The organism is Mesorhizobium sp. M0894, from assembly GCF_040319725.1.
Lineage (GTDB): Bacteria > Pseudomonadota > Alphaproteobacteria > Rhizobiales > Rhizobiaceae > Mesorhizobium.
In genome coordinates, this window is record NZ_JAMYOG010000021.1 from 1 (window position 1) to 57671 (window position 57671).

Consider the following 57671-nt stretch of genomic DNA (forward strand, 5'->3'; position numbering starts at 1 on the left):
GCGCAATCATTCCCGCCAACATCAACCATCCCGAGAGCGAGCCGATGATCATCGGTCGCAATTTCCTGGTCAAGATCAACGCCAATATCGGCAATTCAGCGGTCACCTCCTCGATGGCCGAGGAAGTGGAAAAGATGGTGTGGGCGATCCGCTGGGGCGCCGACACGGTGATGGACCTGTCGACCGGCCGCAACATCCACAACATCCGCGACTGGATCGTCCGCAACGCGCCGGTGCCGATCGGCACGGTGCCGCTCTATCAGGCGCTGGAGAAGGTGGGCGGCATCGCCGAGGATCTGAGCTGGGAGCTCTATCGAGACACGCTGATCGAACAGGCCGAACAAGGCGTCGACTATTTCACCATCCACGCCGGCGTGCGGCTCCACTATATTCCGATGACTGTTGACCGGGTCACGGGCATCGTCTCGCGCGGTGGCTCGATCATGGCCAAATGGTGCCTGCACCATCACAGGGAGAGCTTTCTTTACGAGCATTTCGCAGAGATATGCGACATCTGCCGGGCCTATGACGTGTCCTTCTCGCTCGGTGACGGGCTTCGTCCGGGCTCCATCGCCGATGCCAATGATGCGGCGCAATTCGCCGAACTGGAAACGCTGGGCGAGCTGACGCAGATCGCCTGGGCCAAGGATTGCCAGGTGATGATCGAGGGGCCCGGCCACGTGCCGATGCACAAGATCAAACAGAACATGGACAAGCAGCTCGCTGTCTGCGGCGAGGCGCCGTTCTATACGCTTGGACCGCTGACCACCGACATTGCGCCGGGCTACGACCACATCACCTCAGGCATCGGCGCCGCCATGATCGGCTGGTTCGGCACGGCCATGCTCTGCTACGTCACGCCGAAGGAGCATCTCGGCCTTCCCGATCGCAACGACGTCAAGACCGGCGTGATCACCTACAAGATCGCGGCGCATGCGGCCGACCTGGCGAAGGGCCATCCGGCAGCGAAAGCCAGAGATGATGCCCTTTCCCGCGCGCGCTTCGAGTTTCGCTGGGAAGACCAGTTCAACCTGTCGCTCGATCCCGAAACCGCGCGGTCCTTCCACGACCAGACCTTGCCCAAGGAAGCGCATAAGGTGGCGCATTTCTGCTCGATGTGCGGGCCGAAATTCTGCTCCATGCGTATCTCCCACGACATCCGCGCCGAGGCACAGAAAGAAGGCATGGCGGCGATGGCGGCGAAATACCGTGAAGGCGGCGATCTCTACATGCCAGCTGACGAGACCGGCGCACCGCTCGTGCCGGAGGCGCACGAGCGACCATGAGGATGCTGGTAAAAGGGGCCGGCGTCGCCGGCCTCACCGCGGCCTTCGAACTCGCCGTCCGCGGCGCGACGGTCACAGTCGCCGAGACAAGACATGCCCTCGGCGGCAATGCGTCGTGGTTCGCCGGCGGCATGCTGGCGCCATGGTGCGAGTGTGAAAGCGCGGAGCAGCCGGTGCTGGATCTCGGACGTGACGCCGCCGACTGGTGGGATGCGGTACTGCCGGGTCAGGTGACACGGGCCGGAACACTGGTCGTGGCCGCGCCGCGTGATGCCGGTGAGCTTGACCGGTTCGCCCGTCGCACGTCAGGGCATCGGCGTGTCGATGAAGACGAAATTGCGCTCCTGGAACCCGACCTCGTCGGCCGCTTCCGGCGCGGATTGCTCTTCCCCGATGAGGCTCATCTCGACCCGCGTCAGGCGATGGCAGCACTTCATGACAAGCTTGCAGCCATGGGTGTCGAATTCCGCTTCGGCGCCGATGCCCGGCACATTTCCGGCTTCGATCGTCAGATCGATTGCACGGGGATGGCGGCAGAAGACGACGGGCTGCGCGGCGTTCGCGGCGAGATGCTGATCCTGCGCACGCCGGACATTTCGCTGTCACGCCCGGTCCGGCTGCTTCATCCGCGCTTTCCGCTCTACGTGGTACCGCGTACCGATCACCGTTTCATGATCGGTGCGACGATGATTGAAAGCCGGTCCGACGGACCGGTCACGGCGCGCTCCATGATGGAGCTTCTGGGTACCGCCTATGCCCTCCATCCGGCCTTTGGCGAGGCCGAGATCGTTGAAACCGGTGTCGGCGTCCGTCCAGCCTTTCCCGACAATCTGCCGCGCGTCGAAATGAGCGGAGACACCGTCGCGATCAACGGGCTCTATCGCCATGGCTTTCTTCTCGCCCCCGCCATGGCGCGCCTGGCGGGCGAAATTGTCTTCAATCACGACAAACCCGTGGAGCTTGCTCATGAAACTGATGGTCAACGGCAAAGTGCATGAGGTTGCCGCCACCACGCTGGCCGAGCTGCTTGCCGCGCTTGACTATGAGGGCGATTGGCTCGCGACCGCCGTCAACAACGACCTCGTGCACAAAGCCAGCCGGGCGGAATTCCAATTGAACGACGGCGACGGGATCGAAATCCTCTCGCCCATGCAGGGAGGCTAGCATGTTCGATCTTCTCGGGACGACGCTTCCCTCCCGCCTGCTTCTCGGCACGGCTCAATATCCTTCGCCGGCCATCCTTGCCGATGCAGTCAGGGCATCGGGCACCTCGGTGGTGACCGTCTCGTTGCGCCGTGAAATGGCAGGCGGCAGGGCTGGCGAAAAATTCTGGTCGTTGATCCGCTCGCTTGGTGTCAGAATCCTGCCCAACACTGCTGGCTGTCACTCCGTCAAGGAAGCGGTCACGACCGCACAAATGGCGCGCGAAGTCTTCGGCACCAACTGGATCAAGCTCGAAGTGATCGGCAATCACGACACGCTGCAGCCGGACGTGTTCGGTCTGCTCGAAGCCGCCCGCATCCTGTGCGAGGACGGTTTTGCGGTGTTACCGTATACTACCGACGACCTTGTCGTGGCCGAGCGGCTGCTTGCGGCGGGCTGCAAGGTCTTGATGCCGTGGTGCGCACCGATCGGTTCCGCCCTCGGGCCGGTCAACATCATGGCGCTGCGCTCGATGCGCGGACATTTCCCTGATGTCCCGCTGATCGTGGATGCTGGTCTCGGACGGCCATCGCACGCGGCAACAGTCATGGAGTTCGGCTTTGATGCCGTGCTCCTGAACACAGCGGTCGCCAAGGCGGCCGATCCGGTCGGCATGGCGCGTGCGTTCGGCAAGGCGGTCGACGCCGGTCGAGAAGCTTTCAGCTCGGGGATGCTCGAACCCCGCGACGTCGCGGTGCCATCGACACCAACATTCGGCAGGGCGGTTTTCTCATGAAGCTCGATCCCTTCTACCTGATCGTCGACAGCGCCGCCTGGATCGAACGGCTGGTGCCACTTGGCGTCAAGCTGGTTCAGTTGCGCATCAAGGATAGGGACGAGGCCACGCTGCGGACGGAAATCCCCCGCGCGAACGGCGTCTGCGCGGTCCATGGTTGCCAACTGATCGTCAACGACTATTGGCGGCTCGCCATTGAGGAAGGCTGCGACTTCGTCCATCTCGGCCAAGAGGATTTGGCTGCGGCCGACCTGCTGGCGATTAAGTACGCCGGATTGAAGCTCGGGCTCAGCACGCACGATCATCTCGAACTGGAAACGGCTATCGCTGCCGAGCCCGACTATATCGCGCTCGGCCCCATCTATCCCACCATCCTGAAGCAGATGAAATGGGCGCCGCAAGGGCTCGAACGGATCAGCGAGTGGAAGCACCGGGTCGCACCGATCCCATTGGTCGCAATAGGCGGCCTCAACCCCGACCGGCTCGACGGTGTCTTCGAGGCTGGTGCGGACAGCGCGGCGGTGGTCACCGACATCACGTTGAATGCCGATCCCGAAGCGCGCACGCGAGAATGGATCGAAAAGACAAAGCCATGGCGCTGAGTCGAGAACCGCATGTGCTCGTGGTCGGCGGATCAGACTCCAGCGGTGGGGCTGGAATTGCACGCGATATCGAGACGATCTCTTCCATTGGCGTGCGCACCTGCCTGGCTGTCACAGCGCTGACGGTGCAGACGCACGAAGCCGTGATGGAAATCCATCCTTCGCAGCCCGATCTTGTGGCCGATCAGATGCGCGCCGCGCTGCAGGCCAACAAGGTGGCGGTAATTAAGATCGGCATGCTCGCAACGGCCGAGATCGTCGTTGCCGTCGCGGCTGTGCTGCGCGAAAATCCGCGGATACCGGCAGTCCTCGATCCGGTGCTGGCTTCCACGTCAGGCCGAGCGCTTCTTGAAGCAAGCGCCATCCCCATGATGAAGCAGGATCTGATGCCACTTTGCCGAATCGTCACACCCAATCTCATCGAACTGGCGCTTCTTGCCGGCTCAGAGCTGGCGGTGGATGAGGTCGGCGCGCTTCAACAAGGACAACAACTGCTCGCCGCCGGGGTTCAGGCCCTGCTGATCAAAGGCGGCCATGCCTCAGGACCTCGCTCAACGGATGTTCTCGTTTGTCCCAACCAAGAACCCGTGCGCCTCGATGATCGTCGGCTGGCAAGAACGATGCGCGGCACCGGCTGTGCCCTGGCCAGCGCGATAGCCGCGTATCTGGCGATCGGGGGATCGATTGAGAAAGCTGTGCGCCAGGCCAAGCTTCTGGTGTTCGAAAAGATTTGGAAACACCCCATATGAGAATCGGGCTCGCGATAGGCGGCCCCATTTTATCGCCGACGATTTCAGCCAACGGAGGGTCATGTTCGCTGGCCGGTGCTTATGACAAAAGCATCTGATCCTGACCGCTTTTGTGGCTCTGGTTTCGTCGATGGGTAAATGATCTTCGGTTCAGCAGACGATTAGCAGCGGGAGCCAGGCACCGCCAATCGCGTGGATCTAGGATCATATTGCGCGAGCAAGAATCCCGTTGGCGGCGATTATCACCAAGGGGATCTTGGCGTCGGCAACTGTGCACACCTGACTAAATCTAGTTTGCGGCGATCATAGCCGCAAAACATCAAAAAATAAGAGCGAGTAAATTTTAGTAGACAGCTCATAACTCGAAGCAACGTTATCGTAGCCGCCGGCGCGCACACTGGTGCATAGTTGGTCGCCTCGCGCAAGCCACCTCGTCTGCTGGACTCCTCCACCATTTGGGACACGGATGGGTGTTATCCAAACAACTAATTTTATCAATCTACCAGGATGCCCGCATAGCGGTGCCGGCAGAATGCTCACCGTTTGGATCGTACTTCGGTTAGCCTTGTCAACGCGAGCCCATTTGCTGGGCGAGACAAGGGCCGCGCGAAGGAAGGAGCAAACAACTGCAGATTCTCGACGTTAATCAGATGGTCCAGTACTACCTAACATCGCTTGAGCTGGTTGTGATCTTCGCTAGGCGCGGCGCTGGAGCTAACCTTTCCGGCTTTTCGATACACTTTGCCTCATATGTTCGCGGCGTGCGGAATTGGATATTGGTTCGGATGGGGTACATTTATCTGGCATCTCTACGCTGCGAGCTTGGGCTGGTTAGGAATAAAGCCGCTCGTAACGATCAATTTCGGTGCGTTGCTTCACTCTGACAACGCAGTCATTAACACTGGATTCGCCCTCATTTCAGGGTCTTAGTCGCGATTGCCGGCGACTTCTTTTACTACTGGATGCACCGCGCTCAGCATGCTGTTCCATTCCTCTGGCGCATGCACGCTACTCACCACTCGATCCGCGAATTGACGGCATGGAATTGCAATCATCACTTTTCCGAGCCACTCATTTATGCAGCGCTTGTATCACCCACTCAAGCTGATCCATTTCGAATCTAGCGTAGTGCCCGCTGTTGCCATGACACTGATTACCTTTCAGGGACATCTTTCACACTCTAGCACCCGCATCAATCTTGGGCCGCTTCGATACGCTGGCGGCGTTCCTCGGGCGCGTCACCGGCATCACACTGATCCGGGATAAGCTGCACCGCTACCGGGCCCGGCAACGGCTGGAGGCGTTTGTTGCGCGCAAGACAGAGCTCGTGCAGGCGCAGCGCGGGGCGGCGCATATCCAGCGGGAGCGGCACCGGCTGCAGGCCGTAGACGGCGAGCGCACGCTGAAGGCGCTGGCGGCGGTCGACAAACGCGAGCTGCAATCGCTGGAAGTGAAGCGCGGGCGCGAGCAGCGGATCAAAGACCGGGCGGGGCATGTGCATATGCCGGCGCTGACGCTGGAGCTGAAGCCGAAGGGGCGCCGCGCGTTGGTGCGCAAGGCGCAGAATCGCTACAAGGATACGCTGCGTGTGCCGGAAGAGCGGCAGGCGCGGGTTGACCAGGCGGCCAGCCCTTCCACCGACCTGCAACAGGCGATGCAGGATGCGCTGGCGGCGCAGTCGCCGTTGTCGAAAGCGGTGGACGTGCGTGACGCGTTCGCGCGCGCAGCCGATGACGGGAAGAGCGGGGACAGACAGGGCAGTGGTGATGAGGGCGCGATTGCCGACAAGCCGATCTCGCGGGCGTCGCGGCGTAGTGAGCGCGGGCGCGGCCGTGATGATCGTGGCGGGAGGGAGAGGTAAGGAGCGTCTTTTCTTTGAGAATTCGCGTTTACGGGTACCCACGATGCACAACGGGCGAGTTTTTCAAAGAGGCGCGTCCTTCTTCGAAGCGCTTTGGAGGGCCAGGCTCTAGGCTCGCCCCGAGCCCCTGCGTAGCCTGCGGGGGAGCTGGGTCTCGGCCCATTCGGACTTCGCGCAGACGAGCTATGGAAACGATCAAAGCTGTGATTTCGCTGGGTTATTCCCGATTATCGCATAAAAAACTTGTTATCGCACAACTTAAAAAACTTGCAACTCCACAGCATCATTGACTTGTCGCCTATCAGCACTATATACTTGTAATCGCACAGCTCTAAAAACCTGCAAAGGCACGGCCATGGCCAAGCCCCATGAAAAACTCGCTGAATCACTGGCCGTCCTCAAAGAGCTGCAGGAGGGTGGGCGGCGCATATTCAAGTCAGATGAGCTGACCCGCGTCCACCGGGAGCGGCTGCTGCAGAACGGGTTCCTGCGCGATGTTATCAAAGGCTGGCTCATGTCGACCGGCCCGCAGGCACAGCAGCAAGACACCACCTCCTGGTACGCGAGCTTGTGGGAGTTCTGCTCCCTTTACTGCAATGACCGGTTCGGCAAGGACTGGTTCCTGTCACCGGAGCAGTCGCTGCTTCTGCACGCGGAAGCGCCCACTATTCCGCCTCAGGTGGTGGTGAATACCCCCAAAGGCACGAATAACAAAATCGACCTGCTGTTCGGCACTTCGCTCTATGACCTCAAGGTCAAGGAGATGCCGGCCGAACTGACAGAGAAAAACGGCCAGCGGGTGTTCACTGTCGAGGCCGCCCTTACCCGGGTGCCGGAAGCGTTCTTCCAGCGCGCCCCTATCGAGATGCAGATCGCCATGGCGTCGGTGCGCGACGTATCAACCGTTCTGGCCCTGCTGCTTGATGGCGGCCATTCCGCCGTGGCGGGACGGCTTGCGGGGGCCTTCCGTCGCGTAGGACGCGACTCCTTTGCCGATGAAATCGTGGCCGCCTTCAAAGCCGCGGGCTATGACGTGCGCGAATCCGATCCGTTCGCGGGACAAATTGGAGTGACAACCATTGAGGCGGGCGTACCGCCGTTGGTCGCCCGCCTGCGCGCGATCTGGCAATCGCAGCGCGAAGCCATCATCGAGATATTCCCGAAGGCACCCGGACTGCCGTCCGACAAAGACGCCTATATGAAGTTCGTCGAGGATATCTACGAAAGCGACGCCTACCATTCGCTGTCGATAGAAGGGTACAGCGTCACCCCGGAACTCATCGACCGGGTGCGCGAGGGGAGCTGGAATCCGGAGATTGATGAAGAGGACCGCAAGAACCGGGATGCGCTTGCCGCGCGTGGCTACTACCTCGCATTCCAGAAGGTCAAAGACTCTGTTGCCGCGATCATCAACGGCAAGCCAGCCGGCGCGTTGACGCGGGACACTCACCGGGAGTGGTACCGGGAGCTGTTCGCGCCGTCAGTGACCGCCGGCATCCTCAAAGCCAGCGCGCTTGCGGGATATCGCAATCACCCTGTGTACCTGCGCGGCTCGCAGCACGTGCCGCCGCGTACCGAAGCGGTGGCCGATGGTATGAATGAGCTGTTCGACCTGCTGGAGTCGGAGAAGGAGGCCTCCGTGCGTGCCGTGCTGGGGCATTGGCTTGTGGGCTATGTGCACCCCTATCCGGACGGCAACGGACGAATGGCGCGGTTCCTCATGAACGCGATGCTGGCTTCAGGCGGTTACCCCTGGACAGTCGTCAGAGTCGATGACCGGAAGGCCTACCTCGCAGGGCTGGAGGAGGCGAGCGGCAATATGAATGTGAAAACGTTCGCCGCCTTTCTCGCCGAACGGGTGAAGTGGTCTATGGAGAAGGCGGCGTGAGGTCGGTGCTGTGCCATGTTTAACTTGCTTGTCTCGGGCCACGGCGAGTGGTGGGAAACGCCGCCGTTCACGTCAACTATTGACCGGTTCAAGGAATATAGCGGCGCCGAGGCCGAGGCTATCGACCTCGCGCGCCCTGAAACATTGCGCCGGCTGGAGGAAATCCCGGCGCTGTTGATGTACGAAGTCGGGGCGGGAGGCCCGCACGCGCGCGCGTGTCCGGAACGGCCGCGTACGCAATATCGTTCGGCGCGGACACGAACTGGCCTTCACCTTCGAGCCCTATCCGGAACATGCCTTTCTCGACCGGTCAGCGGTGTTGAGAACTGCGGGCCGGCTGGGCATTCAACAGTTCGAACAGCACCGTACGCACTGGGCGATCAAGGATGGTGACATTCCGGCCGAGCTGATTGCCACCGGCACCGCTGAACGGGCGCAGCGCACCGTTGCCGTGGTTGCGGCAGAATATGTAGAAGCGCGCCGCGAGGGACGAAGGAGAGAAGCTGCCGAACTGGCCGAAGAACTGGAGGATTTTCCTCCCTCGCTGGAGAAAGCACTGTCGCTCGTGCCGGCGCGTATCCTTCAGCAGCCGATTATACCCGATCCTTGGGATAGAGCCCCGCACGCCCGAAGGCCGCAACGCCGTCGTGGCCGTCGTCGCAAGGTATCACAATCGGCAGGACTTGCCTGCCGACTGGTCTTATTCGCTGGCGTGGTTCCTGGACCTTTACGGCAGCGCGACGGAAGCGGGGCGCCTTGACGGCGCGCTGGCCGAATGCGCAACGCATATGATCGCGCTCGGCACCGGCGAGGGAGAAGCCGCCGCCCCGGTTGAAGATATCGGCTACGCACTCTGGCGCTGGTCGCGAAGCCCGAAACTCATCGGCGATCTGCGCCGGGAATCGTTGAGATAGCGCAGGAGGTTTTGTCGCTTACCAAAATCAACCGGAACTCGACCCAGATCAACCAGAAGCTTCCCATTCCCATTCTAGCAGCCAGAAGAGTGGGTGAGCTTTTGAAATACTCTATCCGAGGAATCGATAAGCTCAGACTATCACAAGTATACATAGTTTTTTCTGTTATAGGTTTTGCTCGGCTGCAGGCAAAGAGCTCCGGATAAACTTCAGCACGAAAGCAGAATTGAATGAAGGTTGGCTACACCGAGTTCTCATTTGGGTATGCCTTCACGGAAAACCTTATCCGGTCATCGTCAGCCGCACCTGTAGGCGCGCCGGTCTTTCCAAACCTCATACAGGAGGGGCATTCTGGCTTTGACATCCGCATCAATTTCCCAGGGGTTCCGCTGTTTTTCCAGTACAAGCTTCCGGAGCTGATGAAGCGAGGAACTGCCTTTGAGATTGCGAGCGGACATTGTCCCGGTTTGTCGATACCATTTTTTCGGATTGCGATGATGCGCAGGGATGTGTCGCGTCAGCATGAACTGCTTCTTCGGCTTGAGGCGCGCTATCCGTCAAACGTCTTCTATGCGGCTCCTTGTATTGCAAACATCAGCGATTTCGACCGCTCTTATAATGGAGCAACCGTAGCACGGCAGTCCATTTTCGTCTCACCAGGGGATATTGGGCCCTTGCCAGACGACAAAGCGCACAGCCTTGCCTATAAACCTGGACTGGCAACTGGATATTTTTGCTCGAACCCAAGCCCACCAAAGTTCAAACATTTGATGATCTCGCTGCGCTCTTTAAGGAGCAGTTCGCCGAGAAGCGTTTTGCGGAAGTCGGCGAGGCGGCGCGTGAGATGCGCGAAAACGTACTTGAGCTTGCTTCGCCGTCAATGCGGCAAGCCGAACAGCTCATTGCTGAACGGGTCGGCGCGATACGCATTCAGATTCTAGACGGCGCAGCCAGACCGCCCGAGGAAGAGCGCGCAGGCACTGACATTCTCGTAGCGCGGGAAATTGCGCGTGTCGATCTTGGCGTCGACCTGCTGGTGGCCCAACCACGCTAACGACATCATACCTCGCTGATTAGCCCAGCTTTTGTCTAGAGGCCACAGTTATGAGACCGCGAACTACTTGGCCGGGAAGAAGATCGGATTGAAAGCGAACCTTCCTTGTCATCTTTGCATCACGGTCAGTCTGCACGAGATTGACCGCTGCAAGCCGGGAGCAAGACCGGGCTTTGCAAACGTTGCAACAGATCCTTCAAGGAAATTCATAGACTCTTAGCAACTCCGGTTCGCTGTGAATGGTAGGCTTATTGCAACGTTTGAGTCAGTGGGGTTCGAACCGTGGCTTATTCTCCGACCCGCCGAACTGCGTGCAATTTCGGCTAAAGGCAATGGCAAGAAGAGCGCCCATCTTGTTTGTTCGACACAGCCATATCGGCTCAAAACAGTATCTTCACGGCCACCGAGATTGTCCGGTCGGTGGACAAGCAACCATATTATTTGGTTCGAAAGCTGCAAGCACGCCACAGAATCACCAATCCAATTCTGTGCAAAGGCCTCACACTTCGGTCACCGACACCGAGCCGGCCGACGCACTGATCAGCGGCGATGAAAGGGCGGTCTATCTGTGGAGAACGCGAAATGACAAATTCAGTAGGACGAGTGCCCAGGCTTTCCAAGTGGCTTGGTCCTGACCAATGCTGACACTGGTCAGTCGCCTACGGACGGCAGCGCATTTAGATCGCCTTCGAATTTTAGGCCTTTGCGCGCACGCGGACCTAATTGTCTGCCAGCTAGCGGAGATTCTGGGTCTGCGTCGTGAGCACGTTGTACGACACGTCCGGCTGCTGGCCAGAGCCGACTTTCTTTACTGCAACGAACAACGTCCGTGGTGCTCGTACAATCTCAAAACAGGAGGTAAGGACGGCGGGCTGGTTCAATTGTTGGTTGATCTCCTGCCCCACGGCGATGGCTATCACAAACGAGACCTTCAACGGCTCGAAGCGGTACGAGACACGCGGCCGAAGGGGACCGCATGCTTGACCGTGAAATAGATCAATCCAATTGGAGCGCGAAGCTACCATGGACAACTCCGCCGACAGCGCCATCGCGCAGCCCGACACTTACGGACGGTCTCGCTTGGCGGCGGTTGATTGCCGCCTTCACGAACTGCTTCTAAGACAGGAGCGGCAGGAGCGGACGACGCTCAAACTGATCGCATCTGAGAACTTTGCCTCCTCGGCCGTGCTGGAAGCAACCGGTTCGATTTTCATGAACAAGTACGCCGAGAGGTACCCCGCTGCGCGCTACTACGCGGGAAACGAGATCGTCGATGAGCTTGAGAACCTCGCCATTGAGCGCTTGAACACGTTATTCGGCAGCGAACACGCCAACGTCCAGCCTTATTCCGGCTCGCCGGCCAATCAGGCTGTCTACCGCGCGCTTTTGAGCCCCGGTGACAAGATCATGGGCTTGCCCCTTCCGGAAGGGGGCCATCTGACTCATGGTTGGGCCATCAACTTTTCCGGAACTGACTATCAACGCGTCCCCTATGGACTAGATGAAAAGACACAGCAGATTGACTATGACCGCTTGCGCGAGACAGCCAAGCGAGAACGGCCGCGGCTCATTTGGGTCGGCGGAACTGCTTACCCGCGTGTCTTTGACTACGCGGCAATGGCAGAAATCGCCCTGGAAGCGAACTCCTATCTCGTAGCCGACATTGCGCACATCAGCGGCCTGATTGCCGCGGGAGCGCACCCGAATCCCGTGCGCCATTGCGACGTGGTCAGCAGCACCTCCCACAAATCGATCCGCGGTCCCCGCGGTGGTTTCATTTTGTCCAGGAACGAAGATCGCTATCAGGCCCTGTATCATACAAAGAGCAAATACAATCTCGCCAGACGAATAGACCGGGCGGTCTTTCCTCACCTGCAAGGCGGGCCCCACATGAATGCCATCGCTGCTGCCTTGCACGAAGCCGCGAACCCGTCCTTCCGAAGCTACGGCCAACAGACCGTCAAGAATGCCAAGGCTCTTGCACAGGCACTGATCGAGCGAGGTTATGACCTGGTTACCAGGGGGACGGACAATCACATGCTGATCCTTGATCTGCGCGATCGACCACTATCGGGCAAGGCCTATGCCGAGCGGCTAGCAAAGGCAGGCATCATCACAAACTTTAACATGGTGCCTGGCGACCCGCGGGATCCGGCGGTCACAAGCGGAATTCGCCTGGGGGCGCCAGCAGTGACGTCAATGGGCATGCGCGATGTGGAAACCGTGCAAATTGCTCGCTTCATTGACTCCGTCCTCTGGCGAGCCAGACGACGAAGATCTCCATGCCTCCCTGCGAAGAGACGTTGCCGACTCGTGCGCTGCGTTCGAGGTCCCGGGCATCCCCGACAGGTAAGGTGGGCTAAGCAAAATGCCCCATACAACTCCAACACCCGAAGTGAGGCATTTCATGGCTAGGCAGTTCGTGTTCTCTTCCGAATCGGTTGGCGCGGGACACCCGGATAAGTTGGCTGACAACATCTCGGATGCCATCCTCGATGCCATCCTCCGCACCGATCCCAAGGCGCGCGTCGCCTGTGAAGCGTTGGTAAAATCAGGGATAGTCGTTCTGGCTGGCGAGATTACCAGCGGTGCGCGGGTGGATTATAGCCAAGTTGCGCGCGATACAATTCTCGATATTGGATACGACGATGAGGCCGTCGGCTTTGACGGCCGGCGTTGCTCCGTCGTTCATGCACTCACCGAGCAATCGCCCGACATTAGCCAGGGCGTTGACGAGGGACGAGGGCAGGACCTGCAGCAGGGAGCGGGAGATCAGGGCCTCATGTTCGGCTACGCATGCCGCGAAACCGATACCTTAATGCCTTTGCCGATCCAGCTCGCGCATCGCTTGACGAAACGACAGGCAGATGTCCGGAAAGCACGACAGCTTGGCTGGTTGCGTCCTGATATGAAATCCCAAGTCTCAGTGCGCTATGAGGGGTTGCGCCCGGTCGCCCTTGATACCATCGTCGTATCGACCCAACATGACGAGCAAGTCTCGCAAGAGACGGTCCGCGAGGGCGTCATTGAGGAAATCATAAAGCCTGTCCTGCCGACCCACCTGGAGACGGAAGGCATCAGAATTCTGGTCAACCCGACGGGGAGGTTCGTAGTCGGCGGGCCGCGCGGCGACTGCGGTCTCACTGGACGCAAGATCATCGTCGATTCCTATGGTGGGATGGGTCGTCACGGCGGCGGCGCCTTTTCGGGCAAGGACCCGTCCAAGGTTGACCGCTCAGCTGCCTATGCGGCCCGGTATGTCGCAAAGAATATCGTCGCTAGCGGACTTGCGGACGTCTGCGAGGTGCAGCTTGCTTACGCAATCGGCGTGGCCAGTCCGGTTTCTGTCATGGTCAACACGTTTGGAACAGCGAGGGTTGAGGAAAGAAGGATCGAGCGCCTCATTCTTGAGTTGTTCGATCTCAGACCGAAGGGCATTATCAAGATGCTTGATCTCTTACGCCCTATATACCGCAAGACCGCGACCTATGGCCATTTCGGCCGTGAAGAGCCTGATTTCACCTGGGAGAAGACAGACAGGGCCGACGAATTGCGTCGCGAGGCAGGACTCGCCGCCCCGTGAGGGCCGACGCCGAATGGATTGGCATCCGGAAAGCCCATTCCAACTCGCCAGACCCGCCGGCCGGCCGGCGTGGCAAGAAGCCGTCGGGATTTTCGCGGAGACATTGATGCCGGACTATGACGTGCTTTGTATAGGAAATGCCATCGTCGACATCATCGCCCAGTGCGACGAGGCGTTCCTGGAGACCAACGGCATCATCAAGGGCGCGATGAATTTGATCGACACGAGGCGCGCCGAACTGCTCTACAGCCGCATGGGCCCGACCATTGAAGCCTCGGGCGGCAGCGCCGGCAACACGGCGGCGGGCGTCGCCTCCTTCGGCGGCCGCGCCGCTTTCTTCGGCAAGGTCTCCAACGACGCGCTCGGCGAAATCTATGCGCATGACATCCATGCCCAGGGCGTCGCCTTCGACACAAAGCCGCTCAACGGCGAACCGCCGACGGCGCGCTCGATGATCTTCGTCACGCCGGACGGCGAGCGCTCGATGAACACCTATCTCGGCGCTTGCGTCGAACTCGGCCCGGAGGACGTCGAGGCCGACAAGGCGTCGGGCGCCGCGGTCACCTATTTCGAGGGCTATCTGTGGGACCCGCCGCGCGCCAAGGAAGCGATCCGGCAGACGGCGAAACTCGCCCACGCCGCCGGGCGCGAAGTGTCGATGACATTGTCGGACTCGTTCTGCGTCGACCGTTACCGCGACGAGTTCCTCGATCTGATGCGCTCCGGCACCGTCGATATCGTCTTTGCCAACAGCCACGAGATCAAGTCGCTCTACCAGACCGCGTCCTTCGACGAGGCGCTGGCGCAGATCCGCAAGGATTGCAAGATCGCCGCCGTCACCCGCTCGGAAATGGGCTCGGTCATCGTGCGCGGCGACGAGACCGTCACCATCGAGGCGACCAGGATCCGCGAGCTGGTCGACACGACAGGCGCCGGCGACCTCTACGCCGCCGGCTTCCTTTACGGCTACACGCAAGGCCGCGGCCTGAAGCAGTGCGGCGATCTCGGCTCGCTGGCCGCCGGGCTGGTCATCCAGCAGATCGGCCCAAGGCCACGCCAGAATCTGCGCCGAGAGGCGGAGCAGGCGGGATTACTGTAGGTGGCGAGCCAAGAACCAGCTGCCCACCCTCCTTAATCCAGCCCGAGCCTTTTCTTCAGTTCCGCATTCTCCTTGCGGAGACGATCGGCAAGCAGGCTCTTTAGCCGCTTGTTTTCTTCCTCGAGCGCGACGAGATCCTTCAGCCCGTCACTGTCCGCCGCCGGCGCCGCCGCCTTCTTCCAAAGATAATATGTCTGTTCCGAGATGCCGGCTTGCTTCACCGCGCTCTTGAGAGTAGCGCCGCCGCCGATCGAGGTCTCGATCTGCGCCAGCTTCTGGGCACGATCCTTCGCGGAGTAGCTCTTTCGGCCTGTTCGCGCTGACGGCGGTGCTTCAGTGGTCGCGGATATCGGCTTGGCGCCCTCCTTGCGGGCAGGCGCGCTCGCCTCAGCTTCTGGCTTCCTCGACCGCCGCGCTCTCGTCTTCGGTTTTGGCGTTTCCGCTTTGTCTGCCGGTGCGCTAGGAACTACTGCTGACTCGGTTTCCAGGGGATTGGCCATGAAATGCTCCACTCGCGGTTTTTGCAAAGGTTCAGCATCAAGGGCCACTACAGTAGAGTCAACAAGCTGACGATTTAACGGCTCGACTTCCTTTGTTGTCTCGGCCATCGCCGCGGCGATGTCGAAATTGCCCCAGATGGAACGTGCGGATTTTTGATAATTGCGCTTTTGTTTGACTTCCACGGTGAATGGTCGCGTCTGCCGCCTCATAGTTCCTTCCTGAATAGGAGAATGAAGTCGCCGCTCAAATTTTTGGCGCTTCCTGCTTAGCGCGGAGCATTATCGTATAGCCGCTCAACGGGCAAGTGATGCCGGTCTTCGATGGCTGACCCATCTGGGGAGATTTGAGCGGCTTCGCGCGTCCTGCGCATGCCTGTAAGGCCGCCAGTTTTCTGGGTTAGCAGGCGCGCCACTGTGGCAGCTTGGCTTGTACGGCGAGGCCATGGTTGAGTGAGGCGAACCAAATCCAGCCCCGCGGTCGATCCCGAAGCTTCCCACAATGGCGAAGAGAACATCTTCACTCGTTCCTTTTCAGCACAAGACCTTCCGTTCGCTATGGTCGGCTGCACTCGTTTCGAACCTTGGCACCCTGGTGGAAGGTGTGGCGGCGGCCTGGCTGATGACGAGCATCGCCACCTCCCATGGAATGGTGGCGCTCGTCCAGTCATCGACCACCCTCCCCTACATGATCTTCTCGCTCGCGGCGGGAGCGCTCGCGGACAACTTTGACCGTCGCCGGATCATGTTGACTGCGCAACTGCTGATGGTCTGCGTATCCGCCTTCCTGGCGTTCCTGACCTATGCGGGGGAAATGACACCCTGGACCCTTCTGGGTCTCACCTTCCTGATCGGCTGTGGTTGGGCATTGCACGATCCCTCTTGGCAAGCCTCGATGGGGGATATCCTGCCTCGCGAACACCTGCCTAGCGCGGTTGCGCTCAACGGCATGAGCTACAATCTCATGCGCAGCATCGGGCCGGCGATTGGCGGCATAATCGTGGCCACAGCCGGTGCGGCCTTCGCGTTCCTGTTCAACGTCTTTTGCTACTTCGCTCTGATCGCTGCGCTGTTGCGGTGGAAAGCCGTACGGACACGACAAGCGCTGCCGCGGGAGGCTTTCGGCAGTGCGATGGCGGCGGGCTTCCGTTACGTGCTCTTGTCGCCGAACCTTCTCAAGGTCATGTGCCGGAGTTTCATTTTCGGCCTCACCGCCGTTGTCATTTTGGCTCTCCTGCCGTTGGTTGCTCGCGAACAGATCAAAGGGACCGCGGTCACCTACGGCGTGATGCTCGGCTTCTTCGGCCTGGGAGCGATTTGCGGCGCGCTCCTCATCGGGCGGGTCCGAGAAGTTCTCTCCAACGAATGGGTCATTCGCGGTGCGTTCTTTATACTGGCGATCAGCTGCTTCTTTCTGGCATGGAGTGAGCACGTTTGGCTGAGCTGTCTCCTCCTCATGCCGGCCGGTGCGGCCTGGATTCAATCATTCTCGCTGTTTAACGTCACAGTGCAGCTTTCGGCGCCGCGGTGGGTGGTTGGACGCGCCCTGTCTCTCTATCAGACGGCCACATACGGCGGCATGGCGGCGGGAAGCTGGCTTTGGGGCGAACTGGCGGATGTCCAAGGTGTTTCGGGAGCCTTCCTCGTCGCCAGCGTGGTTCTTGTGATTGGTGGACTGATGGGGATCGTTCTGCGTCAGCCGGATTTCGAAACGCTCAATCTGGATCCGACCAACAAGTTCAGCGAACCGACGCTGCAACTTGACCTGCGGCCACGAAGCGGTCCGATCATGGTGATGGTCGATTATCGTATCGATCAGAGAGATGTCCCAGAATTTCTCAGTGTGATGACATCGTGGCGAAAAGCCCGGCTGCGAGATGGCGCCAGACAATGGGCGTTGCTGCGTGACCTGGAAAAGCCCGAACTATGGACCGAGTGCTATCATGTGCCAACCTGGGTCGAGTATGTTCGCCACAACAACAGGCAGACCCAGGATGACGCCGAAATCGTTGCGCGCCTGGAAGCGCTGCACCGTGGCGATTGTCCGCCCAAGACGCATCACAAGATCGAACGCCAAACCGTGCGCGTGCACGACGATTTGCCGCTCAGGCCTCATTTGGACAGGACTTGAGCTGGCCCGGTGGTTTGAGCCGGGTTACCTTGAGCCGGTGGGCTGCGAACAAGCAGTTCGAGACATTGGCCTCGATCACTTCGCAACACGCCGCTGCGCCTGGCCTCGGTGTGCTCCCCCCGAAATCGTTGTGTCATATCACCGAGGGCATCACGGCCAACAGCTTCCACATGGGCAACAGCCTCGCCATTGAGCCGAATATGGTCGCGAGCAGATCACCAACGAAGCGGTCGGAACCTCGGAGCCGAAGTTCGACGCCGAGGTGGTTCGCATGATGCGCTAAGCAGCACCACGGCGCTTGCCGGTGTGTTTGCTGCCGGCAGCCGACGAACTCCTATCCTCCTGGACAAGGGCGCCGTGCGTCATTGCTTTGATTTACCGGCCGCTCAAGGCTTCCACAGTTTTCGCTTTCGAGGCGACCTTTGGAACATGCCAACGGAAATTTAACATAACGACATAAACATTTCTTTATGCGGCGTTGACAAAGAAGCGAACTGCTGTAATTGTCTCCCGCGTCGTGGTTCTCCGTACGGCGCTGCCGCAGCGGAGCTAAGAGGGAAGCCGGTGCGATGCCGGCGCTGCCCCCGCAACTGTTAGCGGCGAGCCAACCCCACTCATGTCACTGAGGCGAATAGCCTTGGGAAGACGGGTAGAGGCTATGACCCCGCGAGCCAGGAGACCTGCCACGGCGAATTACGTCCACGGGCGGGGTGTCTCGGTGGCCGCTGCAGCCTGGCGTTCGTGCCGGCCTGCTAGCGCCTTCCTTGTCACCGACGCCCCAACCATCGGGGTCTGGCATGACTGTCTCTCAGCAAATTCCTGTAGCAACGCTCGGCGTGCCCCGCTTCGGTCGTCGGCGAGAACTGAAATTCGCGCTTGAAAGCTACTGGTCCGGAAAATCGTCCGCTGCCGACCTTCTCACGACCGCGAAGGCGCTCCGTGCCGCTAGCTGGGAGGAGCAGCACGATCGCGGCGTGTCGAAAATCCCGTCGAACGACTTCTCGCTCTACGACCATGTGCTCGACACCGCAGCCATGGTCGGCGCCGTTCCATCCCGTTACGGCTGGAATAGCGGCGAGGTTCCACTTCACATCTACTTCGCAATGGCGCGGGGCAACCAGGGTCAGACGGAGGATTGTCGACACGCTGGTCACCAGCAGGCGGCTCATCGGTCTGATGTAACCGCGATGGAAATGACCAAGTGGTTTGACACCAACTATCACTACATTGTGCCGGAACTCAACGATGATCAGACGTTCGCCCTCTCGTCGACGAAACCGGTCGATTACTTCATCGAGGCTAAAGCTCTCGGCGTTCACACACGCCCAGTCATCCTTGGACCGATCACCTTCCTCAAGCTGGCGAAATCGCCTGCCGAAGGATTCGATCCCATCGCGCTCCTGCCGCGGCTGCTGCCCGTCTACGAGCAACTCCTGCAGAGGCTGAAGCTGTCTGGAGCCGACTGGGTGCAGATCGATGAGCCAGCGCTTGTCCTCGATCTGAACCCGAACGAACGAGCTGCGTTCGAATTCGCCTATGGCCAGCTGTCGAAAGCCGCGCCCGAGCTGAAGATCATGCTGGCTACCTATTTCGGGCCGCTGGGAGACAATCTCGAAACCGCGGTTTCTCTGCCCCTGGCCGGGCTGCATATTGATCTCGTGCGCGCTCCCGAGCAGCTGGAAACGGTGGGTCGGCTCGCACCGAAGGATCTGGTGCTCTCGCTTGGCTTGATCGATGGCCGCAACGTCTGGCGTGCGAACCTGCCCGCCATTCTCGACCGCATCAAACCGATCGTCGCCGGCTGGCCCTTGGACCGCGTCGAGATCGCGCCTTCTTGCTCGATGCTGCATGTGCCGATCGACCTCCGCATGGAGACGGAACTCGACGCGGACATCAGGTCGTGGCTCGCCTTCGCGGCCCAGAAGACCGACGAGTTGGTGTTGCTTGCCCGGGCCCTGTCCCAAGGCAGGGATGCGGTGGCAGGCGCGTTGAAAGCGTCTGCCGAGGCTGCCGCCACTCGCGTGACATCCACGAAGATCCATGACCCGCTAGTTGAGGGGCGGATCGCCAGCATTGACGACAGCATGAAGCGACGAGAGAGCGCTTTTGCCGAGCGCTCCAGAGTCCAGGCCGGCACGCTCGGGCTGCCGCCGTTCCCGACGACGACCATCGGGTCCTTCCCGCAGACGCCGCAGGTACGCAGGGCGCGGGCCGCTCATGCGAAGGGCCAGCTGAGCTATGTCGACTACGAGACCTTCCTGAAGAAGGAGATCGAGGCTGCAATTCGCTGGCAGGAAGAGATCGGGCTGGACGTGCTGGTGCACGGTGAGTTCGAACGAAACGACATGGTACAGCATTTCGGCGAGCAGCTGTCCGGCTTCGCCTTCACCCAGCATGCCTGGGTGCAGAGCTATGGGTCGCGTTACGTGCGCCCCCCCATCATCTTCGGCGACGTATCGAGGCCCAATCCGATGACGCTGCGCTGGTGGCAGTTCGCCCAGTCGCTTACGGAAAACCCTGTGAAGGGAATGCTCACAGGCCCAGTGACCATTCTCAACTGGTCTTTTGTTCGCGACGACGTACCCCGCTCCGAAGCATGCCGCCAGATCGCGCTCGCCATCCGCGACGAAGTGACGGATCTCGAATGGTCCGGCGCAAGGATGATCCAGATCGATGAGGCCGCGTTTCGCGAAGGATTGCCACTGCGCCAGTCTGATTGGAACGACTATCTCGACTGGGCTGTCGAATGCTTCCGGATCGCTTCAACGGGTGTAAAGGACGCGACTCAAATCCATACCCACATGTGCTATTCGGAGTTCAACGAGATCATCGACGCGATCGCTGAAATGGATGCGGATGTCATTTCGATTGAGACGTCGCGCTCGAAAATAGAACTGCTGGACGCCTTCACGAGCTCCAAATATCCGAACGAAATCGGGCCCGGAGTCTACGACATTCACTCACCACGTGTCCCGGAAGTCGGGGAGATTTCGGATCTCGTCATGCTTGCCCGCGAGCGACTGTCGGATTCCCAACTGTGGGTAAACCCGGACTGTGGCCTCAAAACACGCAAATGGGAGGAGGTCCGCCCTGCCCTCATGAACATGGTCGATGCAGCACGTGCGCTCCGGGAGAAAGTGTAGGCCGGAGGGTTTCCTGGTTGCTCACCATCGTGGTGAGTCACCGGCTGCCGCATGTCGGCCGTGAATGTGCCAAAACGCGATCACATCCGAGAATGTGCACTTTCCTTCGGCACGTGTACTAGTCGCGCAGGAGTAAAGGGTACCGTTTTCTCCCTGTGACGTGTCGAGTTCGAAGGGGATGTGATTGGCGTCGAGACGCTCCGGCCATGGGTTATCAGCATGCCAAGTGCACTGTTCTCGATCAGTTCGTAGAGGACTTCTCGGCTCGGTTCATCGAAATGCGCGGGTACATACATGACAGGTTCCTTCACTGGCCGCCGGGTTCGCTATTCACCGGTTGACATCCGATGGCAAGCGTTCCAACGCGGCGGCGATCTGGCGCTTCGCTGCTGAGGGCAGAGGCAGGATGGGACGCGGGGGGTCGGCACGGCAAATGTCGAGCAATTCGGCAAGTGCATAGACGACGCGAAGGCTCGAGAACTCCTTAAAGAGGCTCCAGAGCGGCGCAAGCGTGGCATCGATCCGTCGCGCTTCGGCCGCATCGCCCTGTTGCGCCGCCGTGACGATCTTCACGCAGACCTCGGGCAGGATGCCGGCGAGGACGCTGTACCATGTGTCGGCGCCGGCGATCATGGCCTCTGCGGCGTTCCAGTCGCCGCTGTAGCCGATCGAGAACCCTTCCGGCACAGTGCGCCTCTGGTCGGCCAGATGGCTCTTGATCGCATCGCTCTTGTCTGTCGGATTCTTGATAGCGACAATCCCACCCACCTTTGCCAGGCGGCTGACGAGTGCTGGGGTGAAATGGAAATGCGTCGTTCCTGGATTGTCGTAGACGACGATCGGCAGGCCGCTCTCGCACGCCACCGTCGAGAAATGTTCGAACACCTCGTCATCAGTGAGCGGGGTGTAGGAGGCGGCCGCAAGCAGCCCCGCGGCAGCTCCAAGGGCCTTGGCGTCCTGCGCGAACCTCACTGCTTCATCGGTGCGCAGCGCGCCCACACCCACCAGGAGCGGCATTCGCCCGGCGATTTCGTCCAAGGTCTCGGCGAGCGTCCGTCGCCGTTCCTCGCGCGACAGATACATATAGGTGCCGGTGCTGCCGAGAAGACCGATGGAGTCGACCTGAGCGGCGCCAAGCCGAGCAATCAGCCTGCGCAGAGCAACGGTATCGACGCGGCCGTCACGATCGGCGGGCGTGATGGGAAACGCGGAAAGACCGCTCAGGAATGCCATGGCAAGGCTCCAGGTTTGTGCGTGAGCGCAGGACTGGCCGGACGACAGGTCATCACAAGGCGTCCAGAGCCCGCCGCAGGTCGGCGATTAGGTCATCGACGTCTTCAAGACCCACCGAGAGACGCATGAGGTCCTCGCCGACTCCATCGGCCAGATGCGCATCCTTGCGGATCGGCTGACGAGCACGGGTCAGGCTTGCCGGATGATAGATGAGGCTGTCGGCATCGCCGAGGCTGACAGCCCGGGTGATCAGGTTGAGCCGGTCCATCATCCGCCGCGCGCCCTCGAACCCAGCGTGGAGGCCAAAGGCCAACATGCCCGACCCTTGGGACATCTGCTTTCGCGCCGTCACCTGATCAGGGTGCGAGTCGAGGAAGGGATAACTCACCCATGCCACCGCCGGGTGCGCCTCGAGCGCCTGAGCCACCGCAAGGGCTGTGGCGCTGTGGCGTTCCATGCGCAGCGTGAGCGTCTTCAGACCGCGCAGGATCAGGAAGGCTGACATGGGCGAGAGCGCTGCGCCGGTGATGTAGCGCAGGCCCGTTTCGTGTAGCGTGCGGAGCGTTTGCGCGTCGCCGAGAATTGCCCCGCCAAGGGCATCGCCGTGCCCATTGATGTATTTGGTCAGCGAGTGGAGCACGAGGTCTGCCCCATGTTCGAGCGGCCGCTGGAGCGCGGGGGAGGCGAAGGTGCTGTCGACTGCAACCTTTACACCGCGCGCGTGGGCGCGCTCGGCAATGGCAGCGATGTCGAGGATGCGGCTCAGCGGATTCACCGGCGTCTCGAAGAAAACAAGCCGGGTCCGCTCGGTGATCGCGGCATCGAGATTGTGAGGATCGGACAGGTCGACCGCGACGACCTTGATGCCGAAGCGGGGGACCGCCTGTTCGACCATGGCAAGCGTGTTCGCATAAAGCGTCCTGTGGACGATGAGTTCATCGCCTTGGGACAGGAGCGACAGGATCAGCGTCCCGAAAGCCGCCATCCCCGAGGCAACGACCAGACCTGCCTCGGCTCTCTCCAGATTGGCGAGCCGTTGTTCGAGGATCTCCGTCGTCGGATTGTATTCGCGCGCATAGAGCCTTCCGCCAAGAGTGGCGGCCGCCTCGTTTGCTGCCACGCTTTCGAATCCATAGGTCGACGTCAGGAACACTGGCGGCTGGACGGCATTGGAAAAGCGGGCCGGATCGTAGCCATGATGGATCGCCCGGGTGGCAAATCCGGGACCGGTGTCGTTGAGCGACCGCGTGAGAGCATCGGTTTCGGATTGATAGGAGCGGGTCATTCGGCCTCTGAGATCTTTCTTGGGTTCGAAAGATTGACGGCAAACTGGCCAATGTGAAATATCCAGTTGGCGGTGAAAGAGATGGTCCAGTCTTGAGTGACGGTTCTGCAGGTCGCTCGCACGCGATGGGTGCACGCCAGATCTACGAGGCCCTTCGCGAGCAAATCCTCGGCGGCGTCTATGAAACCGGTAGTCAGCTGCCGTCCTCACGCGGCCTGGCAAATGACCTTGGGGTTTCGCGAACGACGGTGACTGTCGCCTATGAGCAACTGACTGCGGAAGGTTTCATCGAAGTCCGTCAAGGCGCACGACCTCGCGTTGTATCCTCGCTGATCGGTCCTGAGACGAGCCGCACTGTCGCGAAACGAGTCGGCCCGGTTGATCTGTCCGCCTATGGCGAACGACTGCGCGTTACGCCGCCCTGGCCGGATTATCTGCCGACTGGGCTGAAGGTCGATTTCCGCTATGGCGACCTGGCGCCGTCAGACTTCCCCGCATTGGTCTGGAAACGTGCGATGAACGAGGCGATGGGGCAGCGCCCGTTGCGTCTTGCCTATGACGATCCTCGCGGCTCGCGCCGGCTGCGCCAGGCGCTCCAGGGCTATCTCTGGCGCGCCCGAACCCTGAGCTGCGACCTCGAGCAGATCATCATCGTCAACGGTTCGCAGCAGGGCCTCGATCTGTGCGCTCGCCTGCTTCTCGATCCCGCCGACCGCTTCGTCATCGAGGACCCGTGCTATAGGATGGCGCGTCAGGTCTTTGCCAGTACGGGTGCCTCGCCCGTCCCGGTCACCGTCGACGAGGACGGGATGAAGACGGAGTTGCTGGCGGGGATCGGGGCACGACTGGCCTATGTCACACCATCGCATCAGTTTCCGCTGGGCGGCGTCATGCCGATCGCGCGCCGCCATCAGCTTCTGGAATGGGCGCGGCACAACAACGCCTATGTGATCGAGGACGACTACGACAGCGAATATCGCTACGACATCAATCCGGTCCCTCCGCTGCACAGTCTTGAGGACCACGGGGCTGTCATCTACCTCGGCACGATCTCCAAAACGCTCTCGCCGATGCTGCGTATCGGCTACCTCGTCGTCCCGACGGAATTGCAGGAGGTCTTCGCTACCGCCAAACAATTCTCGGACCGGCATTCGCCGGTGGCTGAACAGGAGGCTCTGGCCTGTTTGATCGAAAGTGGCGGCTACGAAAGCCATGTGCGGCGTGTGCGCAGGCTGAACGGCGAGCGTCGGGAGACGTTGTTGGGCGCCTTGCGGCACAGCTTCGGCGATCGCATCGCTGTCCAGGGAGCAGAGGCCGGTCTGCACGTCGTCGTTTGGTTCGACGAACTGCCGCGATCGCGGGAAACGACCCTGGTCGAAGCCGCCCGAGGCGCGGGCCTGGGGCTACACCTGATCTCGCCCCTTTACGAGCGGCAGTCGGACGAAGGCCACATCGATCGCATGGGGCTTGTCATGGGCTATGCCGCTTTGAGCATTCGGCAGATCGAGAAGGGCGTTGAGGTCCTGCGAGCGGTTGTCAAGCAGGTGCAAGACGCGTTGCCGGGACACGGTGGCTAAAACGGCGGGGACGTGGCGTGCTGGCGAGGATACCGACCCCTTGGGCTGAACCGCATTTCGTGCAAAGCCAACTGGACTGGGAAAACGCCATGCAACTGGCGCTGTTGATCAGGCCAGTTTTGCAGCAGGTTTCCACGAGACGAAGCTCCGACAGCGATGATGACCTGGCTAGGAAAGCTGCTTCATATCCATATCGCGCCTGCTGCCTCCTATGAAATGGAGGATCTGGCGGAGGCGTAGCTTGTTGCCGGCCGAGCGGCCTCGAGCACCCGCAAGACATAATCGACGATCTCTACCACGCCTTGTCCACGGTCCGAATGATGGAATTATCCAGCGCATGGTGCGGCATGCACCATGCCGATGCCAGAAGATCTGGACGCTCGACAAGCACCTTTCTTCAAACATTTACCGAACCACCCGCAGCGCAAAGCCTCCCCATGAGAAAAGAGCATCCCATGCTTTCACGCCATTGATTGCCCCGAGATCAAGGCCCGCTACCGGGATTTTCATCTGATCAGCATTGTGGTGCGGAACGCTGGAATCGACGTGCCGGATGCACAGGCGTTGAACGACACGATTGCGGCGGCGGAACAGGCGGCGCTTCGCGATGACGCCCAAAGGGACGCGCGTCTTGCGGCGTGGGCCGTTGCCTACGAGGCTTTCGGCACAAAGGCCAATCGAACACCGTGCTCGGCCGCCGCGCTTCTCAAGCGGGTGCGGAAAGATGGCTCTCTCCCGCGGATTTCCCCACTGGTTGATGCCTACAATGCCGTCAGCGTGTTGTATGGCGTTCCGATTGGAAGATCTCGATCTCTACCAGGGGTCCCGAGACTTTTAATTGCGAAGGGAGCGGAGCCATTCGACACGATCGAGCAAGGTGAAATGGTAACCGAGCATCCCGAACCGGGCGAAGTCATCTGGTGCGATGATTCCGGTGTCACGTGCCGCCGCTGGAACTGGCGGCAGGGGCGGCGCACCATGGGTCACGGTCGATACCCGCGCCATGTGGCTCGTGCTGGAAGCCCTCGGCCCAATGTCAGCTATACAGATGACGGGCACCGGAGAGCATTTGATGGGGTGCGCGAATCGAAACCGCGCGGATCGACGAGTCCACTACATCTCGTGTCCCTTAGGGCATGGCCCACCTTTCGGAGAAACACCCCACTCAGCCCTGTCCGGATCTGGCGCTCCTTGCTCGCTCCGCTGGCCTACACAGTTGATTGCGAACGACCCAGAACGGCTCTCGAAAACAAGCGTCGAACGAAATCAGATCACTGCTTGTTCTCCCTTAGCGTTGTTTGGCGTACTTTTATCGCGATGCCTCCAGTGGGGATGGTCCAAATTGCGCAAGCTCGGTCGAGTGATCGCGGAGAAGCTTAATGTCGACTAAATCGATATTGATGGAGCGGTACGGACAACGGGTGCGAACCCGGGACGTCGTCCCGGTGTCGTCAGGCTCTCCCGTCCGACTGAGCCTCAGTTTTCTTCACGGCGCGAATACTCCTGAGGCCGCCCGGATTCTCGTTAAGAGACAGTTGCCGCTCAGGACGGCCCACGCGATACTCACGGAGATGGTCGATCACGGCAAGGCGTTCGTGACGGTTCCTTGCGTCGACGACCTATTGGCACTGAAGAATGAACTGTCGTCCGCAGGCGTGATCGCGAAGGTTCATGCGCCGCGGCCGATAAGTGTCCGCGAAGTCCGGGATCGCACGAAGCTCTCTCAGGAGGCATTCTCCGTGAGGTAAGGCCTCGATCTGGCAACGCTTCGAAATTGGGAGCAAGGTCGCTCGAAACCGGATGCAGCGGCGAATACTCTCCTTTGGACCATCGCCCGGAATCCGGAAGCAGTCGAAGAATCGCTGGACATGGAGGACGGAGTGGCTGCCCTATCGCCCTAGGGGGGGCCGGTCACTCGGGCGCGCGGCTATTCGGCCGCCAGCGCGATGGCCGGCCGCCGCGCGGTATCGACAGCGCGCGAGCCTCATGCGTCAGACGCCTTCCTTGGCATGTCGCACGGCAGATCCCAAACATGATTCCATCGCAACGAGCTGGTGACGGAAGCAGCGTCTGCACTTTGGAAACGAGCCATTTGCGTTCTCATGGAGGTCGCGATCGTCTCGTCCCAGTAAAAGTCGCAATCAGTTGCCAATTGCGATGTTCCGCAGTCAGCTGGCCGTTTATTTTCCTAAGATCTGCAATATAGGCCGGGGTGTTGTCGCCGTTTCGGCGGGTAAGATGGGATAGGCGACCTCGGGTGCCTTTCCGGTCAGCGAGTTGAGGAAGGCAACAAGCAGGTCGACTTCTTCGTCCGCCAGTACCACGCCAAGCTGGGTGGTTCCCATGATGGCAACGGCCTGTTTCAGATCCCAAACCTTGCCCGAATGAAAGTATGGCGCGGTGAGTGCAACGTTGCGCAGCGGCGCCACGCGGAAAACATAGGAATCGTCGGCTGCATTGGTGACCGCAAATCGGCCCTTGTCTTTTTCCGGCAGGACCTCGGCGCTGGGCTGTTCCACGAGGCCGAATGGGTAATAGGCTTCCCCACCAACGTTGATGCCGGCATGGCAGGACGAGCAGCCTTTGTCCATGAAAAGCGCCAGGCCCTGTTTCTGTTCGGAAGTCATGGCAAGCTCATCACCATTCAGGAAGCTGTCGAAGGGGGCCGGCGTGACCAGTGTCGCCTCGAAGGCTTCGATTGCCTTGGCGAAGTTGTCGAAGGTGACCCGATCGGCTTCAGCCGGAAAAGCTGCATCGAACCACTCGACATATTGCGGCATGGACTTGAGCGTGGCGATGACTTGGCCCGGTGTATTGGCCATTTCGATGCCGGCTTGGACCGGTCCCTTCGCCTGAGCCTTCAGGTCTGCGGCACGACCATCCCAGAACTGGGCGATGTTGAAGACAGCGTTCAGTACAGTCGGCGCGTTGCGCTGTCCCTTCTGCCAACCATGGCCGATCGAGGTTTCATGATTGTCGTCGCCGCCGGTGGCCAAGTTGTGGCACGAGTTGCACGACAAGACGCCTGACGCCGAGACGCGTGGATCGAAGAACAGTGCCTTGCCGAGAGCGATCTTCTCCGGGGTGATCGGGTTATTGGCGACTGCCCGCGTGGTGGGTGGCAAAGCCTTGAAAGTGGGCAGTGCCGTTTCTCTGAGGTCTGCGGGGATCGAATCCGCAGCAAAAGCGGTGGCTGTCAGCAAGGGGACAGCCATCGTACTGAATAGGATTTTCATAAATGATCTCGCTGCGTCGTGCACGCAGCCACTCTGGGATATGCGGCTTATGAACGCCCTGCGCTAGATCAGTTGCGGGAGAGGACCGGGTGGTCTGACACCTGTTTTCGCGGCAGAGCTTGGACCGTCCCGGAATTGAACGCTCTTCTCGATTGGATTTCAGGGAGGCGGAGGATCGCTGCTCGGCAAGCGGCGGCGCCGGAGCCCGGAGCCGTGCTTCGGTTCTCTCTGCGCCTTCAACTATGAAGAAATCGGGGCCACCGTGTCCGATTCGGTTTGGGGCCGGTTATCTGTTCCGCAGCAGGTCCTGCTCGACTTCCGCCTGCCTTCGCCAGATCGACGTGGGCCCAAATCGATCCGCGATAGTGTCTTGTAGCACCTTTGCGGGACGATCTTATTTCGACTGTAGAGGGCCCGTTTCGGGTGAGCAAAATTACACGAATTCAAAGGGCGCCCGAGTAGCTGTTTCGATTGGCTTGTGAGGCCTATAGCCTCCATCGAGCGAATATTGGCAGACGACGGAGCACAATTTTGGCTTCGTTTATCAGCTTCAATGGCCAACTGCTTTGCTATAATTACAGGGCAATTTACCGTCATGAATTCGAGAGAACCAAGTCCCACGCAGTGATTTTCACACCGGAAGCGTTGCAGTCCTGTCGCGAGAAGCTGGTTTGCAACAAGATGATTAACATCGCCATAGCGCGCAAAATATTGTTTGTTCGCTATAGTACGCTCCAGATGCCGGCGAAATCTCGATACAATAACCTCGTCGGCGTTCCCGCTCCGGCTTCAGATACGACTGCGACGCCTATACTTGCGCTTTTCCACTGCCCGACATGCAGGCAGCAAGCCATTGCATCGCGGAGGTTGCATCTTCCATTATAGCGACCTGTTCCCCAAAGCGGAAATAAGTCTTGCGCGCTGCGCTCGCAGGTATTCGTCCGTTGTATGCATCAAAGCACGCCGTGAGAGCGGCTTCGGTCTCTGCCATCTTCTGGCCATTCGTTGAGAAAATCGATAGCATCCGCAGGACGGCAATCTCTTGCACGATGTACGCTGCACGCCTTACGAAAAGTGGGCTGCTGAAAGTCCCTGAGCTCATTCGTTCCTCCCGACCTGCTGAACCGCTAGTTTGCGTAAGGCGCCTCCTCTACACCCGCCCACCATTGCGGAATGTGTTGTCACAGCGATAGCGGTTCAATAGCAAAGCAGCGGCGTCATGTCCTCGGTTTACCAGCGGTCCAATCCCTAACATCCTGCGAGAGCGGCTCACCGGATGAATTTACATCGTTTCGACCATTGCGAATCAACGCTTGATAGTTCCTCCACGCGCCACCAGGAAGCGGCCACTGCTCTGCCACCGATTTCACAGCCAAAGAGAGGATGGCGAAACAGGAATAGCCCGCTTCGTTTCGAGATTACTGGTCATTTTGGCGCAAAGCTTACGGCCGAGACGCGCCTGAAAATGCGCAAGCACCGCGGCAGGTCGCCAACAACGGAACGCATCAACGGTCATGACGGCGCGATACCGCGCTATAGATCTCGCTGCTGGACGAGCATCGCAATAATCCTGTCGAGACCTTGGTTGCTTTCAGCGGAGACCGCCACTATGAAGCGACGCTTCGCCGACTGTGTTTCACGCCGCCTGGAGAGTTTCATGACAGAAGAAGCCGAAAAAAACATCGACACCCTCATCGAGCTCACGGCCGATGTCGTCTCAGCCTATGTCTCCAACAATCCGATCCCGGTGGGGGATCTCCCTGCCCTCATCGGCCAAGTGCACGCGGCTCTGAAAGGGACGGCGGAAGGTGTCTCTGCAAAAGAGCCGGTTGCCCTTACGCCTGCAGTCCCGATCAGGAAGTCGGTGACACCGGACTACATCATCTCCCTTGAAGACGGGAAGAAATTCAAATCGCTAAAGCGCCATCTGTCGACCCACTATGGGCTGACGCCGGATGGATATCGGGCCAAATGGGGCCTACCGGCGGATTATCCCATGGTCGCGCCGAACTACGCCGCGGCGCGCTCGTCATTGGCCAAGACAATGGGGCTCGGCCGCAAACCGAAAGCGCCGGAAGCGCCGGAGCCGGCGCCGACGAAGCGAACCCGCAAGAAGGTCGCGGCTTGATTTCGGCAATGGAGATTCGTTCTGGAGCGTTGCAGCCATCGGCTTAATCTGCGCGTCATATAAAAAGGCGGGGCCAACCCCGCCTTCCTTTCAAACAACTTTGTTTCCTGAGGAATTCGCCACGCCTTGCAGCGATCTGCTGCCCCGGCCTTGCAGTTGAGCCACTTCTTGCTCGCTCTTGTCGAGCGGCCGTGAGTCCCTCGTGACGTACCGCGCCCACTCTTGCCAGGACGCAAGAGTGGATTCAGCCAACTTTGCTGAGATTGCCAGCTGAGGATTTGCCAGTGCGGCGGTCCTGTTCAATCTCATACTTGATCTTCTGGCCGTCAGCGAGGGTCGAGAGGCCCGCGCGTTCGACAGCGGAAATGTGGACGAAAACATCCTGACCGCCATCGTCGGGTTGGATAAATCCAAACCCCTTGGTGCTGTTGAACCACTTCACTGTTCCGGTCGCCATATGCGTATTCCTTTGTAACAATTGCAACGTGGGCAGGCCATTTGGCCAGTCCGATTCATAGCCGAGACTTAGGGGCAGCAAAACGAAAAATTTCAAGGCCGCTTGATTGGTCGGCGACAACTTGCGCACTCCATTGTGGCCGTGGTCGCCAGCAAACACTGTCCTTACACTACCGCTCGAGCATGGCCGGAAGCGCCCGACCCTTCCAACGCTCCTCAGCGCCACGTCTATGGCTGGTGCTTGGAGGCACGGGACGTACGGCCGACCGCTGCTCGTGCCGCCAGGTCAAGGGCGGGTAGTTCACGGAGCTACCTTCGTGCATAACGCTTGGCAAGCGCTTGAAGGAGTCTCGAACTGGATTGTTTCAAGAGGGTCGAGGGGTTAATCGATGCCACCAGCGTGAAGCGGTCGATAACGCGCGCGTTATGCTGGACCAGTTCAAGGGCAAGTCAGAAACAATCGCCCAAGCGATCGACGACTTCCTACTTGATTTCATGACCTTGCTGTTTGTGGTAGAAGCGACCCGCGAGCGGTTCCACAATCCGGCGAGGCGGTTGGCGCGCATCAGATTGAGCGGGATCAGGCTGTTACTCACCCGATGCCCTTGACCTAAGGGACCACGCCGCCAGGGATGCGTTTGCAGCCGCAAAGAGGGCAAAATCTGTTCGCCGGCAAACCGAGCACAGCCAGGCGGTATTTACGCAGATAATTCGATCGCGACCGCCATTCTCCTGTTTGGTACCCAGAGACGACGGCAAGCGCGGACAGCTTCCGTGCTGCTGTCCTCCAGCGACCAACGTGCATGCATGCCCCTCCACGGCGAGCTCGACGGTTGTTTCTTACGTTTGACCAAGGTCCGCGCAAACACTCCCCTTTCCTTTCGCGCAGCAACTCATCAGGCTCAACGGCCTCGCGGCAGGCGCATTACGCCAGAAGCGCGCGACCGCATCGTTTTTTCCCGCCCGAGTCCTACGATCTTCGTTTTCCAGCGCCTCGCCGATATCGCCCAAATTGCCGATTTTTGGATCAGATCCGTCCTAGCGCGAGCAGGCTCCGCGCTCGAGTTGGCTGGGCTGCTCACGCCTCTGCCCTTCAGCATCGACCCGGTCTGGCTGTCGAGGACAGGGTTCGGCTGCGGCGACCAACATCTCCATTCTCACCGTCAGTGCAGCGGCCATTCGAAGCGCATCCTATACCCCTCCCCGGCAGCGCGCCCAATCGTCTTCCGAACGAACAAGATATTCTCAGCCGCGCGCGTCGCGTTCGGCCCTGTCCGATGTCCGACAATGTCGGATCCGCAACATGGCAGAGCCCGATTTGTCCACTGCCTCGAACGGTTTTCTGATCTGGCACGGTGCATGCTTGGTCATCCGCAAGGCGTCGCGGACCAAGGAGAATCCGTCCCATGATCACCTCACCAAGAAATACCGCCGCAGGTCTCCTGGGTCCCTCCAAAGATGAGGCTCGAGTAAGGCTTGGCCCCATGAAGAGCTTATTCATCTGGCTCGGCGCTGCCCGCCGATCCTCCCACGCAGGGAGACGGGGACGCAGCGCCTTCATCAAAATGAGGAACAAATCACGTTGCCTCGAACCTTGCCTTTCGACCAGCCACCACAACCGGAGCCATCGATCGTCCGCCTGGCTGCGCAACGCGTTCATTGCCACCGCGCTGGCCCTGGTGACGACCGCTCCGGCTCTGGCCGCCACCGACGGCGGCAAGGTGACGGATTTCCTGCTCGACAACGGCATGGAAGTGGTCGTCATCCCCGATCACCGCGCGCCGATCGTCACTCATATGGTCTGGTACAAGATCGGCAGCGCCGACGAGCCACCCGGCAAATCCGGCCTTGCCCATTTCCTCAAGCATCTGATGTTCAAGGCGACGACCAACCACGCCGCCGGCGAGTTCGACCGAGCCGTCTCAGCCATCGGCGGCTACAATAACGCCTTCACCGCCTATGACTACACCACCTTCCTCGAGACGGTGGCGCCCTCGGCGTTGGGTGAGATGATGGGCTTCGAGGCCGATCGCATGTTCAACCTCATCCTCAACGACGATGATATCAAGACCGAGCGCGACGTGATCCTGGAGGAGCGCCGTTGGCACAGAGAGACGAACCCGCATGCTCTGCTGGACGAGGAGGTCAACGCGACGTTGCGGCAGAACCAGCCCTACCGCATTCCGGTCATCGGCTGGATGCAGGAGATGGAGAAGCTGAACGGCACCGACGCATTCACCATCTACAACAAATACTACCGACCGAACAACGCCGTGCTGGTGGTGGCCGGCGACGTAGAGCCTGAGACGGTGAAGGCGCTGGCCGAGAAGACCTATGGCAAGGTTGTGCGCGGGCCGGACCTGCCCCCGCGCAACCGTCCGGTCGAGCCGGAGCAGAACACCAGGCGCACAGTGACGCTGACCGATGCGCGCGTTTCGGTGCCGAGCTTTTCCACTCAATGGGTGGTGCCGTCCTATCATACGGCAGAGCCCGGCGAGGCCGAGGCGCTCGACCTGCTGGCCGAGATCCTCGGCGGCGGTAACCGCAGCCGGCTATATCAGGAGCTTGTCGTCAAGCAAGGCATAGCCTCGGCGGCCGGCGCCTCCTTTCAGGGCACCATGCTAGACGACACCAATTTCACCATCTCCGGCTCGCCGCGCGGCGATGCAAAGCTCGTCGATCTCGAAGCGGCGGCCGTTGCCGAAGTCGCCCGGATCGCCAAGGATGGCGTCACCAGCGACGAGCTGGACAAGGCCAAAGACCGCTATATCCGCTCGGTGATTTTTGCGCACGACGAGCTGGACCATATCGCCAACATTTATGGCAAGACGCTCACCACCGGTGGCAATGTGAAGGACGTGCTCGAGAAGCCGGACCGCGTCCGCAAGGTCACCACCGACGAGGTCAAGGCGGTCGCCGCGCGTTATCTGGCGCTCGACCATTCGACCACAGGCTATCTTTTGCCGCAGCAACAGGCGGGGAATTGATCATGAGCTCCATCCCCATGCAAATGCGCCGGCCGGTCTTCCCTCGGCGCGCCTTCGCCACCCTGTTCCTCTCCATCCTCTTTCTGATCTTGCGGGCGCTCGCCCGGTAAACGGGATCTGTTTAAAGCCGCGAGGCTCGGTTTTCGCGGGCCTTGCCAGGCATTTGCCGGTTCAGGCGTCATTATTGGGGTGCGCTCCTCCTCAGGCCAGCCTCTCTTCGAGTCGATAGAGTCGCCGATTCGTGGTCCGCAGATTGTAGGCGCAGGCCACCAGCATCCACTCGGCGCGGCTGGCGAAGCCGACGTCCGTTGTTCAATCGTTCGACTAGTAGAACCGCGAGGCATTTTCTAGCGTATTCAGGTATTCTCCCTTTCCAGTTGGGTACCGTGGTCTACCAGCTGTCTGGCCGAGGCCCTATAAGGAACCCGGACGTCGCGGAGTACACACCGCACCTGCTATATATACCTGCTGCGTTGAGGAGGAATCCGGTATTGCCCCTGTGCCTGCCGATGATCCGTCACCTGAGATCCCCTGACCTGTTTGGACCCATTGATCGCCTGCCGGCACTTGGCACGCGGACTAGCGAGCGGACATTCGAGGTCCTCAACCCGTCGACTGGCGAAGTGCTGGCAGAACTACCCGACATGGGTGTCGAGGAGACATGCGCTGCGATCGACAAGGCCTATGTCGCTCAGCCTGGATGGGCAGGGTTGACCGCACGTGAGCGCAGCAACGTTCTATGGCGATGGCATCAGTTGATCATCGACCACGCCGACGATCTCGCCGAGATTCTCACCGCGGAGATGGGCAAGCCGCTTGCAGAAGCCAAGTCGGAGATATCGCATGCTGCGGCGTATCTGCAATGGTACGCCGAGGAGGCCAATCGCGTCTATGGCGAGACGATCTCCGCACCATCGATGGACCGCCGAATGCTGGTAATCAAGCAGCCCATCGGAGTTGTTGGCACGATAACGCCATGGAATTTCCCGGCCTCGATGGTGGCGCGCAAAATCTCGCCAGCCTTGGCGGCGGGCTGCACGATCGTCCTCAAGCCCGCTGAACAGACGCCGCTCGTGGCGGGAGCAATGTTCGCCCTCGCCCATCAGGCTGGCTTTCCCGAAGGCGTCGTCAACCTGATCTATGCGTCCGAAGGTGACGCGGTCGGCCGCGAACTTTGTACCAATCTCAAGGTCCGCAAGATCAGCTTCACCGGGTCGACTGAGATCGGGCGCCTTCTCATGCGCCAGTGCTCGGACCAGATCAAAAAAGTCAGCCTTGAGCTCGGCGGCAATGCACCTTTCATCGTCTTCGATGATGCCGATATCGATGCCGCGGTTGACGGTGCGATCCAGGCGAAGTTCCGCAATGCCGGCCAGACCTGCGTTTCGGCGAACCGCCTTTACGTCCACTCGGGCGTTCACGACGAGTTCGTCGAGAAATTCGTGCAACGGGCTCGCCAACTTCAAGCTGGTGACGGTTTCGCTCCCGGAGTGGACATCGGACCGCTCATCGACAAGCACGCTTTGGCCAAGATCGAATCCCATATTGCCGATGCCGTCGCCAAAGGCGGCGCAATTCGATGCGGGGGCAAACGCATCGGCACGAATGGCACGTTTTTCCAACCGACAGTCCTGACCGGTGTCTCCAGCGAGATGACCGTCGCGCAAGAAGAGACATTCGGGCCGCTGGCACCGATTATTCGCTTCAAAGATGCGGATCAGGTCGTGCGTGAGGCCAACGACACGATCTACGGCCTCGCGGCCTACTTTTATGCCTCCAACCTGAAGCGTGTCTGGCGTGTGGCCGAGGCGTTGGAATATGGAATGGTCGGGGTAAATACCGGCCGGATGTCTTCAGAAGCGGCGCCGTTCGGTGGGATAAAACAGTCCGGCATCGGGCGGGAGGGGTCCCGCCATGGCCTCGAGGACTACCTCGAAATGAAATATCTCTGCATGGGTGGCATCTGAATTTTCGGCTTGCAGGGTTCACAGACCGGGTAACTAGCGAGCGATCTCCAAATATGTGAATTGTGGGATCGCTCCTCGGGGAACTGAGGGGCGGCTCCGTGCCCGAGCAAACACGCAATCCTGAAGGAGCACCCTGGCTGGACTTATCTCTCGACGAGACAAGCGTCTGCATTGTCGGCGAAGACGGCGTGCATGTGACGAAGGATACGCTTGCGAGGGATTTGGCGGCCCTCGCCGACTATCTTCAGGCGACGGGCTGTCTTTGCGCGGGTCTGGTTGGAAGCTTTTGCACCATCGCGATCGTGAACGCTGGTTGTGCGCAATATCCGGTTTCTGGGGCAGAATTTTGAACCTGCTACCTTCCGATTGTCAGTAGCTCAGTTGTTCTTCGGCCGACTGCCGCGCCGGTACAGGCTCCTACAGAATCGAAGATACCATCATGCAGGCATTCGCATTCGACATTTCCGGTGATCCGCGCACGATCCAGGGCGCGCCAGGTTGACCAAGCGCCTCGAACCGCATGACAGTCTTGACCGGCTGGAGGACGGAAATCCCGCGATGCCGAAGAGGTTGGTCAGCGCAGTCGAGCCCACACGGCATTTGCGGCACGAAACAGCAAGGGGCTGGGAAGCGATCGGCCGAGCGGTCCTCGAAGGCGCGGGCCAGGGTGTCGACGATGCGTTGGTTCAGGTCCGCCAATCTGGTCTCTACCGTCCGATAGCGGCTTCGGTCGCCAGTGACAGCGAGTAAAGATATTTGGCATCATCGGCTTTGATTGCCGCGCAGATCTGGTCGAGATTGGGATAGCTCACTGGTGCACCTCTTTGGGCTCATAGTGCTTCCTCCTCATCGAGATGAGGATTGCCGGATTTGGCGTAGAACACCAACACGGGTCCCAGATCAAAGCGCGTCCCGGGCGCAAGGCGCTGGACGGACCGGGGCCATGTTTCGGTTGAGACGCCATCGATGCCTCGCGCCAGCGTTCTGGCGAATCGGGGCATCAGCGGAGCGAGTGTCGGTGCCAGGATCGCAGCGGCCGTCGTCTGAAGGGCTAGCGAAGTCCGATTGCGGGCGGGATAGAAACGTCGCGCCGCCGCATAGTCTTGCGCCCGACGGTAGATCACGCAATCGCGCACGAAATCGCAGACCTGAGCGGCCGCGCGCCGGACCGAGAAGCCTTCGTCCGAATAGGCGCGTTCCATCGCCGCGCGATAGATCTCTATCCGAGCAAAGAAGGCGCGGTCGACCGGGCTCCAGTCGCCTGCATCGGGTACACGGCCGGCAAAATCCTGCCTGATTTCCTGGTTCAAGGCATCAAGCCAGTTCAGCCAAATCCCTTGGAATACCTCGTTCTCGGTGCGGCGCAGCGCGTCCAGCGTGAAATCCGTTCGCTCACCTTCCGGGCGTGTCAGGCCCAAATGGAGGCGCACGACGTCGACTGTCTTTGGGCTCAGAACCTCCTTGCCCCAGACGGCATGGCGGCAGCTGGTTGAGAACTTCTTGCCGTCGAGCAGGTAGAACTCGTTGACGTGATAGTGGATGCGTGGCGTCCAGTGGGAGAAGACCTCGGCGTAAAGAGCGGGGTAGAGTAGCGCGTGGTAGAACGAATTGTCGAAGCCGAAGAAATGGACAATCTCCCAGTCGTTGCCGGGCATCTCCGCCTTCCAGTCGCGACCCAGCAAGCGGCCGAGCGCCTGGATGTTGTAAAGAAAACCGAAGGCCATTTCCGGCCAGACCCAGATCACTTGCCCCGGGAACCCTTCGGCCGGCAGGCCCCAGTCCGAGGGGTGGGTAATGGGCACTGAAAAGTTGCCGCGTCGGCGTAGGCGCGCGAAGAGGTCCAAGATCCGTAGCGGGACGCCCGACGCCCTTAGATGCCGGTCGATATTGTCGTAGCATCGGTCCAAGGCAAGTTCCGGGCGGCGGACGGAGCCGACCAGCGGCGCCTCGGCAGACTGCCGTGACCGGGCTGCACCCAAGTCGTGGCAAAGGTTTGGGGCGCCGCATTCCTCGCAGATGTTGCCACCGGCGGAGCCGCCGCAATCGGGGCAGAGGCCGCTAACATCCGGCTCGTAAAGATAGTGGCCTGTCACAGCATCGAAAAGCGCAGGGCTCTGGCGCAGATCTACCGCCGTGCTGCTCAGAAGACTCCCGAAACACGCGGCTTGAAACTCGCCGTAACCGTCATCGCCCATTGTGGCTTGGAAGCTGTGGACGTCACAATCGAGAAGTGCAAGCGTGGCGCGAATCTCGTCGGCGTAGTAGCGCGCCACGTTTGCAGGCGTCGATTGATCGGCATCGGCGCGTATCGTGACGTAGCTCTGGTTGTCATCGCTGCCAGTGAGGTGATATGCTTCGACTCCTTTCATGCGCAGGAAACGAGTATAGACGTCGGCGCCGAAATAGGGGCCAGAAAGATGCCCCAGATGCAGATCGCCATTTGGCGTTGGCGGCGTGGAGAAGACGAAGATCGGCCCGCGTGGAGCCGTGGTCTTTGCAGCGGCATCAAGGGCGGCCTCGCCGTCTCGCCAGTAGACATCGACGAAATTTAGGTCTTCGTCCCCATCGTTGCGCAGCACATGCGCTTCAAAAGGGTGGAACAGAACGACATCGCCCGCCTCGACCGAGATTTCCCCAAGGTCGGTCCTGACCTTGCCCGCGCCACACAGGACCACGAAGGCCTCGATTTCGTCGTGCCGATGGGGCTCGGATGTGACGCCCGGTGCCACCCTACCGAACGAAAACCCCGTGCGAGCGCTTCCCGTTCCAAGCGTGGCCATGTCGATACCGAACGCCCGCGACAGCTCCGTTCGAGAAAACGTGTATTTGCGCATGACGAACCTAAGCTGTTGAAGCAGTGGGATGTTCGGCTGACAACGCAACAGCCTCCCGTGCAATTTGTGGAGAGAAACGGTAGCCCGACCCGTTGGCCGCCCCGGCCAGGATAGTGCAGCGCTGGGCCGCCAGGCGGGCGACGAGGGGGGCGCCAGTCGGGCTGTAGGCGTCATAGAAGACCGCCCTGCGACCACCTCCACAATCCACGTGCCGAAGCGTCGTAACGAGCTGCGGTCGATGCTCCGCGATCCCGCAAATCAGAACGCCATACTCTCCGCGCATTTTTGAGCGGTCGATCAGTTTCGTGTGCATGCCTTCGCTTGGCTGCGTGAGCTCAATCGCGATAGAAAATGCCATTTGGGGGCTTGAGTTTGTCGAGATCGGCCACTTTGCCCTCGGGCGGGTTAAGGGCGCGCTTAAGCACGTTATATTCAGCGCGGGTCGGTCCACCGGTTGAAGCACGCTGGAACACCAAGTAGAGTGTCCGCCGCGAACGATTGCTTTTGTTCGGTCGTGAGTAGTGCGGTGCGTAATCGTCGAAGATGAAGATGTCGCCAGCCTTCCATACTACGGGTTCCCAGGAGAACATTTCGGCGACTTGAGGATCGATCACCCCACCGGCATCCATGGGAAACACCCCCTTCTTGTGGTTGCCGGGGCTGAAGAAAAGCCCGCCGTTTTCCGGGTCGGAGTCGTCGATGCCTATGGCAACCACCGCATGGACCATCCGGTCGGGGAGTTTGTGTGGAATGTGATAAATGTCCTGATGCGGGAGATAGCCGCCGCTGTCGGGGTAGTGGAAAATCAGCAACTGCTTGAGCCTCCGCGAATCTTCGCCAAGCAAATCCTCGACCGCTGACTTTATGCGCTGATCTTCTAAGAGCAAACGACGCAATGGATCATGGAAGTCGAGAAAATTCTCGATCTTGGAGATGATCTTTCGATTGTCCGTTGTCTTCTCGAACCACATGAGCCATTTATCATCGCTGACATCCCAGCGTGACATATCTTCGACAAAAGTAGAGATATCTTCCCGAGCCGCTGGAGCGAAGAACCTTTCGAGCCTGACGTATCCGTCTTTCTGCCACTTTTCTCTTTGTGCATCAGTCAACATACGAAAAGCCTCCTGTTGGAAGACTGGTTAGTCGGACATCCCAATTAGGGCAGTCGGGCGCTGGTCAAGTTGCGGGTCCACAGAGACGGACTCACGTCATGTGGGACGGCGATGCTAAGTGCGTTCCGCTCCGGCGGATATTGCCCGCAGAAGCTCGGCCCGAGACTGCCTATGTCAGGCTCAGCCGGGTCCAGGGGTTCCGTAAACTGGGCCGGATCTATCGCTTCACCCGGTCCAGCCACGACACGCATTGCTAAAGGCCGGCACCATCCGCTGACCGCCGACCCAGCCATGGCCGGCAAGACCACGGCGCTCTTTCGAGTGAGCGACCTGGTACGGTCTTGACAACCGTAGGGGAAATGCACGCCCCCAGAACAATGCGATGCGCCGCTTGGTCCAAGAGCTTGTTCGGACACGATGATTTCGGAGAAACTTCCGGCCTTCGCCGCAGCGGAGGCGGACATCATTCCCAAGATGCCACCGCCGATGATCAAAAAATCTACGAGTCATATGCCGCTGCCCATTTCTTCGGCTACGGTGTCGGGCCAGCTCTCGATCGAGGTATGGCTAATGAAGCCAGGATGCTCGGGGTTCGCGCATGGCGCGCGCCCAAGAAGGCTATCGAGGATGCGGCGGGCGCGCCAGGCCAGCAGGCTTAGGTTCGGATCGGCGAGGCCGCGCTGCCCGAGGCTCGCGTTTTGTACGAAGATGCGTCTGTCACGCGGTCCGTCCCAGCTGACCGAAAAATCCTCGCGAATAGCTAATTCATTCTCGATCTGCTCCAGCCGGTGCGCGATGGGTTCCAAGAAGCCTGGCACCGCGTTCTCGTAACCGGTGGCCAGGATGACGATGTCAGCCGTGACTTCTTCGACCTCGACCATGCCGTGCTGCAGGGTCAGCCTGTGACCCGCGCCGGCGTTGATGCAGTGCGAGACGGTGCAGCCCGGCCGCAGTGTGATGTCGCATCGGTTTGGCTCGAAAAACGCGTGGCGGTACAGCACCTGATAGACCGCGCGCAACGTGCTTTCCGAAATGCCGTCCGAGGCAAGCACGAAACGCCGCAGGAGCAGCTTACGCTGCGACTCGCTCATCGCCGCGAAACGATCCGAAAAGCAGGGCATGAACAACTCGTTTGTGAACGGGCTGTTGTCCAGAGGCAGATAGTTTTCGCGCTGCGAGACCCAAGTGATCGAGGCAGGCCGCCGTTCTTTCGGCAGGCCGACAAGATGCAACATCACCTCGGCTCCCGACTGGCCTCCGCCGACCACGCAGACATGCTTTCTCCGCACCTCAGGGTGGATGTGCAGTAAAACAGATGAGTGGAACAGGTTGCGTCCAATCCAGCCCTGAAACTGAGGCGGGATTTGCGCCTGCTTGCCAATGCCAACCACGACGTCTCTGGCGCCGAGAACCGCGTTATCGGTCCGCACCCGAAACGCGCCGTCAAAGCGGATTTCGTGCACGGTCTCGCCGCCATGGACAAGTGGGTTCCTGTGGAAGGCCCAGTTCAGGTACTGCTCAAACTCAGCTCTGAACACAGCTTCGAACTGTGCGTTCAGGAAGTGGTACAAACGCCCGTTCTCGTGCAGGAAGTTTACGAAAGTGTAGGCTGATCGCGGATTCACCAGTGTGACCAGATCCTTGAAGTGACTGACCTGGAGCTCCGAGGAATCGAATGCGATGCCTGGATGCCAGCGGAAGTCGACCTGCCTATCCAGGAACAGTGCCCCTTGCCCAACTTGCTCGTGTATCTGACACGCAAGGCTCAAATTAGACGGCCCAGCGCCGACCCCAACGCAAGATAACTCCACTGCTTCCTCCTATAGAGTCTTCCCACTAGGCGGCTTGTTCGCGGCGAATATCGGCCATAGCCACTGGGCCCCCTCGCGGACGTTTCGAGCCCCGGTGCCGACCGGGTTTGCGAGAATTTGTCCAGCGCGTTCGGGTTGTCGAATGTAGACCCGAGCATTCCAGCGCGGTGACCATCGACGTGTCATGCCGGCGACGTGGGGCAACGACGTATGTCCTTTCCGCCCGTCTGGATGCCGCGTCGCCGTCACGCGAGGAGCTTTCCAGGCCCATTAAGGTGTTTGAAGCCGGCGCAATCGCCCGCCTCGACCATGACGCGCCGGCCTTTCGGCGGCTTGATGGCAGGCGAGAGCGCGGTTTTCACTGCGGCGACGGCATTTTCGGTGCGCATGATCATGGACGACCTCTCTCTGATGCATTCGCAGAATGCCGTGCATGGGCCGTGCCAGAGAAGGAAGTCCTGATTAAACAATGGGTTGGCGGATTTGCGATCTTGTCGGAAATCCGACATTGAGGGGGACGCGTACCGGCGGCGCCCGATTTGCACGTCGATGTCGCCTTTCCGAATAGCTAATCGGGCACCTTCTGCACCAGAATATTCTCTTATGGAGACCAGCACGAAGCCTTCATGAACGGACAGTACATAATCTGGTGTCTCTGCCGGACAGATCGCGATTTGCCTTCTCCCATCGAGGTCGGCAGTTGAAAGAGCTGCCAGATCCTCGCCCTATCGTGCCGTTGCACTGGCTCGATCCCGACATCCTCGGAGGCCGCGATCATGAAGAGTGACGCAATCTCATGTCCGCCGCGACGCCTCTCTCAAGAGGAAGCAATTCTCTACGTTGGGGCGGATCGATGCTCTTGATGAGATGGATGGGCGCATGCCCATACCTAAGCACATCAATGATTGGGCGATATGGGACCTTCACCAACTGGATTGTCGAATCTCTGGAAAGATAGCCGGAAGACAATTGCGTTATGGCCACTCTGCCGTGCGCCAGGGTCCCTGCGACTTGATCCAGGCAAAGGGCTGAGGCCGTAAAGCAGTCTTTTGCGCGCCACGGGTGGGCCAGGATAGAGGCAACGTAAACGCAGTTATTCGATGATCGCGCCGCGGTGTCCTCAGGCTGTGCCGCGCCCGACCCCGGCGACGAAGTGGTCGTCGATCGCCGCGTCGCCGATGTCGACCCGAAGTTCGGCCAGTTTCGCGGTGAGCTTCACTGCATCCGCAGTGCCCACCGATCTGGCACGGGAAGGTTCTATCAGGCGGTCACGGCTGCACTCGTTGTCGGATGTTCGACGATGTCGGACATGAGACACAGCGTCATCAGGATGATCGCATTGCTTTGAAACGATTTTTCTTATTTGGCACGACTCCTGCGAGGCTGTCCGCAAAACGCGCTGCGGCACGGACAGAGGAGAAATCATCGCATGATCATGCCCGCCGAACATGCGGTCGCAGCCGCTAAAGCGGAGCTTTCTCGGGCCGACGGAAAACTTTGCGCCTGTTTTCCAGGCGACTTCACTCTTCGGGTTAACCGGACATGACCGCATTCGATTGCCGCCCAACGCTGAATGCTCCCGACGATGATCCTTATCTTTGGCTTGAAGATGTAGAAGGAGAGCGGGCACTTGACTGGGCCGCCAGCCAGTCTGCCAGGACCCTGGAGCAGTTCGGTGGACCGCAATTCGAGCGGGACCATGACGCCCTGACAGCGATTTTCGATCGCCCTGACCGGATCCCCTTGATCAGCCGCCGCGGCCAGTACCTCTACAATTTCTGGCAGGATGCCCGAAATCCGCGCGGACTGTGGCGCCGGACCACCCTTGCCGCCTACATGAAAGTTGATCCCCAGTGGGAGCTACTGCTCGATCTGGACGCCCTCGCCGCTAGTGACGGAGAGGACTGGATCTGGGGCGGCGCGTCCCTTGAGCCGGAGAGACGGGAAAGAGCCGTTCTGCGCCTGTCGCGCGGCGGCAGCGACGCGGTCGTGCATCGCGAATTCGACTTGAGCTCTCAGAGCTTTGTCGCCGACGGTTTCAATCTCCCGGAGGCCAAGGGCAACATTGACTGGCTCGACTCCAACACGCTTCTGCTTTCCAGTGCGCTTGGTGATGGCATGGCCACCCGCTCCGGCTTCACGCGCACCGTGCGGCTGTGGGAGCGTGGCGCGGATCCCCTGACGGCCCCGGTAATCTTCGCGACCGGTTCCGAAACCCTCAGTGTGTCTGGCCATCTGGACCGCACCACCGAGAGCGAGCGCATATGGTTTGTCGAGCAGTTGGCCTGCTTTGAGAAGCAAGTCCGCATGGGCGATAGAGGCGGGCCGACGGTTGAGATCGACCTTCCTCGGGACGCTTGGTGGAGTGTCTTCAGCGACTGGCTGGCGGTAAAGCCGCGCAGAGCACGGACGGTTGCCGGGACGACCTATGACGCCGACGCGCTGATCGGCATTTCGCTTTCCTCCTTTCTGGCTGGCGAGCGCGGATTTAGTACCCTGTTTGAACCAGCCGAAAGGCGTTCCCTGCAGTCATTCTTCTGGAATGAGGGGAAGCTCGTCAGTTGCTACTTCAGCAACCTCGTTCCGCGATTCGAGATGTTCACCCCCGGTCCCCAGGAATGGACGCGCCGAACCCTGGACACTGTGCCCGGCGCGAACAATGTTCAACTCTGGTCACTCGACGCAGAAGGTCGCGAAACCAATGGAGAGGTCCTGGTCTGGGCTCAGGATCCGATCACGCCGCCGCAGCTTTCACTATTCGATCTCAATGCCGCGCCGCCTCTCAGCGCTTCACTAATCCTGAAGCGCAACCCGGAGAATTTTGACGCATCCGGACTGGTGGTCACGCGCCACGAGGCGGTCTCGATCGATGGTGAGATGATTCCCTATACGCAGGTCGGTCCGGCTGACGGGAACGGGGATGCCCCGGTTCACCTCACCGCCTATGGCGGGTTCGGCATGTCGCTCCTGCCCTCCTACAATTCCTCGCTCGGCAAGCTGTGGCTCGAACGCGGCGGCACGTGCGTGGTGGCGAACATCCGGGGCGGCGGCGAGTTCGGCACCCGTTGGCACGAGGCCGGGCGCAGACAGGGCAAGCGTCTCACCCATGACGATTTCGCCGCCGTTGCCGCCGACCTCGTGCGAAGAGGCATTACGCTGCCGAGGCGGATTGCCGCCCAGGGCGGCTCGAATGGCGGCCTTCTGATCGCCAATATGCTTACCCGCTATCCTGAGCGTTTCGGCGCGCTCTTCTGCACAGTCCCGCTAATCGATATGCGCCGCTACACCAAGCTTTTGGCGGGCGCGAGCTGGATTGACGAATATGGCGATCCCGACGAGCCGGAGGAATGGATTTTCCTAAAGGAAATCTCGGCCTATCACGCCGCGACACCAGGACAGCCCTATCCGCCGATCCTGCTTGCCACCACGAAGCGGGACGACCGCGTCCACCCGGGCCACGCGCGTAAGATGGCCGCAAAGCTGCAGGCTCTTGGCTATCCCGCTTACTTCTACGAGCCCGGCGCGGGCGGGCACGGTTACGGAAAGAACAATCGGGAGCGGGCCGCATTCATTGCCCTGGGTACCAATTTCCTTCGCAGTGCGATCGGCTGGCAAGCCGATGGCGTTCGATAGGTGGACGGAGACAAAGGGCAACGTCTCAACAAGTGAGTACAGGTCGATGATTGCGAGCACGGCGCAAAGAATGTGTGCGCTGTCCAACGCAAACTGCGCATGCAGCGCTCCGTCGTCCAGCAGGATTTTTCATAGTGCAATCCATCATTTCTGAAGAGCAAGGAGAGAATATCATGGCGAGAATGCGAATGGGCGTGGCGCGGGGAGTAACAGCGGCCGTCATCCTCATGGTGATGGAACATCAGGCCGTCGCGGCGGACCTGGCGCAACCGGCGAGCGTCCCGCTGGCAGGAGCCTCGGTCACGGAAGCGCCAAGCCCTTGGCAGATCCGCCTGCGTGCGTTGGGGGTCGTCACTGAGGATTCGGGCTACGTCAATGCAGTGCCCGGCTCCGGTCTTTCGTATTCAAACACGGTGACGCCGGAACTCGATATCTCCTATTTCTTCACGGACAACATCGCCGCCGAACTCATACTCGGCACCACCTATGCCAACATCGAGGGCCAAGGAGCGATCGGCGGCCTAGGCAATATCGGCAAGGTTTGGCTGCTGCCGCCCACGCTCACATTACAGTATCATTTTACCGATTTCGGCGCGTTCAAGCCCTATGTCGGTGCCGGCGTGAACTACACGATCTTCTACAACCAGGATGCCGGCAGTGCAGATGCTCTCCATGTTAAGAACACGTTCGGCACCGCGCTGCAGGTCGGGTTCGACTACATGGTGGATCAGCACTGGGGCGTCAACTTCGACGTGAAGAAGGTTTTCCTCAAGCCAGACTTCGACGTCACGGTGGACGGCGCGAAACTGACGGGGAAGGCGGACCTCGATCCCTGGTTGATAGGCGCAGGTGTCACCTACCGCTTCTGATCATGAAGGCGAGGGCGGCCTGCTGACAGCCGATCTGAAATGAAGGGCGCCTCGTGCACCCTTCTACCCTCCAAGCCCCCGCCGCCAAGAAAGGCGAGATTGGACAGACGTGTCTTCATTTCCAGTGCAGCAATGCTCAACGGCAGCATCAATAGGCCCGGTCCGATTGCTTTCGGCTCGCCGGCTGGTAGTGAAGATTGGCTCGGCACTGATCGCCAATTTAGAAACCGGAGAGATTCGCGGTCCTTGGCTTGAGACGCTAATAGAGGATGTCGCCCGAATTTTCGCACGCGGGCAGCAGGTGATCATCGTCACCTCTGGCGCTGTCGCGGTCGGCTCAAGTTACTTCAATCGCCTGGGACGAGCTCTGCCAGTCGAGGATAAACAAACGGCCGCTGCTATCGGTCAGGTTCGACTCATGCGTGCCTATGAACGGGCTTTAAGACGCCATGGGTTTGGCGTTGGGCAAATACTATTGACCCGCGAAGATATAGACAACCAGCATCGCCGCCTCAATGCGGCTTCAACCCTTCAACAGCTTCTCAAACTTCGCGCCGTACCCATTATTAACGAGAACGACACCACCGCAACCGCGGAGGTCTGTTTTGGCGACAATGATCGGCTAGCAGCTCGGGTCGCGCAGATGGTGAACGCCGACGTTGTCATTCTGCTTTCCAACGTAGATGGCCTCTTCTCGGAAGACCCACACGACAACCCCGCAGCCCGTCTGGTGACGGAGGTTCGATGCATCACTCCCGAGATAGAGGCCATGGCGGGTCATTCCTTCGCTCGCCACAGTTCGGGTGGCATGGTGACAAAGTTGCTGGCAGCAAGGATTGCCATGGACGCGGGCTGTAAAATGGTCATTGCGAGGGGAAACAAATCTTACCCGCTCGCCGCCATCGAGAACGGTGGGCCATCAACGTGGTTTGTTCCGCTCGCTAAAGCCACCCAATGCACCTCGGCAAACTCCGCCGAGGACTGTTCGAGGAGATCGAGCGAGCCTTGAGGCAGTTGCCGGCAGTTCCGCTCGAATAGCGATCGACGGCGGCCAGCGAATCCCGATCACCACGTCGAAGTCGACAGGGCCTTCCACTCGGTTCCGCATCGGCGCACCGCCGGCACCGTCCAGCTCCGCCCCGGCCGCCGCAGCGTTCTGGATGGCGACGATGAAGGCTTTCGGCGATCCAGCAGCTATTGCCAACTACCGTGCAAACGAGGCAGATGAGCGGCGCAATCCAGACCGGCGAGCTCGACAACGGGATTGGCCGAGAGGTCCGCCCGCCCGACCTGCCCCTTTATGTAATCCACATCGAGCATCTAAATCCGCTGGCGGAGGGGCTTCGCGGTGGCCACTTTGCGGAGATATAACCAGCGATGTTAGAGCCTGAATCGAACACGCCAATTGCCGACGAAGTGGACTGGTCGGATAGCCTTACGGCTTACGACAAAGCGCATTTCACGACTTATATGCGGCTCCTGGACGCCTCCGCCGATGGTGCAAGCGAAGAGGAGATGGCAAACCTGATCCTCGGCATCGATCCAGCACGCGAGCCGGAGCGCGCCAGGAAGGCTCTTCGTAGTCACCTCGACCGTGCGAACTGGATGATGACAAATGGCTACAAGAAATTGTTCGCCGGCTGAACAATCGCGCTGCGCGCTCGTTTCGGCGCGACGCGAATGATGGTGCGGTCATCTTATCCCACCAATCCGGCTGGTCGCCGGCGCTGCCTTCTGCCCAGCTCATGACCCAGGCCCGCCAGGATCACGCAACGACCCGACATCACACGGCCCTGCAGGCCACCGGCGCTCACAGCACCGGCTCGTGAAAACCGTCGTTTAGCCGAACGGCATCCACCGTCTCGTTGGAGCCGTTCAGATATCCGGCCACGCCCCAGACGCGCTCGTTTTTTGGGCGCCGTCTATCCTTCCAACAGCACAGGAACGGTATCGGGAAGCATAGTCGGCCCGCTCGACGGAAGCGACGCAACCATCGACACGACCGTCGGAATCAAAATCGTATAGTGCGGCTTCAACGCGTCGTACGAACCGATCTCCAGCCATTTGTCCGTACATCCGTGGAGCCGCTGCTTGAAAAAGGCGGTATCGCAGAAGGTTTCATTGCATGTAGTTCGTTGGCAACATCACGGTATCAATCGGTGCAATAATTTGCACCATGGTCGGGAAGGAAGGCCCCGCATTGGAGGCGAATGGCCAGCCGAAACAGCCTGTGCCTCATGGTCAGGACGACCAAAGACGAATTCAGTTTCTCAGAGAATTGAAGATCGTGAGGAGGCCAGCAGGGCTACGGCCTGATCCTTGGTGTGCACGCCGAGCTTCTTCTTCGCATTGTCGAGGTGGAAATCGACAGTGCGCGCTTTGATTCCCAAGATGCAGCCGATCGCCCAAGCGGACTTGCCGCGCGCCGACCATTGCAGGCACTCATATTCACGAGGTGTCAACGAAACGCCGTCCACTGTTCGATTGCCGGACAGCTTTCGACGAGCATAAATGTGAAAACATGTCGCCATGAGTTGGAGCGCCTGTTCGTATCGCTCAGCAACGCGCAGGAACGCGGAATTGGGCTTATCAGCGGCAAAGGTCATCGCTGCAACACAGCCTCTACGATCGATAATCGGGATCGTCAAACCGCAGCGGATGCTGAACTGGGCCGCCTCATCAAATAGCTTCTGTTGAGCCGGCGACATTTCAACGCCACACAAATCCGACCCCCATGGAAACGGACAGCCGCCACACCGCGCACGCATGATAACGGGATCGACTTTCTGATACTGGTTTTGCAGATAATGCGCGGTCCAGGGAGGTGGATAATTCGAGATCAGCTTGGGCTCGCCACAAGATTGCAGTGGCAACGACAGATAGGCAAAGGTGAGTAGATCAAGTGCCGCGGCCGCCCCGGCCATGGCATCCCGGAAATCTGTTTCATCGACACTCTCCGACAGCTTCTCCAGAAATGTCTCGAAGAGAAGCGGCATGTTCTTCGTCATTCTCCTGACTCAATCGCTTTATCTGTCTGCTGCGCGCCATTTTGACCTGGAGACTCCGCCATAAGCCGGGGCCGCATAACGGCGGCCGGTTTTGGCAGGCAGTGACCGGGCTGACCGTCTTTACAGATGCCACACGGCGCTGCGGGATCTTCGCACCGGTCGTCGCCAACCGCAGCTGCGCTGGACTGTTCGAACCGCCATCACCGAGGAGCGACAGCATCTTCCCAACGCAATAGCGCAATCAGAGAGATCTTCTTGCGAAATGAAATCCTCGCCGCCCCCGCATCATGCAATCGCGAGAAGTCATCCTGCGCCATCATGATCGGGGCCGTATCAAAGCCGTTATCAACCAATGGCTGCCGCGTGAACGTTGGTCGACAGGGAAGAGGACAACGGATAGGCGCATCTCGCCGCTTTGAGCGCTAAGATCCGGACGTATTGTTGCGACGCTTTCTGATTGTTGGTGGGCAGATCGACTCCAAACATTTGCCATGGATAGAGGGGCCGCTGTTCTCGGCTAAATTCAAATACCAATCTATCATCTTAAGCCGGGCCCAACCCAAGCCGGCACTATCGCTCGACACTGCTGCGGAGACATTCGATTGAAGGCTCTGAAGCACTTTGCGAAGTGCGAAGCAGACGTAAACCCGCAGGCCATGGCAACGTCAATGATGGGCATTCGTGTGCCTTCGATCAGGCGCTTCGCATGGTCCGTGCGAATCCGGAGATAGTGACGCACTGGCGGAAGTCCGATATGGGAAGCAAACAAGCGTTCCAGCTGGCGCCGCGATACTCCGGCCCGTTGCGCGACCTCCTCCATTGTCAGCGGGAACTCCACATTTTCCTCCATGATCCGCATTGCCATCAGGAGCTTGTCGCTGACACCCGCAAAGGCTAGACCCGACGGCCCGGTCTGGCGGTTTGATCCTGGGCGCTGACCTTGGACAGTCGCGTGGCGGCAGACCTCCTGTGCAATATACCCGCCGGCATGGCTGCCGATCAGATCGACCGCCAGGTCAAAAGCTGCCAGTTCTCCTGCGCAGGTTGAATACTGGCCGTCCTTGACAAACAAGGAATCGCTTATGCGGGGTTGGTTGAACACTTCGGCGAAAGCAGCGAGCCGCGACCAGTGTATCGTGCAGCGTGTACCTGCCAGAAGCCCCGTCCGAGCGAGCAGCCATGTCGCTGTCCCAACCGCAGATATCGGCACCGCGCGACGCGCCATCGTTCGCAGAAATCCGTTGAGCTCAGGCGTCAGTTGCTGTTCTACCGGCTCGCCCGTCACGATAGCGAGCTGGTCCGGTCTTCGAGCGTCCGAGCCGAGAACCAGTTCGTCTATGGCGACATCAACAGCAACCGAAAGGCCGTTGGCGCCCTCGATTGCCCGACCGTCAAGCCCCGCGATTCGCCACCGGAACAGCGGCAGGCTCGACACCGTGTTTGCGATCCGAAACGGTTCGAGATAGGCGTGAAGCGCCAGGTGCGAGAACCCGGGTAACACCAAAACCAACAGGTCAAACGGTGGATCGGCCGCCGCCGAATTTTTCGGCGTGGCCAACGACGTAATTGCGCTAATGTTGGCGGGTGCGTTCACTAGGATCCGTGCGTGGCTACTGGCATACCGAACATGCCGGGTTCCGGTTTGATGCCGAGGCCAGGCAGTTGCGGTACGGCGATGTGACCATTTTCGATGACAATCGGATTCTTCGCGTCGAAATGTCCTTCGATATATTCCTGCGCGATCCAGGCGCCCTCAAAACGGCGCGGCTCCACAGTGGAAGCTAAGTGCACGCAAGCCGCCGCGATTATGTCGCCACCCCATGCGTCATCACAGCTGTGCGGTAGCGAGCGGATGGCGCAAACGTCGCGGATTGTCGCCATTTTGGTGAGGCCGCCGAGACGCGTGACCTTGAAGCCGAAGCCATCCGCGATGCAGAGGGAGATCGCCCTGAGTACTGCGTTCTGATCTTCGGTGTTCTCGTCCAAATATACCGGATGCGTCACCCTGCCCTTCAGTGTGACGATCTCATCCATAGTGTTGCAGGGTTGCTCGAAAACGAATGGGATCGCCTGGCAAAGCCGGTCAAGATGAATGGCGGCTGCGACAGTGAGGCCCCTGTTGCCATCCACTGCGATACGAGCTTTGTAGCCGACCGCCTCCCAAACCTTGTGAATCGAGGCCACATCCTGTTCGAGATTTCGCCCCGAGATTTTGACCTGCAGGCGTGGATAACCTGACTTCACCTTGTCGGCGGCTATCCTGGCCGTTTCGTCAGGCGGGCCAACAATCAGCGAATAGTAGGCCGGAACACGGTCGACCAGCGCACCTCCCAGCAGTGTTGAGACCGGCACTCCAAGCCGTTGGCCGAGAAGGTCAAGGAAGGCTATGTCGAACGCTGCCTTGGCATAGCCATGCCCGTTCAAGCGTTCGTCCATGCGTTTGGCGAGAAGCCTGATCGAGGCAATCTCGGCGCCCATAAGGCCTGGGGCGATTTCGGCAATCGCCGCGCGTGCGCCGAGTGCGTGATGCGGCTGATAAACCGGCCCGACCGGGCAGGTTTCGCCCCAGCCAGTCAGTCCGTCATCGGTCACAATCTCGACAATAGTGCTGTCAAGCGCGTCTACGTCGTCGCTGGCCATTCGATAGGTGCCACCTTTAACAGGCAGCTGGACCTTATAGACATTGATCTGGTCGATGCGCATGAGGATGCTCAGTATTCCTCGTTGAGCGCGTCGACAGCGGGGATTTCCCGCGAGCGCCTATCGATATACGCGCGCAATTCCTCGTCCTTCGCGATGTCGAGCTTTGGTTCTTCATATTCGGCCAGAAGGCGGCGCGCATGCTCCAGGGCACGCTGCTTGATGTCCTTGGAGCCATCAGCGTACCACTGCTCAACCGAGTTATTGTCGAAGAGTTTCGGAATAAAGAAGGCCTTCTCGAAGTTCGCCTGTGTATGCGGATGGCCAAAGTAATGGCCGCCCGGCCCGACATCGCGGATCGCAGCCAGGGCTTCATCGTAATCGTCCCACTGGATGCCTTGCGTCATGCGATAGCCCATGGCGCAGACTTCGGCGTCGACGACGAACTTTGCGATCGAGCAGTGCATACCGGCTTCATTCCAGCCAGCCGAATGCCAAATGTAGTTTGCGCCTGACAGTAGCACGGCCATCATCGTCATCGCACTTTCATAGCCAGCTTGCGCATCGAAGATCTTGGCGCCGCCAAGCAAGTTCGAAGTGCGCCATGGCACGTTATAGCGACGGGCCATTTGGCCGATCATGAAATTCATGAGCGATATCTCTGGCGTTCCCGCCATCGGCGCTCCCGATTGCATCGACACGGTCGACAGGTAATGCCCATAAATCGCAGGGCAGCCCTTGCGCACCACCTGCGTGTAGGCAAGTGCCGAAAGCGCTTCCGCATTGAGCTGCGCCACTGCCGCCGCGGTGGAGGCTGGCGTGTTCGCGCCGCCGAGAACGAAGGGCGAGCACAAGACGGGCTGATTGCGCCGGCAGAAAGCTCGCATGCCCCCCAGCATGACCTGGTCCCACACTAGCGGCGAATTGCCATTGCAGTTTCCGGTGGTGACTGCATGCTTCTCGAGGAAGCCTTCACCGAAAAGGATCTCGCACATGTCGAGCACGTCCTCGGCATTCTTAGGCGAGGTGGTCATGCCCATGAAAATTTTGTCGGAATGCTTTATTGACGAATAGGTGATGTGCAGGTGCCGATGCGCGACAACAATGTCCATCGGCTCGACGATGTGGTGAGCCGACGAATGTAGTGCCGGCATCATGTGGGCAAGCTTGTGGAAGGTCCCAAGGTCCGCGATCGTCGGCCCACGCCTCACATCATCGAGATCGCGCATGTATGGTGCGCCTGTCATCGGCACGAAGATGGATTTGTCGCCTCCGAGCTCGACATTCTTCGCTGGGTCGCGCGCGAAATATTCGACGTTGGGGGGAATGGTCTTGATGAGCTGCATGACCAGGCCGCGCTCGAGATGAACGCGGTCATCGGCGCGCACGTCCGCTCCGGCTCTCTTCCAGTCCTCAATCGCGATCGGATCGCGAAACACCACGCCTACTTCTTCCAGGATAGAGAGAGAAGCCTCGTGAATGCGTTCGACCTGCTCGGCATCCATCGGCTCTACCACCGGCAGGCCGCGCTTCAGCGTCGGCAGCATGTCGACCTTCGGCGCGGTGCGGATCGTCCGCCTCGCTTCCCGCCCGCCTCTACGAGAGAGCTGTAGTTGAGCAGTCATGCCGGCCTCCAGACAAATAAGTCGCGACACCGAAACCGGACCGCGCTCAACTATTGCCGGAGCTTTGAGCTTTGACCTACTGCAAAAGTCTCACGCGCGTGTTGACTAACGAGCTGCACCGCCGGCTCGCTCACCCGGACTCAGAGAGATGGTTCGGGTCGAGCAGCGGCGGAGCGTTCGACGTCGCAGCTCAGCCTCACGGATATCGCGCAGACTTGGACGGAATCGCCCCAGACCGTAGGCACCCCGACAGGCAGAGCCGATGATGCATTGCGGCAAGCGAGCGAAATAAAGTCAATCGGGAGACGACTTTTTTGCGTCGACTGGCTTCCGCGGCTCCGTGGTAGCACGTTTCTTGCTTGGTGCGGGGCAAGAACAGGACAGCCCGTTCCCGGATCAGGCGAGGTGAACAGAAACGACAACCTCGGACTCATCTAGGCATCAGATGCGGTAGCGACAGGAGGATTTGAATGCCAAGGCCAAATCTCGTCAATAATGTACTCAGCGCGAGCACGTCGCGCAGAACCTTGCTGAAGGCCGGCGGCGCCGCCGCGCTGGTCATGAGCGGCCTGACGACGGGCGCCAGGGCCGACGCGTCCCGGCCGCTGGTCTATGCCTTCGCGGCATGGTCCGACGCGCTGGCAATCACCTATGTCGGGGCGAAGCTCATCGAGGACAATTTCGACTACAAGGTCCAGCCGCTGCAGGCGGAGCCGGGCGTGATCTATGCCTCGCTTAAAACCGGGAAGGCCGACCTCTATTCGAACTCGTATATGCAGGGGATGGGCCCGCTGAAAGGCGACTATCACGGCGGCCAGGCGGACTATGTAAAGAAAGTCGCCGGTTCCATCAAAGTCGTCGGCGTTTCGGAAGGCCCGATGACGCAGGGCCTTGCCGTTCCGGACTACGTTGACATCAAGAGCATCGCCGAGCTCAACGACCACGCCGACAAATTCCCAAGCGGCATCATCGGCATCGACGCCGGCTCCGGCCTCATGCAGGCCGCGGATGCAACGGTGAAGGCTTACGGTCTCAAGCTCAACCTGGTCCCGGGCAGCGAAGCTGCCATGGAAGCGGCCTTCCAGCGCGCTTACTCGAAGAACGAACCGATCGTGGTCACCACTTGGGAGCCGCTCCCGATGTGGAGCAAATTCAAGATGAGGTATCTCGAAGACCCCAAGAACACGATGATGTCGGAGCCCTACTACTGTTTCCACGTCACGTCGAAGGACTTTGAATCCAACTTCCCGAAGGCCCAGGCATTTTTGACAAGGTTCCACATCCCGAATGACGAAGAAGCCAAGATCATGGGCTGGATCGACGGCGGGATGAAGCCTGAAGACGCCGCCGCAAAGTGGATCGGCGAAGTGAAAGGCAAGGGCATCATCGAGCCGTGGCTCGCCTGATCCCGCAGCACGCATCCTCCCAAGGAGTGCGGGGGTCCGCGCCGACCCCTGCGTCACTGTTTATGCGCGGGAGCCTTGCATGAGCACGCGAAAGCAGGCCATCGAGATTAAGGACCTCTACAAGATTTATGGGCGCAACCCCGAAGTGAAACTGGACAGACTGCGTTCGGGCGCCTGCGGCCCCGACGAGGGCAGCGGTTTCGTCGCGCTCAACAACATCAATATGACGATCGAGACCGGAAAAATCTTCGTCGTAATGGGTCTCTCAGGCAGCGGGAAATCGACCCTTCTTCGCTGCATCAATCGACTTATCGACCCCACTGCCGGCCAGGTCGTGGTCAATGGGAAGGACGTCACGAAAGCCGGCAAAAAGGAACTCCGCCAGATCCGCTCCAGCACGATCGGAATGGTGTTTCAACATTTTGCGCTCCTGCCGCACATGTCGGTCATCGACAATGTTGCGTTTGGGCTCCGTGTCGCCGGGGTCGGACGCAAGGAGCGACGCGAGCGCGCAGGCAAGGCACTCGAGCTCGTAGGGCTCAGCGGATGGGGCGACCGCAAGCCGTCCAACCTTAGCGGCGGCATGCGCCAGCGCGTCGGCCTGGCGCGTGCCTTGGTGATGGACACGCCGGTGCTGCTGATGGATGAGCCGTTCAGTGCGCTCGACCCGCTCATTCGCGAGGAGATGCAACAGGAGTTGCTTCGGCTTCAGAGCACTCTGAACAAGACGATTGTCTTTGTGACACACGACCCAAACGAAGCGGCAACAATCGGTAACCGCATCGCTATTCTCCTCAAGGGAGAGGTCGTCCAGGAAGGCCAGCCGATCGATATCGTGCTCTCCCCTGCCAGCGACTACGTCAGGGACTTCGTGCGGGGCATCGATGTCTTCAAGGTGCTGTCGGCTGGCCAAGTTATGGATGCCGTCTGTCCGCCGGTGGAACTGGCGAACAAGCCGATCTCAGAATGGACGAAACACCTGTCGAAAGCCTTCGTAAAGATCGCGCCCGACGATCTGATCGCCCCCTATGTCGATGAGCTGGCGAAAGAGCAGCGCGCTTTAATCGTGGTTCAGAACGACGGAACGCCCGTCGGGATAGTCACACCCAGGTCCGTTCTCAGAGCCCTCGCGGCCCATTCCTCATTAGCGGGCTCGACGCCGAACATCGAAAAACTGAAACCTGCCGACACGACGAGGGCAAAACGCCGCGGCAGAACGGGCGACACAATAACGAACGTCAACCTCAAACGACTCTAGCTGCGGATTCATGACGATGGATTTTTCGGAGTTTGCAGGGACGGTTGCTGCGTCAATCGACGAGTTCACGACCTACCTCTCAACGCATTTCGGATTTGTCTTCGATTTCATCTCGACGGTGATCCTGGGCATCCAACAGCCCTTGGCCATGGTCCTGACGAGCGCCCAGGCCTGGCTGATCATCGCAATCGTTATGATCGGCGGTGTCCTGCTTGGGCGGCTCTCGCTGGCTATCCTCAGCGGGTGTGGGCTGGCCTTCATCTTCGTCATGAATCTCTGGGCGCCGGCGATGGTGACACTTTCGCTAGTCCTTACAGCGGCAACTGTCGCCCTGGCCATCGGCATACCCATCGGAACCCTGATCGCCGAATCCAAACGCCTGAACGCAATGGCTGAGCCAATCCTCGACTTCATGCAGACGATGCCTCCGTTCGTGCTGCTCGTTCCAGCCGTGTTCTTCTTCGGCGTTGGAACGGTTCCGGGCATCGTTGCGACGATCTTCTTCGCCATGCCGCTGCCTATCAGGCTCACTGCCCATGGTCTCAAGATGGTCGAGCCGGAAATGGTCGAGGCGGGCGAGGCCTTTGGCGCAAGTCGCCTAGCCGTGCTGTTCCTGATCAAACTGCCGCTGGCGTTCTCCTCGATTATGGCCGGTGTCAATCAGTGCGTGATGATGTCGTTGTCGATGGTCATCATCGCATCCATGATAGGCGCTGGCGGCCTGGGCGATGAGATCATCCGATCGATCTCTCGCCTTCAGGTTGGGCGAGGCGTCGAAGCTGGCCTTGCGGTCGTTGTTCTGGCGATCCTGATCGATCGCATCACCAGGCGGATAAGCGAGAAAGTTGATCCGACTGCCTGACAACACGAAGCCCGGCCGGTGACCGGGCTCTCCTCTCACGCAATCGGCAGCGGCAGTTTTTTGGTGCGTCCGCCGTCGATGACGTAGACCTGCCCGGTCACGAAGGAGCTTTCTTCCGAGGCAAGCCAAACGGCAAGGTTTCCGACATCAGTCGGCTCACCAAGACGTCCAACCGGATGCATGGCGAGCAGTTCCCTGCGGACACGCGAGCTGTCAGCCATGCTGTCGATGTAGATCTCACTGAGGTCAGAATTGATCCAGCCCGGCGCAATGGCATTGCACCGGATACCCTCGTGCCCATGGTCCACGGCGACGGCTGCTGTAAAGCCATGAATGCCAGCTTTCGAAGCGGAATATCCTGGGTGACCCGGATTAGACGCCAAGCCTTCAATCGAGCCGATGTTGACGATGCTTGCAATGCCTCGCTTGCGAAGATGCGGCATTGCCGCCTTCGTTAACAAAAATGGAGCCTTGAGGTTGATGTTCATCATCTGGTCCCAGTCCGTCTCGGCCATTTCCTCGACGGTCTTCTCGAACATGATCCCGGCGTTGTTGACGAGGATGTCAAGGCCGCCAAATCGCTCGACGACGGCCTCGACGGCCGAAACGATGTGCTCGGAGTTCGCAAGGTCCGCCTTCACATAAATGGTGCGATCGTTGAGGATCTCGTCGGGTGGCGGGTTCCTCTGCACAATGGCAACCTTGGCTCCCTCCTCCACGAAACGTCGCGTGATGCCGGCGCCGATGCCACGGCCGCCGCCAGTGATGATAGCGATTCTTCCTGCAAGTCTGTCAGCCATAGGGTGTCCTCAATAGACCGGCTTGGCGCCGTTCACTTCAACCGTCGTGCCGGCGATGTAGCGGGCGGCATCGGAACTCAAGAAATACACCGCACCGGCGATGTCTTCCGGCTCGGCAATGCGCCCGAGCGGAACCGTCTTGTTGAGCTCCGCTATGGCAGTGTCGGGATTGAAGCCGCGCTTGGCGAAGCCGGT

General features: G+C 59.8%; 48 protein-coding genes, 2 pseudogenes and 1 riboswitch (1 of these 51 running past the window's edge). Of the genes and pseudogenes, 30 read left to right on the plus strand and 20 right to left on the minus strand.

Annotated features, from left to right (window positions below):
* The 14 genes and pseudogenes from thiC to NKH91_RS27795 form a co-directional block, all read left to right on the plus strand.
* On the plus strand, positions 1-1286 hold a 1286-nt coding region (gene thiC / locus NKH91_RS27730; RefSeq protein ID WP_352951023.1), incomplete at its 5' end, for a phosphomethylpyrimidine synthase ThiC.
* Positions 1283-2284 carry a glycine oxidase ThiO gene (gene thiO, locus NKH91_RS27735; RefSeq protein WP_352885329.1) on the plus strand — a complete coding sequence of 334 codons (1002 nt, stop codon included), beginning with the start codon at positions 1283-1285 and terminating at the stop codon, positions 2282-2284. The genes thiC and thiO, both read left to right, overlap by 4 nt.
* The gene (thiS, locus tag NKH91_RS27740) at positions 2253-2450 is read left to right on the plus strand and encodes a sulfur carrier protein ThiS (RefSeq protein WP_352885330.1); all 198 of its coding nucleotides are present in this window, start codon (positions 2253-2255) and stop codon (positions 2448-2450) included. Before thiO ends, thiS begins: the two co-directional genes overlap by 32 nt.
* A 1-nt stretch (position 2451) precedes the next feature.
* On the plus strand, positions 2452-3225 hold the full coding sequence (locus NKH91_RS27745) for a thiazole synthase (RefSeq protein WP_352885331.1): 774 nt from the start codon (positions 2452-2454) through the stop codon (positions 3223-3225).
* Positions 3222-3827 carry a thiamine phosphate synthase gene (locus NKH91_RS27750; protein WP_352885332.1) on the plus strand — a complete coding sequence of 202 codons (606 nt, stop codon included), beginning with the start codon at positions 3222-3224 and terminating at the stop codon, positions 3825-3827. Before NKH91_RS27745 ends, NKH91_RS27750 begins: the two co-directional genes overlap by 4 nt.
* Positions 3818-4576: a hydroxymethylpyrimidine/phosphomethylpyrimidine kinase gene (locus NKH91_RS27755; RefSeq protein WP_352885387.1), complete on the plus strand. Its 759-nt coding sequence runs from the start codon at positions 3818-3820 to the stop codon at positions 4574-4576. The genes NKH91_RS27750 and NKH91_RS27755 overlap by 10 nt, the downstream gene beginning before the upstream one ends.
* 962 nt (positions 4577-5538) lie before the next feature.
* Positions 5539-5700, plus strand: a complete 162-nt coding sequence (locus NKH91_RS27760; RefSeq protein ID WP_352885333.1) for a sterol desaturase family protein — start codon at positions 5539-5541, stop codon at positions 5698-5700.
* A 74-nt stretch (positions 5701-5774) separates the two neighbouring features.
* The gene (locus tag NKH91_RS27765) at positions 5775-6437 is read left to right on the plus strand and encodes a hypothetical protein (protein WP_352885334.1); all 663 of its coding nucleotides are present in this window, start codon (positions 5775-5777) and stop codon (positions 6435-6437) included.
* Between the two features lie 355 nt (positions 6438-6792).
* Positions 6793-8325 carry a Fic family protein gene (locus tag NKH91_RS27770; protein ID WP_352885335.1) on the plus strand — a complete coding sequence of 511 codons (1533 nt, stop codon included), beginning with the start codon at positions 6793-6795 and terminating at the stop codon, positions 8323-8325.
* A gap of 647 nt (positions 8326-8972) precedes the next feature.
* Complete coding sequence (locus NKH91_RS27775) at positions 8973-9239, plus strand: hypothetical protein (protein ID WP_352885336.1); 267 nt, start codon at positions 8973-8975, stop codon at positions 9237-9239.
* 733 nt (positions 9240-9972) lie between these two features.
* Positions 9973-10293 (plus strand): hypothetical protein, encoded by a 321-nt coding sequence (locus NKH91_RS27780; RefSeq protein ID WP_352885337.1) that lies wholly within the window; start codon positions 9973-9975, stop codon positions 10291-10293.
* A 1023-nt stretch (positions 10294-11316) separates the two neighbouring features.
* Positions 11317-12646 (plus strand): annotated as a pseudogene (gene glyA, locus NKH91_RS27785) (serine hydroxymethyltransferase).
* Positions 12647-12700: 54 nt separating this feature from the next.
* Positions 12701-13876, plus strand: a complete 1176-nt coding sequence (metK, locus tag NKH91_RS27790) for a methionine adenosyltransferase (protein ID WP_352885338.1) — start codon at positions 12701-12703, stop codon at positions 13874-13876.
* A 106-nt stretch (positions 13877-13982) separates the two neighbouring features.
* Positions 13983-14975, plus strand: coding sequence for an adenosine kinase (locus tag NKH91_RS27795; protein ID WP_352885339.1), 993 nt, complete (start codon positions 13983-13985; stop codon positions 14973-14975).
* Between the two features lie 32 nt (positions 14976-15007).
* Here NKH91_RS27795 and NKH91_RS27800 read toward each other — a convergent pair whose 3' ends face one another.
* Positions 15008-15685, minus strand: a complete 678-nt coding sequence (locus NKH91_RS27800; protein ID WP_245274818.1) for a transposase — start codon at positions 15683-15685, stop codon at positions 15008-15010.
* Positions 15686-15974: 289 nt separating this feature from the next.
* On the opposite strand from NKH91_RS27800, the gene NKH91_RS27805 reads away from it, so the two are divergent.
* A complete protein-coding gene (locus NKH91_RS27805; RefSeq protein WP_352885340.1) occupies positions 15975-17603 on the plus strand; it encodes an MFS transporter in 1629 nt (542 codons plus the stop codon).
* 501 nt (positions 17604-18104) lie between these two features.
* A riboswitch (cobalamin riboswitch) is annotated at positions 18105-18305 on the plus strand.
* 95 nt (positions 18306-18400) lie between these two features.
* A complete protein-coding gene (metE, locus tag NKH91_RS27810; protein ID WP_352885341.1) occupies positions 18401-20746 on the plus strand; it encodes a 5-methyltetrahydropteroyltriglutamate--homocysteine S-methyltransferase in 2346 nt (781 codons plus the stop codon).
* An 80-nt stretch (positions 20747-20826) separates the two neighbouring features.
* On the opposite strand, the gene NKH91_RS27815 is transcribed toward metE, so the two are convergent.
* The 3 genes from NKH91_RS27815 to NKH91_RS27825 are packed head-to-tail and all read right to left on the minus strand — an operon-like array spanning position 20827 to position 23264.
* Positions 20827-21042, minus strand: a complete 216-nt coding sequence (locus NKH91_RS27815; RefSeq protein ID WP_352885342.1) for an FMN-binding negative transcriptional regulator — start codon at positions 21040-21042, stop codon at positions 20827-20829.
* A 34-nt stretch (positions 21043-21076) separates the two neighbouring features.
* Complete coding sequence (locus NKH91_RS27820) at positions 21077-21979, minus strand: dihydrodipicolinate synthase family protein (RefSeq protein ID WP_352885343.1); 903 nt, start codon at positions 21977-21979, stop codon at positions 21077-21079.
* Positions 21980-22031: 52 nt separating this feature from the next.
* Positions 22032-23264: a trans-sulfuration enzyme family protein gene (locus NKH91_RS27825; protein WP_352885344.1), complete on the minus strand. Its 1233-nt coding sequence runs from the start codon at positions 23262-23264 to the stop codon at positions 22032-22034.
* Positions 23265-23389: 125 nt separating this feature from the next.
* Between NKH91_RS27825 and pdxR the strand changes: the two genes are divergently transcribed.
* Entirely contained in the window at positions 23390-24841 is a 1452-nt protein-coding gene (gene pdxR / locus NKH91_RS27830; RefSeq protein ID WP_352885345.1) for a MocR-like pyridoxine biosynthesis transcription factor PdxR, read from the plus strand.
* 405 nt (positions 24842-25246) lie between these two features.
* Here the strand turns inward: pdxR and NKH91_RS27840 are convergent, their stop codons facing one another.
* Entirely contained in the window at positions 25247-25459 is a 213-nt protein-coding gene (locus NKH91_RS27840; RefSeq protein WP_352885393.1) for a hypothetical protein, read from the minus strand.
* Here NKH91_RS27840 and NKH91_RS27845 point away from each other — a divergent pair.
* Positions 25388-26221: a B3/B4 domain-containing protein gene (locus tag NKH91_RS27845; RefSeq protein ID WP_352885346.1), complete on the plus strand. Its 834-nt coding sequence runs from the start codon at positions 25388-25390 to the stop codon at positions 26219-26221. The two genes, NKH91_RS27840 and NKH91_RS27845, sit on opposite strands and share 72 nt — an antisense overlap.
* Before the next feature lie 800 nt (positions 26222-27021).
* Here NKH91_RS27845 and NKH91_RS27850 read toward each other — a convergent pair.
* Entirely contained in the window at positions 27022-28077 is a 1056-nt protein-coding gene (locus NKH91_RS27850; protein WP_352885388.1) for a cytochrome-c peroxidase, read from the minus strand.
* Positions 28078-28885: 808 nt separating this feature from the next.
* Complete coding sequence (locus tag NKH91_RS27855; RefSeq protein WP_352885347.1) at positions 28886-29179, minus strand: DUF982 domain-containing protein; 294 nt, start codon at positions 29177-29179, stop codon at positions 28886-28888.
* Positions 29180-29734: 555 nt separating this feature from the next.
* On the opposite strand from NKH91_RS27855, the gene NKH91_RS27860 reads away from it, so the two are divergent.
* Entirely contained in the window at positions 29735-30205 is a 471-nt protein-coding gene (locus NKH91_RS27860) for a Ros/MucR family transcriptional regulator (protein ID WP_023679671.1), read from the plus strand.
* A 244-nt stretch (positions 30206-30449) separates the two neighbouring features.
* Here the strand turns inward: NKH91_RS27860 and NKH91_RS27865 are convergent, their stop codons facing one another.
* On the minus strand, positions 30450-30662 hold the full coding sequence (locus NKH91_RS27865; RefSeq protein WP_352885389.1) for a cold-shock protein: 213 nt from the start codon (positions 30660-30662) through the stop codon (positions 30450-30452).
* A 425-nt stretch (positions 30663-31087) separates the two neighbouring features.
* Between NKH91_RS27865 and NKH91_RS27870 the strand changes: the two genes are divergently transcribed.
* The 4 genes from NKH91_RS27870 (at position 31088) to NKH91_RS27885 (ending at position 35965) form a co-directional block, all read left to right on the plus strand.
* Complete coding sequence (locus NKH91_RS27870) at positions 31088-31270, plus strand: hypothetical protein (RefSeq protein ID WP_352885348.1); 183 nt, start codon at positions 31088-31090, stop codon at positions 31268-31270.
* Between the two features lie 956 nt (positions 31271-32226).
* Positions 32227-33648 (plus strand): M16 family metallopeptidase, encoded by a 1422-nt coding sequence (locus NKH91_RS27875; RefSeq protein ID WP_352885349.1) that lies wholly within the window; start codon positions 32227-32229, stop codon positions 33646-33648.
* A gap of 509 nt (positions 33649-34157) precedes the next feature.
* Positions 34158-35615: an NAD-dependent succinate-semialdehyde dehydrogenase gene (locus tag NKH91_RS27880; protein ID WP_352885390.1), complete on the plus strand. Its 1458-nt coding sequence runs from the start codon at positions 34158-34160 to the stop codon at positions 35613-35615.
* A gap of 98 nt (positions 35616-35713) precedes the next feature.
* Positions 35714-35965 (plus strand): hypothetical protein, encoded by a 252-nt coding sequence (locus NKH91_RS27885; RefSeq protein ID WP_352885350.1) that lies wholly within the window; start codon positions 35714-35716, stop codon positions 35963-35965.
* A gap of 480 nt (positions 35966-36445) precedes the next feature.
* On the opposite strand, the gene NKH91_RS27890 is transcribed toward NKH91_RS27885, so the two are convergent.
* The 6 genes from NKH91_RS27890 to NKH91_RS27915 all read right to left on the minus strand — a co-directional run bounded on the left by NKH91_RS27890 (position 36446) and on the right by NKH91_RS27915 (position 42942).
* Positions 36446-38449, minus strand: a complete 2004-nt coding sequence (locus NKH91_RS27890) for a class I tRNA ligase family protein (RefSeq protein WP_352885351.1) — start codon at positions 38447-38449, stop codon at positions 36446-36448.
* Between the two features lie 335 nt (positions 38450-38784).
* Complete coding sequence (locus NKH91_RS27895; RefSeq protein WP_352885352.1) at positions 38785-39564, minus strand: phytanoyl-CoA dioxygenase family protein; 780 nt, start codon at positions 39562-39564, stop codon at positions 38785-38787.
* A gap of 44 nt (positions 39565-39608) precedes the next feature.
* On the minus strand, positions 39609-40058 hold the full coding sequence (locus NKH91_RS27900; RefSeq protein ID WP_352885353.1) for a hypothetical protein: 450 nt from the start codon (positions 40056-40058) through the stop codon (positions 39609-39611).
* Between the two features lie 12 nt (positions 40059-40070).
* The gene (locus NKH91_RS27905) at positions 40071-41375 is read right to left on the minus strand and encodes a lysine N(6)-hydroxylase/L-ornithine N(5)-oxygenase family protein (protein WP_352885354.1); all 1305 of its coding nucleotides are present in this window, start codon (positions 41373-41375) and stop codon (positions 40071-40073) included.
* Between the two features lie 245 nt (positions 41376-41620).
* Entirely contained in the window at positions 41621-41992 is a 372-nt protein-coding gene (locus tag NKH91_RS27910) for an iron-sulfur cluster assembly accessory protein (RefSeq protein WP_352885355.1), read from the minus strand.
* 503 nt (positions 41993-42495) lie between these two features.
* Positions 42496-42942, minus strand: a complete 447-nt coding sequence (locus tag NKH91_RS27915; RefSeq protein WP_352885356.1) for a hypothetical protein — start codon at positions 42940-42942, stop codon at positions 42496-42498.
* Between NKH91_RS27915 and NKH91_RS27920 the strand changes: the two genes are divergently transcribed.
* The 4 genes from NKH91_RS27920 to NKH91_RS27935 all read left to right on the plus strand — a co-directional run bounded on the left by NKH91_RS27920 (position 42918) and on the right by NKH91_RS27935 (position 47521).
* Positions 42918-45008: a prolyl oligopeptidase family serine peptidase gene (locus NKH91_RS27920; RefSeq protein WP_352885357.1), complete on the plus strand. Its 2091-nt coding sequence runs from the start codon at positions 42918-42920 to the stop codon at positions 45006-45008. The two genes, NKH91_RS27915 and NKH91_RS27920, sit on opposite strands and share 25 nt — an antisense overlap.
* A gap of 173 nt (positions 45009-45181) precedes the next feature.
* On the plus strand, positions 45182-45877 hold the full coding sequence (locus NKH91_RS27925; protein ID WP_502899037.1) for an OmpW/AlkL family protein: 696 nt from the start codon (positions 45182-45184) through the stop codon (positions 45875-45877).
* Positions 45878-46043: 166 nt separating this feature from the next.
* Complete coding sequence (gene proB / locus NKH91_RS27930; protein ID WP_352885358.1) at positions 46044-46886, plus strand: glutamate 5-kinase; 843 nt, start codon at positions 46044-46046, stop codon at positions 46884-46886.
* Positions 46887-47254: 368 nt separating this feature from the next.
* Positions 47255-47521: a DNA -binding domain-containing protein gene (locus NKH91_RS27935; RefSeq protein WP_352818123.1), complete on the plus strand. Its 267-nt coding sequence runs from the start codon at positions 47255-47257 to the stop codon at positions 47519-47521.
* Positions 47522-48147: 626 nt separating this feature from the next.
* Here the strand turns inward: NKH91_RS27935 and NKH91_RS27940 are convergent.
* The 4 genes from NKH91_RS27940 to NKH91_RS27955 form a co-directional block, all read right to left on the minus strand.
* Positions 48148-48873 (minus strand): autoinducer binding domain-containing protein, encoded by a 726-nt coding sequence (locus NKH91_RS27940; RefSeq protein ID WP_502899039.1) that lies wholly within the window; start codon positions 48871-48873, stop codon positions 48148-48150.
* A 550-nt stretch (positions 48874-49423) separates the two neighbouring features.
* On the minus strand, positions 49424-50479 hold the full coding sequence (locus tag NKH91_RS27945) for a GlxA family transcriptional regulator (RefSeq protein ID WP_352885360.1): 1056 nt from the start codon (positions 50477-50479) through the stop codon (positions 49424-49426).
* Complete coding sequence (locus NKH91_RS27950; protein WP_352885361.1) at positions 50479-51588, minus strand: mandelate racemase/muconate lactonizing enzyme family protein; 1110 nt, start codon at positions 51586-51588, stop codon at positions 50479-50481. The genes NKH91_RS27945 and NKH91_RS27950 overlap by 1 nt, the downstream gene beginning before the upstream one ends.
* Positions 51589-51596: 8 nt before the next feature.
* On the minus strand, positions 51597-53150 hold the full coding sequence (locus NKH91_RS27955) for a trimethylamine methyltransferase family protein (protein WP_352885362.1): 1554 nt from the start codon (positions 53148-53150) through the stop codon (positions 51597-51599).
* A 470-nt stretch (positions 53151-53620) separates the two neighbouring features.
* Between NKH91_RS27955 and NKH91_RS27960 the strand changes: the two genes are divergently transcribed.
* The 3 genes and pseudogenes from NKH91_RS27960 to NKH91_RS27970 form a co-directional block, all read left to right on the plus strand.
* A complete protein-coding gene (locus tag NKH91_RS27960) occupies positions 53621-54556 on the plus strand; it encodes a glycine betaine ABC transporter substrate-binding protein (protein WP_352885363.1) in 936 nt (311 codons plus the stop codon).
* Positions 54557-54635: 79 nt separating this feature from the next.
* Complete coding sequence (locus NKH91_RS27965; RefSeq protein WP_352885364.1) at positions 54636-55814, plus strand: quaternary amine ABC transporter ATP-binding protein; 1179 nt, start codon at positions 54636-54638, stop codon at positions 55812-55814.
* A 16-nt stretch (positions 55815-55830) separates the two neighbouring features.
* Positions 55831-56649 (plus strand): annotated as a pseudogene (locus NKH91_RS27970) (ABC transporter permease); the annotation flags it as partial.
* A 62-nt stretch (positions 56650-56711) separates the two neighbouring features.
* Here the strand turns inward: NKH91_RS27970 and NKH91_RS27975 are convergent.
* Both NKH91_RS27975 and NKH91_RS27980 read right to left on the minus strand, forming a co-directional pair.
* Complete coding sequence (locus tag NKH91_RS27975) at positions 56712-57476, minus strand: SDR family NAD(P)-dependent oxidoreductase (protein WP_352885366.1); 765 nt, start codon at positions 57474-57476, stop codon at positions 56712-56714.
* Positions 57477-57485: 9 nt separating this feature from the next.
* Positions 57486-57671, minus strand: the 3' end of a protein-coding gene (locus NKH91_RS27980; protein ID WP_352885367.1) for an SDR family NAD(P)-dependent oxidoreductase. It continues 426 nt past the right edge of the window; only the last 186 of its 612 coding nucleotides appear in the window; the start codon falls outside the window, past its right edge — the gene reads right to left on this strand; its stop codon occupies positions 57486-57488.

Excerpts from the sequence above, each read along its gene's own strand:
- NKH91_RS27975 (WP_352885366.1), bottom strand. The coding sequence starts at position 57,476 with ATGGCTGACAGACTTGCAGGAAGAATCGCTATCATCACTGGCGGCGGC.
- NKH91_RS27855 (WP_352885347.1), bottom strand. The coding sequence starts at position 29,179 with ATGAGCTCAGGGACTTTCAGCAGCCCACTTTTCGTAAGGCGTGCAGCG.
- NKH91_RS27770 (WP_352885335.1), top strand. The coding sequence starts at position 6,793 with ATGGCCAAGCCCCATGAAAAACTCGCTGAATCACTGGCCGTCCTCAAA.
- NKH91_RS27795 (WP_352885339.1), top strand. The coding sequence starts at position 13,983 with ATGCCGGACTATGACGTGCTTTGTATAGGAAATGCCATCGTCGACATC.
- NKH91_RS27870 (WP_352885348.1), top strand. The coding sequence starts at position 31,088 with ATGCTGGACCAGTTCAAGGGCAAGTCAGAAACAATCGCCCAAGCGATC.
- NKH91_RS27890 (WP_352885351.1), bottom strand. The coding sequence starts at position 38,449 with ATGCGCAAATACACGTTTTCTCGAACGGAGCTGTCGCGGGCGTTCGGT.
- thiS (WP_352885330.1), top strand. The coding sequence starts at position 2,253 with ATGAAACTGATGGTCAACGGCAAAGTGCATGAGGTTGCCGCCACCACG.
- NKH91_RS27955 (WP_352885362.1), bottom strand. The coding sequence starts at position 53,150 with ATGACTGCTCAACTACAGCTCTCTCGTAGAGGCGGGCGGGAAGCGAGG.
- NKH91_RS27875 (WP_352885349.1), top strand. The coding sequence starts at position 32,227 with ATGAGGAACAAATCACGTTGCCTCGAACCTTGCCTTTCGACCAGCCAC.
- NKH91_RS27925 (WP_502899037.1), top strand. The coding sequence starts at position 45,182 with ATGGCGAGAATGCGAATGGGCGTGGCGCGGGGAGTAACAGCGGCCGTC.
- thiO (WP_352885329.1), top strand. The coding sequence starts at position 1,283 with ATGAGGATGCTGGTAAAAGGGGCCGGCGTCGCCGGCCTCACCGCGGCC.
- NKH91_RS27960 (WP_352885363.1), top strand. The coding sequence starts at position 53,621 with ATGCCAAGGCCAAATCTCGTCAATAATGTACTCAGCGCGAGCACGTCG.
- NKH91_RS27755 (WP_352885387.1), top strand. The coding sequence starts at position 3,818 with ATGGCGCTGAGTCGAGAACCGCATGTGCTCGTGGTCGGCGGATCAGAC.
- NKH91_RS27825 (WP_352885344.1), bottom strand. The coding sequence starts at position 23,264 with ATGACCCGCTCCTATCAATCCGAAACCGATGCTCTCACGCGGTCGCTC.
- NKH91_RS27815 (WP_352885342.1), bottom strand. The coding sequence starts at position 21,042 with ATGTATGTACCCGCGCATTTCGATGAACCGAGCCGAGAAGTCCTCTAC.
- NKH91_RS27950 (WP_352885361.1), bottom strand. The coding sequence starts at position 51,588 with ATGCGCATCGACCAGATCAATGTCTATAAGGTCCAGCTGCCTGTTAAA.
- NKH91_RS27820 (WP_352885343.1), bottom strand. The coding sequence starts at position 21,979 with ATGGCATTCCTGAGCGGTCTTTCCGCGTTTCCCATCACGCCCGCCGAT.
- NKH91_RS27800 (WP_245274818.1), bottom strand. The coding sequence starts at position 15,685 with ATGAGGCGGCAGACGCGACCATTCACCGTGGAAGTCAAACAAAAGCGC.
- pdxR (WP_352885345.1), top strand. The coding sequence starts at position 23,390 with ATGGGTGCACGCCAGATCTACGAGGCCCTTCGCGAGCAAATCCTCGGC.
- NKH91_RS27760 (WP_352885333.1), top strand. The coding sequence starts at position 5,539 with ATGCACCGCGCTCAGCATGCTGTTCCATTCCTCTGGCGCATGCACGCT.
- NKH91_RS27745 (WP_352885331.1), top strand. The coding sequence starts at position 2,452 with ATGTTCGATCTTCTCGGGACGACGCTTCCCTCCCGCCTGCTTCTCGGC.
- NKH91_RS27850 (WP_352885388.1), bottom strand. The coding sequence starts at position 28,077 with ATGAAAATCCTATTCAGTACGATGGCTGTCCCCTTGCTGACAGCCACC.
- NKH91_RS27805 (WP_352885340.1), top strand. The coding sequence starts at position 15,975 with ATGGCGAAGAGAACATCTTCACTCGTTCCTTTTCAGCACAAGACCTTC.
- NKH91_RS27895 (WP_352885352.1), bottom strand. The coding sequence starts at position 39,564 with ATGTTGACTGATGCACAAAGAGAAAAGTGGCAGAAAGACGGATACGTC.
- NKH91_RS27965 (WP_352885364.1), top strand. The coding sequence starts at position 54,636 with ATGAGCACGCGAAAGCAGGCCATCGAGATTAAGGACCTCTACAAGATT.
- NKH91_RS27750 (WP_352885332.1), top strand. The coding sequence starts at position 3,222 with ATGAAGCTCGATCCCTTCTACCTGATCGTCGACAGCGCCGCCTGGATC.
- NKH91_RS27880 (WP_352885390.1), top strand. The coding sequence starts at position 34,158 with ATGATCCGTCACCTGAGATCCCCTGACCTGTTTGGACCCATTGATCGC.
- metK (WP_352885338.1), top strand. The coding sequence starts at position 12,701 with ATGGCTAGGCAGTTCGTGTTCTCTTCCGAATCGGTTGGCGCGGGACAC.
- NKH91_RS27935 (WP_352818123.1), top strand. The coding sequence starts at position 47,255 with ATGTTAGAGCCTGAATCGAACACGCCAATTGCCGACGAAGTGGACTGG.
- NKH91_RS27865 (WP_352885389.1), bottom strand. The coding sequence starts at position 30,662 with ATGGCGACCGGAACAGTGAAGTGGTTCAACAGCACCAAGGGGTTTGGA.
- NKH91_RS27920 (WP_352885357.1), top strand. The coding sequence starts at position 42,918 with ATGACCGCATTCGATTGCCGCCCAACGCTGAATGCTCCCGACGATGAT.
- NKH91_RS27940 (WP_502899039.1), bottom strand. The coding sequence starts at position 48,873 with ATGCCGCTTCTCTTCGAGACATTTCTGGAGAAGCTGTCGGAGAGTGTC.
- NKH91_RS27860 (WP_023679671.1), top strand. The coding sequence starts at position 29,735 with ATGACAGAAGAAGCCGAAAAAAACATCGACACCCTCATCGAGCTCACG.
- metE (WP_352885341.1), top strand. The coding sequence starts at position 18,401 with ATGACTGTCTCTCAGCAAATTCCTGTAGCAACGCTCGGCGTGCCCCGC.